Origin of the sequence: Enterobacter cloacae complex sp. P18RS (genome assembly GCF_014982105.1) — a bacterium.
Taxonomy (GTDB): domain Bacteria; phylum Pseudomonadota; class Gammaproteobacteria; order Enterobacterales; family Enterobacteriaceae; genus Enterobacter; species Enterobacter hormaechei_C.
The window spans coordinates 171,575-229,245 of sequence record NZ_JADCKV010000006.1; the positions used below are offsets into that span (position 1 = coordinate 171,575).

The window sequence follows — 57,671 nt, forward strand, 5'->3', positions numbered from 1 at the left end:
ATTTGTTATTGACGTGCTACAAAAGTTCTTTTCTTATGATGTTGAACGTGCAACGCAACTGATGCTTACCGTTCATTATCGTGGCAAAGCGATCTGCGGCATCTTTACTGCCGAGGTTGCGGAAACCAAAGTAGCGATGGTGAACGACTATGCAAGGGAGAACGAGCATCCGTTGCTGTGTACGCTGGAAAAGGCCTGATAAGGCATAAAATTGGGGGAGGTGCCTATGCTCAATCAAGAACTGGAACTCAGTTTAAACATGGCTTTCGCCAGAGCGCGTGAGCACCGACATGAGTTTATGACCGTCGAGCACCTGCTGCTCGCACTGCTTAGCAACCCATCTGCCCGCGAAGCGCTGGAAGCCTGCTCCGTGGATCTGGTGGCGCTACGTCAGGAACTCGAAGCCTTCATCGAACAAACTACACCGGTGCTGCCAGCCAGTGAAGAAGAGCGCGATACGCAGCCGACGCTCAGCTTCCAGCGGGTGTTGCAGCGCGCGGTTTTCCACGTCCAGTCTTCCGGACGTAGCGAAGTGACTGGCGCCAATGTCCTGGTCGCCATCTTCAGCGAGCAGGAGTCCCAGGCGGCCTACCTGCTGCGTAAACACGAAGTCAGCCGGCTCGACGTGGTCAACTTCATCTCTCACGGAACGCGAAAAGACGAGCCTAACCAGGCATCGGATCCCAGCGGACAGATTAACAGCAATGAAGAGCAAGCAGGCGGGGAGGATCGTATGGAAAACTTCACCACCAACCTTAACCAGCTTGCTCGCGTTGGCGGTATCGACCCGCTGATTGGCCGCGATAAAGAGCTGGAGCGTGCCATCCAGGTGCTGTGCCGTCGCCGTAAGAACAACCCGCTGCTGGTGGGGGAATCTGGCGTGGGTAAAACCGCGATTGCCGAAGGGCTGGCCTGGCGCATTGTGCAGGGCGACGTGCCGGAAGTGATTGCCGACTGCACCATCTACTCGCTGGATATTGGCTCGCTGCTGGCGGGCACCAAATACCGCGGTGATTTCGAAAAACGTTTCAAAGCGCTGTTAAAACAGCTGGAGCAGGACACCAACAGCATCCTGTTTATCGATGAGATCCACACCATCATCGGCGCAGGTGCGGCCTCCGGTGGCCAGGTGGATGCCGCTAACCTGATCAAACCGCTGCTCTCCAGCGGCAAGATCCGCGTGATGGGCTCCACGACGTACCAGGAGTTCAGCAACATCTTTGAGAAGGATCGTGCGCTGGCGCGTCGTTTCCAGAAAATCGACGTGACCGAGCCGTCGGTTGACGAAACGGTGCAGATCATCAATGGCCTGAAAACCAAGTACGAAGCGCACCACGACGTGCGTTACACCGCGAAAGCGGTACGTGCGGCGGTGGAGCTGGCGGTGAAATACATCAACGATCGTCATCTGCCGGATAAAGCGATTGACGTGATTGATGAGGCGGGTGCGCGTGCGCGCCTGATGCCAGCCAGCAAGCGTAAGAAAACTGTGAACGTGGCGGATATCGAGTCCGTGGTGGCCCGCATCGCGCGTATTCCTGAGAAGAGCGTTTCTCAGAGCGACCGTGATACGCTGCGGACCCTCGGCAATCGCCTGAAAATGCTGGTCTTTGGTCAGGATAAAGCCATTGAGGCTTTAACCGAAGCGATCAAGATGGCCCGTGCTGGCCTGGGGCATGACCACAAGCCGGTTGGTTCCTTCCTGTTCGCCGGCCCGACCGGGGTGGGTAAAACCGAGGTGACGGTTCAGCTCTCCAAAGCGCTGGGCATTGAGCTGCTGCGCTTTGATATGTCCGAGTATATGGAGCGTCATACCGTCAGCCGTTTGATTGGTGCGCCTCCGGGATACGTGGGCTTTGACCAGGGCGGCCTGCTTACGGACGCGGTTATCAAGCATCCGCACGCGGTACTGTTGCTCGATGAAATCGAGAAAGCGCATCCGGACGTGTTCAACATCCTGTTGCAGGTGATGGACAACGGGACGCTGACCGATAACAACGGGCGCAAGGCCGATTTCCGCAACGTGGTGCTGGTGATGACCACCAACGCGGGCGTGCGGGAAACCGAGCGTAAATCCATCGGCCTGATCCACCAGGATAACAGCACCGATGCGATGGAAGAGATCAAGAAGATCTTCACGCCGGAGTTCCGTAACCGTCTGGACAACATTATCTGGTTCGATCATCTGTCTACCGAGGTGATTCATCAGGTGGTGGACAAGTTCATCGTCGAGTTGCAGGTTCAGCTGGATCAGAAAGGCGTGTCGCTGGAAGTGAGCCAGGAGGCCCGCAACTGGCTGGCTGAGAAAGGCTACGACCGTGCGATGGGCGCCCGTCCGATGGCGCGCGTGATTCAGGACAACCTGAAGAAACCGCTGGCAAACGAGCTGCTGTTTGGCTCGCTGGTGGACGGCGGCCAGGTAACGGTGGGGCTGGATCAGGCGAAGAACGAACTGACGTACGATTTCCAGAGTGCGGCGAAGCATAAGCCGGAAGCGGCTCACTGATTTTCTTTAGTGTAAAAGCCGGGTTTTTAACCCGGCTTTTTTGTGTCCGCTTTTCTCCCTCTCCCTGTGGGAGAGGGTCAGGGTGAAGGCATCAGAACGCACTAAAATACCTCTTCATGAACAGCCACACTAAAGCCATAAATAAAAAAGGCCGGGATTGTCCCGACCTTTTAAATATTCATCTGCCATTACAGGCGAAAACAATTAGCGACTACGGAAGACAATGCGGCCTTTGCTCAGGTCGTACGGGGTCAGCTCAACAGTCACTTTGTCGCCCGTCAAAATGCGGATATAGTTTTTGCGCATTTTACCGGAGATGTGCGCAGTTACCACGTGACCGTTTTCCAGTTCTACGCGAAACATGGTATTAGGCAACGTATCAAGTACGGTACCCTGCATTTCAATATTGTCTTCTTTGGCCATCTAATCCTCTGGGGTATCACTACCAAGTTTTGAACCGGCAAGATAATGCCGAAATTCCTCAATTAAGTAAAGAATTGCGCGTTTAAAACGCAGCAAAACAGTCTCAGCGTATTGCCCAAGCGTCACGGTACAACCGAACGGAAAGCGCATTCGTAAAGGGGAGACGACAGGATAAACGTAAGGACGTTATCTGAAGCGAGGGTCCCAAACGGCGGCGGGGCAACAGGCAGAAGCTACTCTGCGGCGTAATTATAACACCCTCATAAAAAATATGCGGAAAACATTTAGGCATTGGGTATAAAGAGCGTTCTGGGAACCCAAAAATCGCGTGGTAGGGTCTCCTTTCGGCACTGTTCCAGGTGTTCGATATAGTGTCGGCGGGAGATTTCAACGGCGCCGAGCGAGGCGGTATGCTCATTCAGCACCTGACAATCCATTAACTGTCCTCCACGTCGGGCAAATTCCTGGCTAAAAACCAGCAGCGCGGTTTTCGACGCATTCGTGGAGCGGGAGAACATCGACTCGCCGCAGAACAGCGTACCCTGCGCCACGCCGTACATGCCCCCGACGAGGTCGTCCCCGCTCCACACTTCGATCGAATGCGCGTACCCCAGCTCATGAAGCTGGTGATAGGCGATAATGATATCGCGGGTTATCCAGGTGCCTTCGTGACGATCTTCAGCGCAGCCTTCGATAACCTGGCCGAAGGCGTGATTAAGGGTGACGCGAAAGGGTGATTTTGCATGAAAACGCTTCATGCTGCGGCTCAGGTGAAATTGCCCAGGCCACAGCACGGCTCGCGGGTCGGGAGACCACCATAAGATCGGGTCGCCAGGAGAAAACCACGGAAAGATGCCGCGCTGGTAAGCCATTAAGAGCCGTGCCGGGCTGAGATCGCCGCCCAGAGCCAGCAAGCCGTTAGGTTCACGCAGCGCCCCCTCCGGAGAAGGGAACGCAATATTATGGCGAGAAAGCTGCACCAGGCGCATGACAACAGAACTCCAGTACGCGAGAGAGGACGCTACAAATATAGTCTACAGGCGCTGTTTAAACTGGTAGTAGCGACCTTGTTTTGCCAGCAGCTCTGCGTGACTACCTTGCTCAATTATGTGTCCGTTGTCCATCACAATTATCTGATCGAAATTCACCAGCCCTCGCAGACGGTGCGTGACCATCAGCACGGTTTTACCTTTCATCACATTCGCCAGTAAATCAAGGATTTGGCTCTCTGTCGTGGCATCCAGTCCTTCTGTCGGTTCATCCAGCAGCATCAGCGGCGCATCGTGCAGCAGCGCACGCGCAATGGCCAGACGACGCAGTTCGCCGCCGGAAAGCTGTCGACCCCCTTCACCCAGCCAGCTGTTCAACCCGTCGTCTTCAAGCAGCTTGTGCAGCCCAACCTGCTCCAGCATTGCCCGCAGCGTATCGTCGGAGGCGTCTGGTGCCGCCAGAAGAAGATTATCGCGCAGCGTAGCGCTGAACAGATGCACCCGCTGGGGCACGACGCTGACCGTTTTACGCAAGGCCGCTTCGCTAAAACCAGACAGCGGAACGTCGTTAAACCGAATCTCGCCCTGCTGTGGGTCCCACGCGCGCGTGAGAAGTTGCAGAAGTGTCGATTTCCCACATCCCGTACGGCCAAGGATCGCAATGCGCTGCCCGGCATCAACAGAAAGGGTGATGTCTTCCAGCGCGTTTTGCGCCTGCTTGTCGTAGGCGAAAGTGACATTGCTGAGCGTCAGCGCGACCTGCTCTGGCACAGCGGTTTGACCCGCGCTGAACTTCACTTCCGGCTCCTGCTTGGCAATATCCGTAATGCGCAGCGCAGAGGCAATCACCTGGCCGAGATGCTGAAAGGCGCCCGTGACCGGGGCTAAGGCTTCAAAGGCTGCCAGGGCACAGAAAACAAACAGCGCAATCAGCGGGCCAGGCTGCGCGTTACCGCCCACGCCACCGGAGGCCATCCAGAGCATGGCGATAACGGCAATCCCACCAATTAACATCATCAGCGCCTGGGAGAACGCGGTCAGTTCAGACTGGCGCCGCTGGGCTTCATGCCAGTTCAGCTCCGTATTTTCCATGCGGGCGCGGTACCGTTTGCTGGCACCAAAAAGGGTGAGCTCGGCCTGTCCCTGCAACCAGGCGGTGAGCTGCTGGCGATATTCCCCTCGCAGGCGCGTCAGGTTTTCCCCGGTGGTTTTACCTGCACGATAAAACAGGGGCGGCAGAATAATCAGCGTCATCAGCATGATGCCGCCGAGCGTCAGTGCGATGGGAACATCCAGGAAACTCAACCCCAGCGTGACCACGACAATCACTACAAACGCGCCCACCATAGGTGAAATGACGCGCAGATAGAGGTGATCCAGCGTATCCACATCTGCGACCACGCGGTTGAGTAATTCGCCCTGTCGAAAACGTGCCAGCCCGGCAGGGGAGAGGGGCAGCAGTTTGCTGAAGGTGTAAATACGCAGGTGTTGCAGCACGCGGAAGGTCGCGTCGTGGCTGACCAGACGTTCGAAGTAGCGTCCGGCAGTTCGCGTAATCGCCGTGCCGCGCACCCCGGCGGCAGGCAGCATGTAGTTAAAGCTGTACAGCCCGGCAAAGCCTGCGGCCGCAGACGCGGAGAGGAACCAGCCGGAAAGCGTAAGCAGACCGATGCTGGCCAGCAGAGTAACGATCGCCAGCACGATCCCGAGTGTCAGCATCCATTTGTGGCGTTTATACAGTGCAAGATACGGAAGCAGGGCGCGCATCAGATATCCTCCTGACGGTTCGCCAGCAGGGTCGCAAACGGCCCCTGCGCGGCAACAAGCGCGGCGTAATCGCCTTGTTCAACAATGTGTCCGTTTTCCATCACCCAGATCTGATCCCAGTCGGCAATACCTTCCAGCTGGTGAGTCACCATCAGGGTGGTTTGCTGGCGTGAGGCTGCGTTAAGCGCATCCATCACGCGCTGCTCGCTGTGAGCGTCCAGGCTGGCCGCAGGTTCGTCCAGCAGCATTAGCGAAGAGGGATTGAGCAGCGCACGGGCGACCGCGACGCGCTGTGCCTGGCCAACTGACAGCCCGGCAGACTGATCGCCAATGACGGTATCGACACCCTGCGCAAGCAGCGGCAGAAACTCGCTGACCCAGGCGCGGTCGAGGACCGATTGCAGCTCATCTTCACGCGCATCCGGGCGTGCCAGCAGCACATTCTCGCGCAGCGTCGGAGCTGGCAGCTGAGGGTTTTGCCCCACCCAACTCAGCTGTTTACGCCAGGCATCAGGATCGAGCTCGCGCAGCTCCGTTTTGTTGATACGCAGCGATCCGGTGTACGCCATAAAACCTGACAGAGCATTCAACAATGAGCTTTTACCTGAGCCGCTGGTACCCACCAGCACCACACGTTGCCCGGCAGGCAGGGTAAAGTTCAGCGGACCGGCCAGCACTTTGCCTTCAGGCGACAGAACAGAAAAATCCTGTGCTTCAATGGTCACCGGATCGTTCGTATTCAGCGTTACCTCACCACGCTCCGGATTCGCCAGCGGCGTTTCCATGAAGGTTTTCAGGCTGTCGGCAGCACCCACCGCCTGCGCTTTGGCATGGTAAAAGGTGCCGAGATCGCGAAGCGGCTGGAAAAATTCCGGGGCCAGGATCAGCGCCAGGAACCCGGCGGAAAGCGTGACCGCCGTACCGTAGTGGCCAAAGTCCAGCGCGCCGAGGTAGGAGAAGCCAAAGTAAACCGCCACCAGCGCAATCGACAGGGAGGTGAAAAATTCGAGCACGCCAGAAGAGAGAAAGGCCATGCGCAACACTTCCATGGTGCGCTGACGGAAATCCTGCGACGCCAGGCGAATGTTTTCGGTTTCCGCTTCACCACGACCGAAGATCCGCAGGGTTTCCATTCCGCGCAGACGGTCCAGGAAATGACCGCTCAACCGACCCAGCGCCAGGAAGTTACGACGGTTAGCATCTGCCGCGCCCATGCCGACCATCGCCATAAACAGCGGGATGAGCGGGGCGGTGCCTAGCAGGATCAACGCCGCCACCCAGTTAACAGGGAAGATGGCGATAACAATCATCAGGGGCACAAACACCGCCAGCGCCATCTGGGGAAGATAACGCGCGTAGTAATCGTGCATATCGTCGATTTGCTCAAGGATCAGCGTCGCCCAGCTGCCGGCTGGCTTACCCTGGATCCACGCAGGTCCGGCTTCCGAAAGCCGATCGAGTACCTTGCGGCGAATCTCATAGCGGATGTGCTGCCCGGCGTGGAACCCAACCCGCTCGCGCAGCCAGACCACCCACGCACGCAGAACGAAAACCAGCACCAGAACGATAAACGGCAACAGCAGCGCTTCGCGCGGGATGTTCTCCATGATCATATGGTTGAGAATGCGGGCCAGCAGCCATGCCTGGGCAACAATCAACAGACCGCTGATGAATCCCAAAACGCGGGAAATCATAAGCCAGCGGCGGGACAGAACGCTTTGCTGTTTCAGCCAGCGGGTTAACTCTTGTTGACGGGTTTTTTCCATTGCGTACTTTGCAGGTGACGTTATAAGAAATTAGACCTCTGCATGTTACACGCGAGCAAAAATAAAGGCGACCAGTGGCCGCCTTTATTTACGTTTGTTACTGACTTGTAAAGATTATTTGCCTTGTTCAGCCAGCCCGTCCAGGTAGCGTTCTGCGTCCAGCGCGGCCATACAACCGGTGCCCGCAGAGGTGATCGCCTGACGATAAATATGGTCCATCACGTCGCCAGCTGCGAAGACACCCGGAACGCTGGTCTGGGTGGCGTTGCCGTGAATGCCAGACTGCACTTTGATGTAGCCGTTCTCCAGCTCCAGCTGGCCTTCAAAGATAGCCGTGTTCGGGCTGTGACCGATTGCCACAAACAGGCCTGCCACTTCCAGCGTTTCGACGTTATCGGTGTTCTGGGTATCACGGATACGCAGTCCCGCCACGCCCATCTGATCGCCAGTCACTTCTTCCAGCGTACGGTTGGTATGCAGCACAATGTTGCCGCTCGCCACTTTGTCCATCAGGCGTTTAATCAGGATCTTCTCCGCGCGGAAGGTGTCGCGACGGTGAATCAGGTGTACTTCTGAGGCAATATTTGCCAGATACAGCGCTTCTTCCACAGCCGTGTTGCCGCCGCCGATAACCGCAACTTTCTGGTTGCGATAGAAGAAACCGTCGCAGGTCGCGCAGGCTGACACGCCGCGGCCTTTGAACGCTTCTTCAGACGGCAGGCCGAGATAGCGGGCAGAGGCGCCGGTGGCGATGATCAGCGCATCGCAGGTGTATTCGCCGCTGTCACCCGTCAGGCGGAACGGACGGTTCTGCAAATCCACTTTATTGATGTGGTCGAACAGGATTTCGGTTTCGAATTTGGCGGCATGCTCGTGCATGCGCTCCATCAGCAGCGGCCCGGTCAGGTCGTTCGGGTCGCCAGGCCAGTTTTCCACTTCCGTGGTGGTGGTCAGCTGACCGCCTTTTTCCATCCCGGTGATCAGTACCGGTTGCAGGTTAGCGCGTGCAGCATAGACCGCTGCGGTATATCCCGCAGGTCCAGAACCAAGGATTAGCAGCTTACTGTGTTTGGTCGTGCCCATGAGATCCCCATTGTTGTTGGCAGGCAATGGGCTGGATTGTAGGGAATTTGTTGCCGTAAAAAAAGAGCAGGAGAGTTTTGCTTCCGATATATGCAATAGACGCGCCCTATGGGTCAGAGGCGGTCACATCACTTCTGCTACTGAAAACCGCGCGTTTATAAGGCAATAAAATGAGGATTAATACCCCTCCGTAATGAATATCCGGCATGTTGTACTAAAAATCGATGTTTTGCTTTGACAATCCCCTGCGCTTTTGCGAAAACATTCAAGGAAGAAAAAAAGACGCACGAACTGCATGCCGCATAGACATGCACGGAAATGCCATTTTTACCGGGTCAGTGAAATCTACGCATGGTGTGGACAGACGCCATACGTGATGTCTGTGACTGCTTTCGGGCAACGGTCTTCTTACCGCAGAACCCGAATCTACATCGCGTCTAATACATAACCAGGCGATGTGATGAATAACGGGTCCAGGCTCTGAACAGTGATGTGCACAGGGTCCAGGCAGGAGTAGGGAAGGAATACAGAGAGACAATAATAATGGTAGATAGCAAGAAGCGCCCTGGCAAAGATCTCGACCGTATCGATCGTAACATTCTTAATGAATTGCAAAAGGATGGGCGTATTTCCAACGTCGAGCTTTCAAAACGTGTGGGACTTTCCCCGACGCCGTGCCTTGAGCGTGTGCGTCGACTGGAAAGACAGGGTTTTATTCAGGGCTATACGGCTCTGCTGAACCCGCATTATCTGGATGCCTCACTTCTGGTATTTGTTGAGATTACTCTGAATCGTGGTGCACCAGATGTGTTTGAGCAATTTAACGCCGCTGTGCAAAAACTTGAAGAAATTCAAGAGTGTCATCTGGTTTCCGGTGATTTTGACTACCTGTTGAAAACCCGTGTGCCTGATATGTCCGCCTACCGTAAGCTGCTGGGTGAAACCCTGCTGCGTCTGCCAGGCGTGAACGACACCCGTACTTATGTGGTGATGGAAGAGGTCAAACAGAGCAATCGTCTGGTTATTAAGACGCGCTAACACGGAACAGGTGCAAAATCAGTGTAGTTTGATTACACTCCTGTTAATCCATACAGCAACAGTGCCGGGGAGTCCCGGCGCTGTTGTCCGTTTTAGCACACAGGCAGGACATGCCTGATACCTGGAGAGCCTTTCTTGAGCCAGGAATACACTGAAGACAAAGAAGTCACATTATCTAAGCTAAGCAGCGGACGTCGTCTCCTTGAGGCGTTACTGATTGTTATTGCCCTTTTTGCCGTCTGGCTGATGGCTGCCTTACTCAGTTTCAACCCCTCAGACCCCAGCTGGTCGCAAACCGCATGGCATGAGCCTATCCATAATTTAGGTGGCGTTCCCGGCGCCTGGCTTGCGGACACACTCTTCTTCATTTTCGGTGTGATGGCCTATACCCTTCCCGTCATCATTATTGGCGGATGCTGGTTTGCCTGGCGTCATCGACAGAACGACGACTACATCGATTATTTTGCCGTTTCGCTGCGCCTGATTGGCGCCCTGGCGCTGATCCTCACCTCCTGCGGACTGGCGGCGATCAACGCCGATGACATCTGGTACTTCGCCTCCGGCGGGGTGATTGGCAGCCTGTTGAGCTCCGCGCTGCAACCGATGCTTCACAGCAGCGGCGGCACGCTGGCGCTGCTTTGTATCTGGGCAGCGGGCCTGACGCTGTTTACCGGCTGGTCCTGGGTGAGCATTGCCGAAAAAATCGGCAGCTTTATTCTGACTCTGCTGACGTTTGCCAGCAATCGCACCCGTCGTGATGATACGTGGGTCGATGAAGACGAATATGAAGATGAGTACGAAGAGGAAGACGAGGCACCCGTGCAGCGTCGTGAATCCCGCCGTGCCCGTATTCTGCGCGGTGCTCTGGCACGCCGCCAGCGCGTTGCTGAAAAATTTGCTAACCCGTTAGGCCGTAAAACGGATGCCGCGCTTTTCTCCGGCAAACGTATGGATGAAGAGGAGCAGATTGAGTATCGCGGCGCGGCCGTCGATCCTGATGATGTGTTGTTCTCTGGTCATCGAGCTACGCCGGGTGAGTATGATGAATACGATCCGCTGTTGCATGGTCATTCCGTGACTGAACCGGTAGCCGCTGCTGCTGCCGCAACGACGGCTGCGCAGGCACATGTTGCGCCTGTTGAAGCCGTGATGCCGTCCTCGCCTGTTCCGGCACCGGAGTCCGCGATCCAGCAACCGCAGGTGGACTGGCAGACTGCGCCAGGTGTCCATACGCCTGAACCGACCATTGCGCCGGAGCCTGAAAGCTATATTCCTGTGCAGCAGGAACAGTGGCAGCAACCGTATCAGCCGCCTGAGCCTGCCAGCGAGCCGCAACAGCCGTATCAGGCTTATACGCCCGAACCTGCTGAACCTGAACAGCCATACGTTGCGCCGGTGTCTGAACCCGAAGTGGTGGAGGAAGCGAAGCCATCCCGTCCGCCATTGTACTATTTTGAAGAGGTGGAAGAGCGCCGTGCCCGAGAGCGCGAGCAGCTTGCCGCCTGGTATCAGCCCGTGCCTGAGCCGGTGCAGGAGCCTGTTGTAAAAGCGCCTTCTGCAAGCGTTGCACCTGTAGATCCAGCGCCAGCCGTTGCGTCAGGAGCGGAAACCGTGAAGCAGGCAACGGCAGCCGCTGCCGCGTCCGCTCCGCTATTCAGCCCGGCAACCGATGGTGCGCCGCGTCCTCAGGTAAAAGAGGGCATTGGTCCACAATTGCCGCGTCCTAATCGCGTGCGCGTACCGACGCGCCGGGAGCTGGCCTCTTATGGCATTAAACTGCCTTCCCAGCGTATGGCGGAAGAAAAAGCCCGTGAGTCCGACTACGAAGATGATGCCGACGAACTGCATCAGGATGAGCTGGCGCGTCAGTTTGCCGCCCAGCAGACTCAACGCTACGGGAATGAGTACCAACACGATGTTCATTCTCAGCAGGATGAAGATGATGCTGCCGAAGCGGAATTAGCGCGTCAGTTTGCGGCCACGCAGCAGCAACGTTATTCCGGTGAGCAGCCTTCGGGGGCAAACCCGTTCTCGCTCTCGGATTTTGAATTTTCACCGATGAAAGATCTGGTGGATGACGGTCCGAGCGAACCGCTGTTCACGCCGAGCGTGATGCCAGAAGCGGAACCGGTGCGTCAGGCGCCAGCGCCGCAGGTTAATGCGCAACCACAACAGCCAGTGCCGCAGGCTTATGCGCAGCCGCATACACCGCCGGCCCAACCGCCGCAGCCGCAGTTCCAGCAGCCAGCACCACAGCCGCAGGAAAGCCTGATTCACCCGCTGTTGATGCGTAACGGAGACAGCCGTCCGCTGCAACGACCAAGTACGCCGTTGCCGTCGCTGGATCTGTTAACGCCGCCGCCAGCGGAAGTCGAACCGGTGGATACTTTTGCTCTTGAGCAGATGGCCCGTCTGGTGGAAGCGCGTCTGGCTGACTTCCGTATTAAAGCGGACGTGGTGAACTACTCCCCTGGCCCGGTGATCACCCGTTTCGAACTGAACCTGGCGCCAGGCGTAAAAGCGGCGCGTATTTCTAACCTGTCCCGTGACCTGGCGCGTTCTCTGTCGACCGTGGCGGTTCGCGTGGTGGAAGTGATCCCAGGTAAGCCTTACGTTGGCCTTGAGCTGCCAAACAAGAAACGCCAGACCGTTTATCTGCGTGAAGTTCTGGATAACACCAAATTCCGCGACAACCCGTCCCCGCTGACCGTGGTGCTGGGTAAAGATATCGCTGGCGATCCGGTGGTTGCCGATCTCGCGAAGATGCCGCACCTGCTGGTTGCGGGTACCACCGGCTCCGGTAAATCGGTCGGGGTGAACGCCATGATCCTCAGTATGCTCTACAAAGCGCAGCCTGAAGATGTGCGTTTCATCATGATCGACCCGAAAATGCTTGAACTGTCCGTCTACGAAGGCATTCCGCACCTGTTAACGGAAGTGGTGACCGACATGAAGGACGCCGCCAACGCATTGCGCTGGAGCGTCAATGAAATGGAGCGTCGCTACAAGCTGATGTCGGCGCTGGGCGTGCGTAACCTGGCCGGTTATAACGAGAAAATCGCTGAGGCGGCACGTATGGGCCGTCCGATTCCGGACCCATACTGGAAGCCGGGGGACAGCATGGATACCCAGCATCCGGTGCTGGAAAAACTGCCTTACATCGTGGTGCTGGTGGATGAGTTCGCCGACCTGATGATGACCGTTGGCAAGAAAGTGGAAGAGCTGATTGCGCGTCTGGCACAGAAAGCGCGTGCGGCGGGCATCCACCTGGTGCTGGCAACGCAGCGTCCGTCCGTAGACGTTATCACCGGTCTTATTAAGGCAAACATCCCGACCCGTATCGCGTTTACCGTGTCGAGTAAAATTGACTCGCGTACTATCCTTGACCAGGGCGGTGCAGAGTCGCTGCTGGGTATGGGTGATATGCTCTATTCCGGCCCGAACTCCACCTCGCCGGTGCGTGTCCACGGTGCATTTGTTCGCGACCAGGAAGTGCATGCGGTGGTGCAGGACTGGAAAGCGCGCGGTCGGCCGCAATACGTTGACGGCATCACCTCCGACAGTGAAAGCGAAGGTGGCGGCGGTGGTTTTGACGGCGGCGAAGAGCTGGATCCGTTATTTGACCAGGCGGTTAATTTCGTCACCGAAAAACGTAAGGCGTCCATCTCCGGCGTCCAGCGCCAGTTCCGTATTGGCTACAACCGCGCGGCACGTATCATCGAGCAGATGGAAGCCCAGGGCATCGTGAGCGAACAGGGGCATAACGGTAACCGTGAGGTGCTGGCGCCACCGCCGTTTGATTAACCTTCAGCGATTGCAAAGAAGGGTAAATCAGCAAAAATTAAGCATATTCTTCTGTCGCCTGCCTTCGGGCAGGTCCAGAATAGAAACGGAACCCCCATATCGGGAAGACGTATTTTAAGGAATAACAATGAAAAAAATCGCCATCGCCTGTGCATTACTCTCCAGTTTTGTTGCCAGCAGCGTCTGGGCTGATGCAGCCAGCGACCTTAAAAGCCGACTGGATAAAGTGAGCAGCTTCCACGCCAGCTTCACGCAAAAAGTGACTGACGGCAGTGGCAACGCGGTGCAGGAAGGTCAGGGGGATTTGTGGGTGAAACGCCCGAATCTCTTCAACTGGCACATGACCCAGCCGGATGAAAGCGTGCTGGTGTCCGACGGGAAAACCTTATGGTTCTACAACCCGTTTGTTGAGCAGGCGACCGCCACCTGGCTGAAAGACGCGACCAGCAATACGCCGTTTATGCTCATTGCCCGTAACCAGTCCAGCGACTGGCAGCAGTACAACATTAAACAAAACGGTGATGAGTTCGTCCTGACACCAAAAGGCAGCAACGGTAACCTGAAGCAGTTCACCATTAACGTGAGCAGCAACGGTACCATTAATCAGTTCGGTGCGGTTGAGCAGGACGATCAGCGCAGTAGTTATCAGCTTAAGTCTCAGCAAAACGGCGCTGTAGATGCTTCGAAATTCACCTTTACCCCGCCGCAGGGCGTAACGGTGGACGACCAACGTAATAAGTAAGAGGCATGAGTGAGCAACCTGTCGCTCGATTTTTCAGATAATGCGTTTCAACCTCTGGCCGCCCGTATGCGGCCAGAAAATTTAGCGCAGTACATCGGCCAGCAACACCTGCTGGCTGCGGGGAAACCCTTGCCGCGCGCCATAGAGGCCGGGCATCTGCACTCCATGATCCTCTGGGGGCCACCCGGCACCGGCAAAACAACCCTCGCTGAAGTGATCGCCCGCTATGCTAACGCGGACGTTGAGCGCATCTCGGCGGTTACCTCCGGCGTAAAGGAGATTCGTGAGGCGATCGAGCGCGCGCGGCAAAACCGTAATGCCGGGCGCCGCACCATTCTTTTTGTTGATGAAGTCCACCGCTTCAACAAGAGCCAACAGGATGCGTTTCTGCCGCACATTGAAGACGGCACGATTTTCTTCATCGGCGCAACCACGGAAAACCCGTCGTTTGAGCTGAACTCTGCGCTCCTTTCCCGCGCCCGCGTTTACCTGCTTAAATCCCTGACTACAGAGGATATCGAAAAGGTTCTGACCCAGGCGATGGAGGACAAAGCGCGGGGTTACGGCGGACAGGATATCGTTCTGCCGGACGACACGCGTCGTGCGATCGCTGAACTGGTCAACGGCGATGCGCGTCGGGCGCTGAATACGCTGGAAATGATGGCCGATATGGCCGAAGTGGATGATGCCGGCAAGCGCGTACTGAAACCTGAATTGCTCACCGAAATAGCCGGTGAACGCAGCGCACGCTTCGATAATAAAGGCGATCGTTTTTACGACCTGATCTCTGCATTACATAAGTCCGTGCGCGGCAGCGCCCCGGATGCGGCGCTCTACTGGTACGCGCGTATCATTACCGCCGGTGGCGATCCGTTATATGTCGCGCGTCGCTGCCTGGCCATCGCGTCAGAAGATGTCGGTAATGCCGATCCACGCGCCATGCAGGTCGCTATTTCCGCCTGGGACTGCTTTACCCGCGTCGGACCCGCGGAAGGTGAGCGTGCCATTGCGCAGGCAATTGTCTATCTGGCCTGCGCGCCGAAAAGTAACGCGGTGTATACCGCCTTCAAAGCGGCGATGTCAGATGCACGTGAACGTCCGGACTACGATGTGCCGGTTCATCTGCGCAATGCGCCAACCAAATTGATGAAAGAGATGGGGTATGGGCAGGAGTATCGCTACGCCCATGATGAACCCAATGCCTACGCCGCCGGCGAGGAGTATTTCCCGCAGGAGATGGCACAAACCCGCTATTATCACCCCACAAACAGAGGTCTTGAGGGTAAGATTGGCGAAAAGCTCGCCTGGCTTGCCGGACAGGATCAAAATAGCCCTATAAAACGCTACCGTTAGTTCAATCGTTGCGGTAATGTTGGCAATATATCTCTGTGGCCGCAGGCTGTGGTCACTTTTTCCTTTTTTAATTCGATAAGCACAGGATAAGCATGCTCGATCCCAATCTGCTGCGTAATGAGCCAGACGCAGTCGCTGAAAAACTGGCACGCCGGGGCTTTAAGCTGGATGTAGATAAGCTGCGCGCTCTTGAAGAGCGTCGTAAAGTTTTGCAGGTACAAACTGAAAATCTGCAAGCAGAGCGTAATTCTCGATCGAAATCCATTGGCCAGGCGAAAGCGCGCGGGGAAGATATTGAGCCATTACGCCTGGAAGTGAACAAACTGGGTGAAGAGCTGGATCAGGCGAAAGCTGAACTGGATGTTCTTCAGGCTGAAATTCGTGATATCGCTCTGGCGATCCCGAACATTCCTGACGACAGCGTGCCTGTCGGCAAAGACGAAAACGACAACGTTGAAGTGAAACGCTGGGGCACGCCTCGCGAGTTTGACTTCGAGGTGCGCGATCACGTCACGCTGGGCGAAATGCACGCGGGCCTGGACTTTGCGGCTGCGGTTAAGCTGACGGGTTCTCGCTTTGTGGTCATGAAAGGTCAAATTGCCCATCTGCATCGCGCTCTGGCGCAGTTCATGCTGGATCTGCACACCGAGCAGCACGGCTACAGCGAAACCTACGTTCCGTATCTGGTTAACCACGATACGCTGTACGGTACAGGCCAGCTGCCGAAATTTGCCGGCGATCTGTTCCACACCCGTCCGCTGGACGAGGAAGCAGACAGCAGCAACTACGCGCTGATCCCAACCGCGGAAGTGCCGCTGACCAACCTCGTGCGTGATGAGATCATCGACGAAGACGATCTGCCAATCAAACTGACCGCGCACTCTCCATGTTTCCGTTCTGAAGCCGGTTCTTACGGTCGCGATACGCGCGGTCTGATCCGTATGCACCAGTTCGATAAAGTTGAGATGGTGCAGATCGTTCGTCCGGAAGAGTCTATGGACGCGCTGGAAGAGATGACCGGTCATGCTGAGAAAGTGCTGGAGCTGCTGGGCCTGCCGTACCGCCGTATGGCGCTGTGCACCGGCGACATGGGCTTCGGTGCCTGCAAAACCTTCGACCTTGAAGTCTGGGTGCCTGCGCAGAACACCTACCGTGAAATCTCCTCCTGCTCCAACGTCTGGGATTTCCAGGCGCGTCGTATGCAGGCGCGTTGCCGCAGCAAATCTGACAAGAAAACCCGTCTGGTTCATACCCTGAACGGTTCCGGTCTGGCAGTAGGCCGTACGCTGGTTGCTGTGCTGGAAAACTACCAGCAGGCTGACGGACGCATTGAGATCCCGGAAGTGCTGCGCCCTTACATGAAAGGCCAGCAGTTCATCGGCTAATTATTTGCTCTAAGACAAAAAAGCGCCTCAGGGCGCTTTTTTTATGCCTCTGATTTGATACGAAGCAATAACCCCTCCCTCTAAAGTAGTAATACTCCTCCGAACGAAAGTCAGCATAAAACACTGATAACCAAAAATATCGTTATACATAAAACTATATAGCGGTGTATGCCGCCCTTTATTTCTTTGTGAGCAACCAAAGTGAGTCTTTATGAAAATCAAAGCGCCTGAAGCGTTAATGGCTGCCGAGGTCACTCGCCGTGGGTTGATGAAAACCACGGCAATAGGCGGTCTGGCGGTTGCCAGCAGCGCCTTTACGCTCCCTTTTACCCGTCTGGCGTCGGCGGCGGAGGCTCTGTCTCCCGCTTCAGCCCCGGAAAAAGTGGTGTGGAGTGCCTGTACCGTTAACTGTGGTAGCCGTTGTCCTCTGCGTATGCATGTTGTGGACGGTGAAATCAAATATGTCGAAACAGACAATACCGGCGATGATAACTACGAAGGGTTACATCAGGTTCGTGCCTGTCTGCGTGGCCGTTCAATGCGCCGTCGCGTTTATAACCCGGATCGTCTGAAATACCCAATGAAGCGCGTCGGTAAGCGTGGGGAAGGGAAGTTCGAGCGTATTAGCTGGGACGAAGCCTACGATATTATCGCGACTAACATGCAGCGCCTGATCAAAGAGTATGGCAACGAATCCATCTACCTCAACTACGGCACCGGGACGCTGGGCGGTACCATGACCCGCTCCTGGCCGCCGGGTAAAACGCTGGTGGCGCGCCTGATGAACTGCTGCGGCGGCTATCTCAATCATTACGGCGACTACTCTTCCGCACAGATTGCTGCGGGTCTGAACTACACCTACGGCGGCTGGGCAGACGGTAACAGCCCGTCGGATATCGAAAACAGTAAACTGGTGGTGTTGTTCGGTAACAACCCAGGCGAAACCCGGATGAGCGGCGGTGGGGTAACCTATTATCTTGAGCAGGCGCGCGCCAAATCCAACGCACGTATGATCATCGTCGATCCGCGCTATACCGATACCGGCGCGGGACGTGAAGACGAGTGGATCCCTATTCGCCCTGGTACCGATGCGGCGCTGGTCAATGCGCTGGCGTATGTGATGATCACTGAAAACCTCGTCGATCAGCCGTTCCTTGATAAATACTGCGTTGGTTATGACGAGAAGACCCTGCCAGCCAGCGCACCGGCTAACGGGCATTACAAAGCGTACATTCTTGGTCAGGGCAGCGACGGGGTAGCGAAAACCCCTGAGTGGGCATCCACCATTACCGGCATTCCAGTCGAGCGTATTGTTCAGCTGGCCCGTGAAATTGGTTCAGCAAAACCGGCTTATATCAGCCAGGGATGGGGACCACAGCGTCACGCGAACGGCGAAATTGCCACCCGCGCTATTTCTATGCTCTCGATTCTGACTGGCAACGTTGGTATTCACGGCGGTAATAGCGGGGCGCGTGAAGGCTCGTATGAAGTCCCGTTTGAACGTATGCCAACGCTGGATAACCCGGTTCAGACCAGCATCTCCATGTTTATGTGGACGGACGCGATCGAGCGCGGTCCGGAAATGACCGCGCTGCGTGACGGTGTTCGAGGCAAAGATAAGCTGGACGTGCCGATCAAAATGATCTGGAACTACGCCGGTAACTGCCTGATCAACCAGCACTCTGAAATCAACCGCACCCATGAAATTTTGCAGGACGACAAGAAGTGCGAAATGATTGTGGTGATCGACTGCCACATGACCTCATCGGCGAAGTATGCCGATATTCTGCTCCCAGACTGCACTGCGTCTGAGCAGATGGATTTCGCGCTGGACGCCTCCTGCGGCAACATGTCCTATGTGATCTTCACTGACCAGGCCATCAAACCGCGCTTCGAGTGCAAAACCATCTATGAGATGACTTCCGAGCTGGCGAAACGTCTTGGCGTTGAGCAGCAGTTCACTGAAGGACGTACTCAGGAAGGGTGGATGCGCCATCTGCATGAGCTCTCACGCAAAGCCATTCCTGACCTGCCGGACTTCGATATCTTCCGCAAGCAGGGCATGTACAAGCAGCGCGATCCCGAAGGGCATCACGTGGCGTATAAAGCCTTCCGCGACGATCCGCAGGCCAATCCGCTGACCACGCCGTCGGGCAAAATCGAGATCTACTCCGAAGAGCTGGCAAAAATTGCCGCAACGTGGGAATTGCCGGAAGGGGACGTAATCGATCCGCTGCCGATTTATACGCCAGGCTTCGAAAACTACAACGATCCGCTGACGGCGAAATTCCCGCTTCAGTTGACCGGTTTCCACTACAAAGCGCGTGTTCACTCCACCTACGGCAACGTTGACGTACTGAAAGCGGCCTGCCGACAGGAGATGTGGATCAACCCGATGGATGCGAAAGCGCGCGGCATCAGTAATGGCGATCGCGTACGTATCTTCAACGGACGTGGCGAAGTGCATATCGAAGCTAAAGTGACTCCGCGTATGATGCCTGGCGTTGTCGCGCTGGGGGAAGGGGCCTGGTATAACCCGGATGCGAACCGTATCGATCAGGCGGGCTGCATCAACGTTCTCACTACGCAGCGTCCGTCGCCGCTGGCGAAGGGCAACCCATCCCACACAAACCTCGTTCAGGTTGAAAAGGCGTAAGGAGTAACCGATGACAACCCAGTATGGATTTTTTATTGATTCCAGCCGCTGCACCGGGTGCAAAACCTGCGAGCTGGCCTGCAAGGATTACAAAGATCTGACCCCGGACGTTAGCTTCCGTCGTATTTATGAATACGCGGGCGGCGACTGGCAGGAGGACAACGGCGTCTGGCATCAGGATGTCTTCGCCTATTACCTGTCGATTGCCTGCAACCACTGCGAAGATCCGGCCTGCACCAAGGTCTGCCCGAGCGGGGCAATGCACAAGCGCGACGACGGTTTTGTGGTGGTGGACGAGGATGTCTGCATCGGCTGTCGCTACTGCCACATGGCCTGCCCGTACGGCGCGCCGCAGTACAATGCCGCCAAAGGCCACATGACCAAGTGCGACGGCTGCCACAGCCGCGTGGCGGACGGCAAAAAGCCCATCTGCGTCGAATCCTGCCCGCTGCGCGCGCTGGACTTTGGCCCGATTGAAGAGCTGCGCAAAAAACACGGTCAGCTTGCTGCCGTCGCGCCGCTGCCGTCTGCGCACTTCACGAAGCCGAGTATTGTGATTAAACCTAACGCCAACAGCCGTCCGACGGGTGACACCACCGGCTACCTGGCAAACCCGAAGGAGGTGTGAGATGGGAAGTGGATGGCATGAATGGCCGCTAATGATCTTCACGGTCTTTGGGCAGTGCGTGGCGGGCGGGTTTATCGTCCTTGCGCTGGCGCTGTTAAAAGGGAACCTCAATGCTGAACAGCAGCAGCGTTTGGTGTTAAGCATGTTTGGCCTGTGGGTGTTGATGGGCATTGGGTTTATCGCCTCTACGCTGCACCTGGGCTCACCGATGCGCGCGTTCAACTCCCTGAACCGCGTAGGTGCCTCTTCGCTGAGTAACGAGATTGCCAGCGGGGCAATCTTCTTTGCCGTTGGCGGGCTGGGGTGGTTACTGGCAGCGGTGAAAAAGCTGCCGTCAGGGTTACGCGCGTTGTGGCTCATCGTCACCATGGTACTGGGCGTTGTCTTCGTCTGGATGATGGTCCGGGTGTATAACACCATCGATACCGTTCCGACCTGGTACAGCGTCTGGACGCCGATGAGCTTCTTCCTGACCATGTTTATTGGCGGGCCGCTGCTGGGTTATCTGCTGCTGCGTGTGGCTGGCATTAATGGTTGGGCGATGCGCCTGCTGCCCGCGGTCTCGCTGCTGGCGCTGGTAATCAGTACCGTTGTCGCGCTCATGCAGGGAGCGGAGCTGGCGACCATTCACAGCTCTATTCAGCAGGCTTCGGCGCTGGTGCCGGATTACGGTTCGCTGATGGCCTGGCGTGTGGTGCTGCTGACGGCGGCGCTGGTGTGCTGGATTGCCCCTCAGCTTAAAGGTTACTCGCCTGCGCTGCCGTTACTGTCCCTGGCCTTTGTGCTGGTGCTGGCAGGGGAGTTAATTGGTCGCGGCGTATTTTACGGTCTGCATATGACGGTCGGTATGGCTATCGCCAGCTAATTTTAGATTTTGTTATAAAAAGCCGGGACATAGTGCCCGGCTTTTCTTTTTTCATTCATGAAATTTTTCGACTGATGTTTCGTTGTAAAAATTCCCGGAAATAAATAAAAACAAATAGATAATTAATATCAGTAACAGGCTTTGCATTAGCAGGATGAGTTTTTTAAATCGACAAGGCGTATAACGTGCGTGACGCCTGAATCGGTGGATTGACTTTGTTTTTGCCAGTGGCATGATGTGCACGAAATCTGAACTTCCTCACGGTTTTTAATCCATGACCACCTATACCCGCCCGGTGCTTTTGTTGCTCTGTGGCCTGCTTTTGCTGACCCTGGCGATCGCGGTGTTAAACACACTCGTCCCGCTATGGCTCGCCCATGAAAACTTACCGACCTGGCAGGTGGGTATGGTTAGCTCGTCCTTTTTTACGGGCAATCTGCTGGGCACCTTATTAACGGGCAGCCTTATTAAGCGCTTTGGTTTTAACCGCAGTTATTATCTGGCGTCGCTGATCTTTGCCGTCGGCTGCGCCGGTTTAGGCCTCATGGTCGGCTTCTGGAGTTGGATGGTCTGGCGCTTTATTGCGGGCGTCGGCTGCGCCATGATCTGGGTGGTGGTTGAAAGTGCGCTAATGTGCAGCGGAACGTCCCGTAATCGCGGGCGTCTGCTGGCGGCCTATATGATGGTTTACTACGTCGGTACCGTTCTGGGACAGCTGATGGTCAGCAAACTGCCAACCGACCTGATGAGCGTGCTGCCGTGGGTGACGGGCATGGTTCTGGCGGCGATCCTGCCGCTGCTCTTTACCCGCATTGTGAATCAAAACAGCGAGCATCAGGAAGCTACCCACGTCTGGCCGATGCTGAGACTGCGCCAGGCGCGTCTGGGGGTTAACGGCTGCATTATTTCCGGGATTGTGCTGGGCTCGCTCTATGGCCTGATGCCGCTCTATCTTAACCATCAGGGCGTCAGTGATTCCGGGATCGGTTTCTGGATGGCGGTGATGGTCAGCGCGGGGATTGTCGGGCAGTGGCCGATTGGCCGCCTGGCGGACCGCTTTGGTCGTCTGCTGGTGCTGCGCGTCCAGGTTTTCGTGGTCATCATGGGCTGTCTCGCCATGCTCAGCAACGCCGCAATGGCGCCTGCGCTGTTCATTCTGGGAGCTGCGGGCTTTACGCTCTATCCGGTCGCGATGGCCTGGGCCTGTGAGAAAGTTGAGCATCACCAGTTGGTTGCAATGAACCAGGCTTTGTTGCTGAGTTACACCATCGGCAGTTTACTGGGGCCGACTTTTACCGCTATGCTCATGCAAAATTATTCTGACAATCTGCTGTTTATCATGATCGCCAGCGTGTCGTTTATTTATCTGTTAATGCTGCTGCGCAAAGTGGGCGAACATCCAACGCCAGTGGCCCATGCCTGACTTATTAAAAGCCTGTCGATGACAGGCTTTTTTGTCCCTGTCACATATAAGACTTTTACTTATTGTGAGTTTTTACTGTCTGGCGATAATTCCAATGAGTTCTCCCACTAAAAGGCAGCCATCATGTCTACTCGTCGTTTTTCCACTACCGCACTTGCCGCTGTGTTGGCTTTAACGTTTGCAACGGCTCCGGCCATGGCTAATCCAGGAAACGGGAATGGCGGTGGTCACGGAAACGGTGGCGGACAAGGTAATAGCGGCAATCATGGTAACGGGAACGCTGGTAACCATGGTAATAAACACAATAACGGTCAGGATAACCCTGGGAAATCGGATAAGAGCTTTAAAAACAGCAAAGATGTCGGTAATGATTTGGATGCTCGCGTGAGCTTCGATCATGCCCGCCATCTGGCACTGAATTACGGCTTAACAGGCTACGACTCTCTGCCTCCGGGAATTGCGAAAAACCTGGCGCGCGGTAAGCCACTGCCTCCGGGCATTGCGAAGAAAACCGTGCCAGCCGATATGCTGGGTCAGCTTCCTTCCTATCCGGGCTATGAATGGCGCGTGGTAGGTGACGACCTGGTCTTAATTGCGCTGAGTACGGCGATTGTGACTTCCGTTATTAACGGCGTCTTTAAATAGAATATAAAAAGGCCCGGTTTTCACCGGGCCTTTTCGTTAATACATGACCTTGTGGCCATACTGCTCAAGAATACCTTTGACGCGCTCCATCGTCTCTTTTTTCGGCGGCTTCACGCCATCGAGTTTGTACTCTTCACCCATCGCCACCCATTTATGTTTACCCAGCTCGTGATAGGGCAGGAGTTCAATTTTCTCCACGTTACCCATATCCCGGGTAAATTCACCCAGACGATGTGCAGAGTCATCATCATCTGACCAGCCCGGCACCACCACGTAGCGGATCCAGGTCTTGACGCCTTTATTGGCAATGTATTTGGCAAATTCCAGCGTACGGTGGTTTGAAACGCCAACCAGATTCTGGTGGATCTCATCGTTCATCTGCTTGAGATCGAGCATCACCAGATCGGTCACTTCAAGCAGTTCATCAATAACCGGATCGTAACGGCGCACAAAGCCGTTGGTGTCGAGGCAGGTATGAATGCCTTCTTTGTGGCAGGCGCGGAACCAGTCGCGCACAAATTCAGCCTGAAGAATGGCTTCACCGCCGGATGCCGTCACGCCACCGCCGGACGCGTTCATGAAGTGGCGATAGGTCACCACCTCTTTCATCAGATCCTCAACGGTGACTTCTTTACCGCCATGGGTGTCCCAGGTGTCACGGTTATGGCAGTACAGGCAGCGCATCAGGCAGCCCTGGAAGAAAGTGATAAAGCGGATCCCCGGGCCATCGACGGTGCCACAGGATTCAAAGGAGTGAATGCGACCAATAATTGACATTGCGGTGATATCTCCGAATTTGGCCCATCCGGGGGCCTATGTAGATGCACAGCTCAAAGGCTATGTCGAGTCTGTTTTGGCTGTTATCCATTAAGTATAGATAGCGGACAAAAGAGACTGATAAAGCGAGGGTGTTAAAAAGGCCCCACTTGCGTGGAGCCTTTATTGTACGCTTTTTAACGCGTGATTTCAGTCAATTCCACTTACATGGACTGAGTGAAAGTACGGGTAATAACGTCCTGCTGCTGTTCTTTCGTCAGGGAGTTAAAACGTACTGCGTAGCCAGATACGCGGATGGTCAGCTGAGGATATTTCTCAGGGTGTTCCATCGCGTCGAGCAGCATTTCACGGTTCATCACGTTCACGTTCAGGTGCTGACCACCTTCGATGGACGCTTCGTGGTGGAAGTAACCATCCATCAGACCCGCCAGGTTAGTTTTACGCACTTCGTCGTCTTTACCCAGCGCGTTTGGCACGATAGAGAAGGTGTAAGAGATACCATCTTTCGCGTAAGCAAACGGCAGTTTAGCAACGGAGGTCAGAGAGGCAACCGCACCTTTCTGGTCACGACCGTGCATTGGGTTAGCACCTGGGCCGAATGGCGCGCCAGCACGACGACCGTCTGGGGTGTTACCGGTTTTCTTACCATACACAACGTTAGAGGTGATGGTCAGAACAGACTGAGTCGGGATAGCGTTACGATAGGTAGTGAGTTTCTGAATTTTCTTCATGAAACGTTCTACCAGGTCAACCGCCATGTCATCAACGCGAGCGTCGTTGTTACCAAACTGCGGATATTCGCCTTCGATTTCGAAGTCGATAGCCAGACCATCTTCGTCACGAATTGGTTTAACTTTCGCATATTTGATTGCAGACAGGGAGTCAGCAGCAACGGACAGACCTGCGATACCACACGCCATGGTGCGAACGACGTCACGGTCGTGCAGCGCCATCAGAGAGGCTTCGTAGCTGTACTTGTCGTGCATGTAGTGGATAACGTTCAGCGCGGTCACGTACTGTTTAGCCAGCCAGTCCATGAAGTGGTCCATGCGCTCCATGACTTCGTCATAGTTCAGCACGTCGCCTTTGATCGGTTCAGACTTAGGACCAACCTGCATTTTCAGTTTTTCATCAACGCCGCCGTTGATTGCGTACAGCATGGTTTTCGCCAGGTTTGCACGCGCACCGAAGAACTGCATTTGCTTACCAACAACCATTGGACTTACGCAGCAAGCGATAGCGTAGTCATCGTTGTTGAAGTCAGGACGCATCAGGTCATCGTTCTCGTATTGCAGAGAAGAGGTGTCGATGGACACTTTAGCGGCGAATTTCTTGAAGTTCAGAGGCAGTTTTTCAGACCACAGAACGGTGATGTTCGGCTCCGGAGAAGGACCCATGGTGTACAGGGTGTTCAGGAAGCGGAAGCTGTTTTTGGTTACCAGAGTACGGCCGTCTACGCCCATACCGCCGATAGATTCGGTTGCCCAGATTGGGTCACCAGAGAACAGCTCATCATATTCTGGGGTACGCAGGAAGCGAACCATACGCAGTTTCATGACCAGGTGGTCAATCATTTCCTGAGCGTCTTGTTCGGTGATTTTGCCTGCTTTCAGGTCACGTTCGATGTACGCATCCAGGAAGGTGGATACGCGGCCGAAGGACATTGCTGCACCGTTCTGAGACTTAACAGCGGCCAGGTAGCCGAAGTAGGTCCACTGGATAGCTTCCTGAGCGTTGGTTGCAGGACCAGAGATATCGCAGCCGTATTTAGCCGCCATCTCTTTGATCTGACCCAGCGCACGGTGCTGTTCAGCAATCTCTTCACGCAGACGGATAGTCGCTTCCAGGTTTACGCCGTTTTCCAGGTCAGACTGGAGAGAGACGAACTGTGCGTATTTGTCTTTCATCAGGAAGTCGATACCGTACAGCGCAACGCGACGGTAGTCACCGATGATACGGCCACGGCCATAGGCATCTGGCAGACCGGTCAGAACGCCAGATTTACGGCAGTTCAGAATGTCTTTGGTGTAAACATCGAATACGCCCTGGTTATGGGTTTTACGGTATTCGGTGAAGATTTTTTTCAGCATTGGGTCCAGCTCGCGGTTATACGCTTTGCAGGAACCTTCAACCATTTTGATACCACCGAACGGGATGATTGCGCGTTTCAGTGGTGCTTCAGTTTGCAGACCAACGATTTTCTCAAGGGCTTTGTTGATGTAGCCAGCATCGTGAGAAGTGATGGTAGAAGCAACGGAGGTGTCAAAATCAACTGGCGCGTGAGTGCGGTTTTCCAGTTTAACGCCTTCCATTACGCTGTCCCACAGCTTGGTGGTTGCGTCAGTTGCACCAGCCAGGAAGGATTCGTCACCTTCATACGGGGTATAGTTTTTCTGAATGAAGTCACGGACGTTGACTTCATTCTGCCAGTCACCTTTCGTAAAACCTTCCCAGGCTGTGGCTAACTTTTCATTAAGCTCGGACATGTAACACCTACCTTCTTAAGTGGATTTTTTATTTACTGCCTGAGACAACCATTAATGATGATCGCCGCCACGCAGGTAAATGACCCAGTATGTCAACCCAACTAACAGACCCCCACCGATAATGTTCCCGATAGTGACGGGGATCAGGTTATCAGTAATGAAGTTCATAATAGTCAGGTGTGAAAAACTTTCCGGGGTTGAACCTACAGCAGTCCAGAACTCCGGGCTTGCAAAGTTGCGGATAACAATACCCATCGGGATCATGAACATATTCGCAATACTGTGCTCAAAGCCGCTGGCAACAAACATCGCAACCGGCAGAACCATAATCATGGCTTTATCCATCAGGCTACGACCAGAGTAGCTCATCCAGACCGCCAGGCAGACCATCAGGTTTGCGAGGATGCCGAGAGCAACAGCTTCGATAAATGTATGGTGCATTTTGTGGTCGGCGGTTTGCAGGACGTTAAGCCCCCAGCCGCCGTTGGCGGTCATATACTCGCCAGAGAGCCACATCAACAGAACAAAGAGCAGACAGCCAATCAGGTTGCCAACGTAAACGTTGAGCCAGTTGCGCCCCAGTTGACCCCAGGTAATTCTTCCGCTGGCTTTTGCCACCACAATCAGCACCGTTGAGGTGAAGAGGTCGGCGCCGCAGATGACGCAGAGAATCAGGCCCAGTGAGAAGCAAATACCACCAATCAATTTCGCTATGCCGAAAGGCATCCCGGCAGTGCCGGTGGTGGCTGTGATATAGAAGACGAAAGCGATGGAGATGAACACCCCAGCCGTAATGGCCAGAAAGAACGTCGTCATCGGATGTTTCGTGGCTTTGTAGACACCCGCTTCTTCGGCAACTTTCGCCATCGCAGCGGGGAGTAATAGATCAAAAGGGTTGTCAGCTTTCACACTAACTCTCTCTTTATTAAGTCGGCGACGAGATACTAACAAAGCATTATAGAAGAGAAATTGATATAGATCATATCTCGCCTGGCTTATAGGCCCGCAGTGTGTATGGTTTTACAGCAAAAGCGGAGTAAGTATTTGATTATCCGTATAAAAATAAATTTTAAAAGTTATGAAAAGAGTTGAATTTTTTCCTTCAGCCTCCCGTGGAACAGTTAATTAAAATGGAGTATTTATTATAATTAGTAACAGTAAAGCTCAGGTAAGCGTTTTTATATTTACCCGTGGTTAACTTAATTATTACAATTAAACGTCATTGCGGAAAAATAAAAAAAAAGGGGGCAATGAAATTGCCCCGTAATATAGCTCAGGCGATTGAATACGCCTACAGCCATTAATGTTATATGCGCTTATTTTGACCAGTAAGCGGCTTTTGCCTTCTGCAATTTTTCATACGCATTCAGCAGTGACTGATGCGCCGGGAAGGCTTTCAGATCGTTGTCAACCGCTTGCAGGCCGTAGAATGGTTCTTCACCGCTCAACGCCGCGCTGGCAGCTTCAACGGCATCCGCACCGTACATACGTACAAAGGCGTTCAGATACTGCAATGGCTCGCGGTCGTCTTCCTGAGAAAGCAGGAGCAGCGTTTGCAGGCAACGGTAATAGTTAGTGCGCTCGGCGGAGAAGACGGACTGGTTAAACTCCATCGTCCACTCGGTCCAGGCCAAAGCCTGATCCAGATCGCCGCCCGCCAGCGCCAGCATCGCTTTCAGCTCGCCGATGCGCAGGGTGTACCAGCCGTTATCTTTTCCGGTCGCCAGACCCAGCAGTTCGCGCACGCGGGTGAAATCATCGTGTCCTTCTTCGTCCAGCTGGGCGATCAGGTTCAGATAATCTTCTTTATCCCACTCGCTGCCTGGCAGGGCCAGCAGGGTTTCACGCAGATGCGCGCCCATGCTGTTGTTCGCCAGCCACAGATCTTCTGCCGGATAAATGTCCGACATACCTGGCACAATAATACGGCACGCGTAAACACCGAGGTGTTCATAGTCGGCAATGTAAACTTCCTGATCTTCCGCGTTGAAGATCGCCATCAGGGTGGCGAATTCTTCTTCCGTCGTACCGGCAAAGCTCCAGTCCACGAACGGATAGTCCGCGTCCTGTTTGAACATATCCCAGGAGATCAAACCGCTGGAGTCGATGAAGTGAGTTTCGAGGTTGGTGTGCTCGGCGACTTCTTCGTCATCAAAGGTTGGCGGAGTAAAGACATCGAGATCTTTCAGGCTACGACCTTGCAGCAGTTCGGTTACGGTACGCTCCAACGCCACGCCGAAGTCCGGGTGCGCGCCGAAGGAGGCGAAACAGGTGCCATTTGCCGGGTTGAACAGTACCACGCAGATAACCGGATATTTGCCGCCCAGAGAGCCGTCATAAGCAAAGATTGGGAAACCTTCTGCTTCCAGTTTGGCGATGGATTCCACCACGCCCGGGTAGCGCGCCAGCACGTCAGCCGGGATCTCCGGCAGGCTGATGGATTCAGCAATAATGCGGTTTTTGATATGACGCTCGAAAACTTCAGACAATCCCTGCACGCGCGCTTCGTTGCGGGTATTACCGGCAGACATGCCGTTAGACACATACAGGTTGCCGACGATGTTCATCGGGATATAAACGGTCTGCTCGTCAGACTGACGGGTGAACGGCAGGGCGCAGATCCCACGATCCTCATTGCCGGATTGCAGGTCGATCAACATGCTGCCGGTCAGTTCGTTTTCCGGATCGTAGAACGCGCGCAGGCGGGCATCGAGAATGCCCTCCGGCAGTTCATCGTTTTCGGTCAGCGGGAACCATTTTTCGTTCGGATAGTGAACGAACGGACCGTTGGCAATGGTTTCGCCCAGCCAGAAGTCGGCGAAGAAGTAGTTGGTGGACAGACGCTCAAAATACTCACCCAGCGCAGAGGCCAGCGCCGCTTTTTTGGTCGCGCCTTTACCGTTGGTAAAGCACAGCGCACAGTCTTTATCGCGAATATGCACGGACCAGACGTGAGGCACCGGATTCAGCCAGGAGGCTTCTTCGATATTAAAGCCCAGGTCGGTCAGTTTCTGCTGGAAGCGAGCGATGGAATCTTCCAGAGCGGCGTCTTTGCCGGGGATAAACGTTTGAGTCATGGCGTTCACTTTTATCGTACGTAAAGCGCGCAATGATACGGGTTTTGCGTGACGGGTGCTATCTCCGGCGAAAATAAATGGCTGGACTATGCTTATAAGCAGTAACCTACTGTTAAGGCATAAAAAAATGAAAGCTTTCGATCTCCAGCGGATGGCGTTTGATAAAGTCCCTCCTGAGTTTTTAGGCGAAGTAGCGCTGCGCAGCCTGTACACCTTTGTACTCGTTTTCCTGTTTCTGAAAATCACCGGACGTCGCGGCGTGCGGCAGATGTCGCTGTTTGAAGTGCTGATAATCCTGACGCTGGGGTCGGCGGCAGGGGACGTTGCCTTTTATGACGATGTGCCGATGGTGCCGGTCTTTATCGTCTTCGTGACGCTTGCACTGCTGTACCGGCTGGTCATGTGGCTGATGTCGAAAAGTGAGAAACTGGAAGATCTGCTCGAAGGGAAGCCGGTGGTGATTATCGAAGATGGTCAACTGGCCTGGGAGAATGTGCAAAGCGCCAATATGACGGAGTTTGAGTTCTTTATGGAACTCCGTTTGAGCAGCGTTGAGCAACTGGGGCAGGTGCGTCTGGCGATTATGGAAACGAATGGTCAAATCAGCGTCTATTACTATTCCGACGATGAGGTGAAGCCCGGCCTGTGCATCCTGCCGGATATGCTCATCGAGCGATACAAAACTGTACCTGAAGCGGGCGAGTACGCCTGCATAAAATGTAGTCATGTGGTGGTTATGCAGGCGGGCGATCATCAATTATGCCCCCGCTGTACGAATCCAGAATGGACGAAGGTTAGCCGGGCTAAACGTAACACCTGACAGCGATTTTGTCGGTTTTGTGACAACGGTACGGCAGATTGTATTGTGTGACGAGGGGCACATTTCTTCGGCCATCAGTTTTAGACATTGCGGCGCGTGTCACTGAATGATAAAACCGATATCCACAGTTATAACTTATGGCTTTTAGCGTGGTGAGGGGAAATGGCTCAAGTCTTTAATTTCAGTTCAGGTCCGGCAATGTTACCGGCAGACGTGCTCAAACAGGCTCAACAGGAGCTGTGTGACTGGAACGGTCTGGGTACGTCGGTGATGGAAGTCAGCCACCGGGGTAAAGCGTTTATTCAGGTGGCGGAAGAAGCAGAAAAGGATTTTCGCGATCTGCTGAACATTCCCTCGAACTACAAAGTATTGTTCTGTCACGGCGGTGGACGCGGCCAGTTTGCGGGTATCCCGCTCAATCTGCTGGGCGACAAAACCACCGCTGATTACGTTGATGCCGGCTACTGGGCGGCCAGTGCGGTAAAAGAAGCGCACAAATATTGCACGCCGAATGTCATCGATGCCAAAGTGACCGTTGACGGTCTGCGCGCCGTGAAGCCGATGAGTGAGTGGCAGCTTTCTGACAACGCCGCGTATCTTCACTACTGCCCGAACGAAACCATCGACGGTATTGCCATTCACGAAGAGCCAGACTTTGGCGAAAATGTCATTGTGACGGCGGATCTCTCTTCAACCATTCTGTCCACCCCGCTGGATGTCAGCCGCTACGGCGTCATCTACGCGGGTGCCCAGAAAAACATCGGTCCTGCGGGTCTGACTATCGTTATTGTGCGTGAAGACCTGCTGGGGAAAGCCCATAAGTCTTGCCCGTCAATTCTGGATTACACCGTCCTGAACGACAACGATTCCATGTTCAACACCCCACCAACGTTTGCCTGGTATCTCTCCGGCCTGGTCTTCAAATGGCTGAAGCAAAAAGGCGGTGTGGCGCAGATGGATAAGATCAATCAGCAAAAGGCTGAACTGCTGTACGGCGTGATCGACAAGAGCGATTTCTACCGTAACGATGTCGCCAAAACTAACCGTTCGCGCATGAACGTGCCGTTCCAGCTGGCGGACAGCAACCTGGATAACGTGTTCCTGGAAGAGTCCTTCGCGGCGGGTCTGCATGCGCTGAAAGGCCACCGTGTGGTAGGCGGAATGCGCGCCTCTATCTATAACGCCATGCCGCTGGAAGGCGTTAAGGCCCTGACTGATTTCATGATCGACTTCGAACGTCGTCACGGTTAATTGGCTGTTTTTCACCCCCGCAGCGTTCCTGCGGGGTTTTTATTATGTTGAGTTGAGAGTTGAGTTTCATGGAATCCCTGACGTTACAACCTATCGCGCGGGTAGATGGCACCATTAATCTGCCTGGTTCAAAAAGTGTCTCGAACCGCGCTCTGCTGCTGGCAGCTCTGGCAAACGGCACCACCGTCCTCACTAATCTGCTGGACAGCGATGACGTGCGCCATATGCTCAATGCACTGAAAGCGTTGGGCGTTCAGTACGCGCTGTCTGACGATCGTACCCGTTGTGAAGTCACCGGTAACGGCGGCGCGTTACATTCTGCTGAAGCGCTGGAGCTTTTCCTGGGTAACGCCGGTACCGCGATGCGTCCTCTGGCCGCTGCGCTGTGTCTGGGGAGTAACGATATTGTGCTGACCGGTGAGCCGCGAATGAAAGAGCGTCCGATCGGCCATCTGGTGGATGCCCTGCGTCAGGGCGGCGCGCAGATTGATTATCTTGAGCAGGAAAATTACCCGCCCCTGCGTCTGCGCGGGGGATTCACTGGCGGCAATGTTGAGGTTGACGGTAGCGTTTCCAGCCAGTTCCTGACCGCGCTGCTGATGACCGCACCGCTGGCACCACAGGACACCGTCATCAGCATTAAAGGCGACCTGGTTTCTAAGCCGTACATTGATATCACCCTGCACCTGATGAACACCTTTGGTGTTGAGGTGGAAAACCAGTCTTATCAGCGTTTCGTGGTTCGCGGTGGGCAGCAGTATCAGTCCCCGGGCCACTACCTGGTTGAAGGCGATGCTTCATCCGCCTCCTATTTCCTTGCCGCAGGTGCGATTAAAGGCGGTACGGTTAAAGTGACGGGCATTGGCCGCAACAGCGTGCAGGGCGATATCCGTTTTGCTGACGTGCTGGAAAAAATGGGCGCGGTGGTGACCTGGGGCGATGACTTCATCTCCTGCACCCACGGTGAGCTGAACGCCATCGATATGGATATGAACCATATTCCGGATGCGGCGATGACCATTGCCACCGCTGCGCTGTTTGCGAAAGGCACCACCACGCTGCGAAACATTTACAACTGGCGTGTGAAAGAGACGGACCGCCTGTTCGCGATGGCAACCGAGCTGCGTAAAGTGGGGGCCGAGGTAGAAGAGGGCGAAGACTACATTCGCGTCACGCCGCCGGCAAAACTGCAATTTGCAGAAATTGGCACCTACAACGATCACCGCATGGCGATGTGTTTCTCGCTGGTGGCGTTGTCAGATACGCCAGTCACTATCCTTGATCCGAAGTGTACGGCAAAAACGTTCCCGGACTACTTCGAACAGCTGGCGCGCATTAGCACCCTGGCCTGATGATCGTATGCCGCATCACCTGATGCGGCATTTCCTTACGCTTTCTGACACTCATCCTCTTTCATTTCTTCTACACTCTGCTTCAATCATTCCGTAATTTGCACGCAAAGGTAACAGTTGCGCACGTTGGCGCGTATAATGCGCGGCGTTCATGTAAACGGTATGCCTTAATTAAGGAGAAAAAGATGACGGCAATTGCCCCGGTAATCACCATTGATGGGCCAAGTGGCGCAGGGAAAGGTACTCTGTGCAAAGCGATGGCGGAAGCATTGCAATGGCATCTTTTAGATTCGGGAGCAATCTATCGCGTGCTGGCGCTGGCTGCGCTGCATCATCATGTGGATGTTGCGTCTGAAGAAGCGCTGGTACCGCTGGCTGCGCATCTGGATGTGCGTTTTGTCTCGACCGATGGCAACCTTGAAGTGATCCTGGAAGGGGAAGACGTCAGCGGTGAAATCCGTACCCAGGAAGTGGCCAATGCGGCCTCTCAGGTGGCGGCTTTCCCACGCGTTCGTGAAGCGCTGTTACGTCGCCAGCGCGGTTTCCGTGAAGCGCCGGGGCTGATCGCCGACGGCCGCGACATGGGAACCGTGGTATTCCCCGATGCGCCAGTGAAAATTTTCCTTGACGCCTCTTCAGAAGAACGTGCTCAACGCCGCATGCTTCAGTTGCAGGAAAAGGGGTTTAGTGTTAACTTTGATCGCCTTTTATCCGAGATAAAAGAGCGCGATGACCGCGATCGTAACCGCGCCGTCGCACCACTTGTTCCCGCGCAAGACGCATTAGTGCTGGATTCAACCAGTTTAACTATTGAGCAAGTGATTGAAAAAGCGCTACAATATGCGCGCCAAAAACTGGCACTCGCGTAATCGCGACCGATTTAGCAGTACCCCCGCTGCAATGGATTGACGGCGGGTATGTGAAACAACCCCATCCGGCACGGAGCCAGGTGGACGTTAATATTAACCTGAAGATTAAACATGACTGAATCTTTTGCTCAACTGTTTGAAGAATCCTTAAAAGAAATCGAAACCCGTCCGGGTTCCATCGTTCGTGGCGTTGTTGTTGCTATCGACAAAGACGTTGTACTGGTTGACGCCGGTCTGAAATCTGAGTCTGCCATCCCGGCTGAGCAGTTCAAAAACGCCCAGGGCGAGCTGGAAATCCAGGTTGGTGACGAAGTTGACGTTGCTCTGGACGCAGTAGAAGACGGCTTCGGCGAAACCCTGCTGTCTCGTGAGAAAGCTAAACGTCACGAAGCATGGATCACGCTGGAAAAAGCTTACGAAGAAGCTGAAACTGTGGTCGGTGTTATCAACGGCAAAGTTAAAGGTGGCTTCACTGTTGAGCTGAATGGTATTCGTGCGTTCCTGCCAGGTTCTCTGGTAGACGTTCGTCCAGTCCGTGACACCCTGCACCTCGAAGGCAAAGAGCTTGAGTTCAAAGTAATCAAGCTGGACCAGAAGCGTAACAACGTTGTTGTTTCCCGTCGTGCCGTTATCGAATCCGAAAACAGCGCAGAACGCGATCAGCTGCTGGAAAACCTGCAGGAAGGCATGGAAGTCAAAGGTATCGTTAAGAACCTCACTGACTACGGCGCATTCGTTGACCTGGGCGGCGTTGATGGCCTGCTGCACATCACCGACATGGCGTGGAAACGCGTTAAGCACCCAAGCGAAATCGTGAACGTGGGCGACGAAATCACTGTTAAAGTGCTGAAGTTCGACCGCGAGCGTACTCGTGTATCCCTCGGCCTGAAACAGCTGGGCGAAGATCCATGGGTAGCTATCGCTAAGCGTTACCCAGAAGGTACTAAACTGACTGGTCGCGTTACCAACCTGACTGACTACGGCTGCTTCGTTGAAATCGAAGAAGGCGTTGAAGGTCTGGTGCACGTTTCCGAAATGGACTGGACCAACAAAAACATCCACCCATCCAAAGTTGTTAACGTTGGTGATGTAGTGGAAGTGATGGTTCTGGATATCGACGAAGAACGTCGTCGTATCTCCCTGGGCCTGAAGCAGTGCAAAAACAACCCATGGCAGCAGTTCGCGGAAACCCACAACAAGGGCGACCGTGTTGAAGGTAAAATCAAGTCTATCACTGACTTCGGTATCTTCATCGGCCTGGACGGCGGCATCGATGGCCTGGTTCACCTGTCTGACATCTCCTGGAACGTTGCAGGCGAAGAAGCAGTTCGTGAATACAAAAAAGGCGACGAAATCGCAGCAGTTGTTCTGCAAGTTGACGCAGAGCGTGAGCGTATCTCCCTGGGCGTTAAACAGCTCGCAGAAGATCCGTTCAACAACTGGGTTGCACTGAACAAGAAAGGCGCAATCGTAAACGGTAAAGTGACTGCTGTTGACGCTAAAGGCGCAACCGTAGAACTGGCTGACGGCGTTGAAGGTTACCTGCGCGCTTCCGAAGCTTCACGTGACCGCGTTGAAGATGCAACTCTGGTTCTGAGCGTTGGTGACGACGTTGAAGCTAAGTTCACCGGTGTTGACCGTAAGAACCGTGCAATCAGCCTGTCTGTTCGTGCTAAAGACGAAGCTGATGAGAAAGATGCAATCGCAACTGTGAACAAACAGGAAGATGCAAACTTCTCTAACAACGCAATGGCTGAAGCTTTCAAAGCAGCTAAAGGCGAGTAAGTTCAGGTTCGCACCATCATTTGAGCTGTAACGCATTTACAGCGCGAAGGATGGAGAGCAGACTTGACAGATTGCAGGATTCGTCCTGTAATCAATAACAAAGGGCGGCTACGGCCGCCCTTGTTTAATAAGCTGTTCAGCTAATGGGTTTGAAAGGAACCGGAGGAATCATGACCAAGTCAGAATTGATTGAAAGACTTGCCAGTCAGCAACCGCATATCCCTGCCAAGGCTGTGGAAGATGCCGTTAAAGAGATGCTGGAGCATATGGCTACCACTCTTGCCCAGGGCGAGCGCATTGAAATCCGCGGTTTCGGTAGTTTTTCTCTGCACTATCGTGCACCACGTACCGGGCGTAACCCGAAGACTGGCGATAAAGTGGAGCTGGAAGGAAAGTATGTTCCGCACTTTAAGCCGGGTAAAGAACTGCGCGATCGCGCCAATATTTACGGTAACTGAGTTTAATCATCAGGGTTAAACTGAGTTTAAAGAAAGCACCTTAGGGTGCTTTTTTTGTATCCCGCCCCTGCATTTCTGAATACGCGCCGCATTTAAATTTTCTCTTTGCTGTAAGCGCTTAAAACGTTGCAGCGCCCGCTGTAAATCACGTTTTTTCTGTCTGACGACGCATCAGTCCCGCCGCATAATCGCCTGAAACATGGAGGTGAAGATGGGGATCCACGTTATCAGTATGTGCGCCATTCTGGCCATAATCCCGCTCTATTGGTTACCCGTTTTGCCTGATTTGCATATTGTCTGGTTGCTGATTGCCGCAGGAATTGCGTTATCCGTACAGCAGAGAAAATGGCTCAGGTTTTCAGGCCTCGCATTGCTTTTTATGTGCTGGGGGATCCTGGCCGCTCAGGAAAGCGTGTGGCAGATGAACTATTTAACGCAAGCACCGCAGCAGGCCGAGGTGGTCATTACCGCAACGGACGGCGCAACGATGCATCAGGGAAGGATTGTCAGCCTCAATGGAGAACGCGTGTGGGCTGCCATGGGCGTGGCGCTGTATGGCAACTATTTGCCGCAAAACGTCTGCGTGGGTCAACGCTGGGCAATGACCCTGCGGCTCAGGGCGGTACACGGAGAACTCAACGATGGCGGCTATGATTCACAGAAAAATGCCTTTGCCCGACACCAGACGCTGAGTGGACGGTTTACCCATGCGGCGCTCGTTGATGAAGGCTGTAGTCTGCGTGCGCAATACCTGACATCACTACAGAATACTCTTTCAGCATATCAGTGGGGACCCGTGATCCTGGGGCTGGGGATGGGGGAGCGGCTGTCGGTCTCGCGGGAGATAAAAAACCTGATGCGTGATACCGGAACGAGGCATCTGATGGCAATCTCGGGATTACATATTGCGCTGGCCGCTTCTGTCATCTGGTTTCTGGCGCGGGGCATCCAGTTCTTCCTGCCGGGCCGCTGGATTATCTGGCAAATCCCCTTGCTGGCAGGGCTGATTTTTGCCGCGTTTTACGCATGGCTAACGGGCTTGCAGCCGCCCGCGCTGCGCACGGTTATCGCGCTTGTGGTACTGGCAGCATTAAAAATGAGCGGTCACCAGTGGTCGCCCTGGCAGGTATGGCTTACCTGCGTGGCGGCGATCTTGGTTTTCGATCCACTGGCGGTCCTGTCACAAAGCCTGGCGTTGTCAGCGTTTGCGGTCGCCGCGCTTATTTTTTGGTATCAGTGGTTGCCTCTCCCGCACTGGCAACGTGGCCGGTGCCTGCGGCCGCTGGTTACGCTGTTGTATTTGCAGGTCGGAATGCTGCTGCTTCTGTTGCCGCTTCAGGTCCTGATTTTCCATGGTTTCAGCCTCTCCTCGCTGGTGGCGAACCTGTTTGCCGTTCCTCTGGTCACGTTTATCTCAGTTCCGCTGATCCTGCTCGGCATGTTTCTGCATCTGTTTCCGGTCGCTGCGCTGGAAAGTATCGTCTGGCTGGCTACTGATAAATCTCTGGCAGGGCTTTTCTGGCTATTGATGCGTTTACCGAATGGCTGGCAGGACGTTGATGAACGCTGGCAATACCTGACGTTACTGCCGTGGCTGCTGGTCATTGGCTGGCGATTCAGGGCCTTCAGCGCAGCACCCGCAGTCTGTCTGGCAGGCAGCGTGGTGCTGGCCTTTCCCCTCTGGCACAGGGTTAAAACAGACAGCTGGTCCCTGCATATGCTGGATGTAGGGCAGGGGCTGGCGATGGTCATTGAGCGTCACGGCAAGGCCATTCTGTATGACACCGGGCTGGCATGGCCCGGTGGGGACAGTGCGCAGCAGCTGATTATCCCCTGGCTACGCTGGCATCATCTGAGACCGGAAGGGGTGATCCTGAGCCATGAACATCTCGACCACGCGGGGGGACTGGCATCGCTAAAAGCTGCCTGGCCCGCAATGTGGATCAGGAGCCCCTTATCCTGGTCCGGACATCTTCCGTGCTTTCGAGGACAGCGATGGCAGTGGCAGGGTTTAACGTTCTCCGTGCACTGGCCACCCGAAAACACCTCGGCGAAAGGTAACAACCGCTCCTGTGTGGTAAAAATCGATGACGGCGAACAGAGCGTTTTACTGACCGGAGACATTGAAGCGCAGGCAGAACTGGCAATGCTAAGCCACCGCTGGCGTCAGCTTGCGTCTACACTGATTCAGGTGCCGCATCATGGAAGTAACACGTCATCTTCAACACCGTTGCTACAGCGCGTAGAGGGGCAGGTTTCGCTGGCCTCGATGGCCCGCTATAACGCGTGGCATTTCCCTTCTATTAAAGTGGTCCGGCGCTATCGAACGGAGGGATATCTCTGGCTTGATACCCCGCATTCCGGGCAGATATCTGTGACCTTTTCGCACCATAGTCGGCAAATTCGTCGCTTACGCGAACACTATTTACCGCGTTGGTATCATCAGTGGTTTGGCGCGCCCGTAGATAACGGGTAGAATATGCGGCTATTTCAACAAATGCTGGTTTTTTGAATGCATAACGACAAAGATCTCTCCACGTGGCAAACGTTCCGCCGGCTCTGGCCGATGATTGCTCCTTTCAAAACAGGCTTGATCGTGGCGGGCGTAGCGTTAATCCTCAACGCAGCCAGCGATACGTTTATGTTATCGCTTCTCAAACCGTTACTGGATGACGGTTTCGGTAAAACGGATCGTTCAGTGCTGCTATGGATGCCGCTGGTGGTTATTGGGCTGATGATCTTACGCGGAATCTCCAGCTATGTATCCAGCTACTGCATCTCCTGGGTATCCGGTAAAGTGGTGATGACCATGCGCCGTCGATTATTCAGTCATATGATGGGGATGCCGGTCTCATTCTTTGACAAACAGTCAACCGGCACCCTGCTGTCGCGTATTACCTACGATTCAGAGCAGGTGGCGTCGTCCTCTTCCAGCGCACTGATTACCGTTGTGCGTGAAGGCGCATCCATCATCGGCCTGTTCGCGATGATGTTCTATTACAGCTGGCAACTGTCGCTGATCCTTATTGTGCTGGCGCCGATTGTCTCCATCGCGATCCGCGTGGTATCAAAGCGTTTTCGCAACATCAGTAAAAATATGCAGAATACGATGGGGCAGGTGACTACCAGCGCCGAGCAGATGCTGAAAGGCCATAAGGAAGTGTTGATTTTCGGCGGTCAGGAAGTCGAAACCAAACGCTTTGACAAGGTCAGCAACAGAATGCGCCTGCAAGGAATGAAAATGGTATCGGCCTCGTCGATTTCCGATCCGATCATTCAGCTGATTGCCTCTCTGGCCCTGGCCTTCGTCCTGTATGCCGCCAGTTTCCCGAGCGTCATGGAAACCCTGACTGCGGGTACCATTACCGTGGTGTTCTCATCCATGATTGCGCTGATGCGTCCGCTGAAATCGCTGACTAACGTCAACGCCCAGTTCCAGCGCGGGATGGCAGCCTGTCAGACGCTGTTCAGCATCCTCGATTCCGAACAGGAAAAAGATGAAGGTACACGCGTGATCGAGCGCGCTAAAGGCGACCTGGAATTCCGTAACGTCACCTTTACCTATCCAGGCCGCGAAGTGCCGGCGCTGCGTGATATCAGCCTGTCCATCCCGGCGGGTAAAACCGTTGCGCTGGTCGGTCGTTCCGGTTCGGGCAAGTCGACCATTGCCAGCCTGATTACCCGTTTCTACGATATCGACCAGGGCGAGATCCTGCTTGATGGTCACGACCTGCGGGAATATACCCTCCAGTCGCTGCGTAACCAGGTCGCGCTGGTCTCGCAGAACGTGCATCTGTTCAACGATACAGTGGCGAACAACATTGCGTATGCCCGTACCGAAGAGTACAGCCGTGAAGAGATTGAGAATGCGGCGCGTATGGCCTATGCGATGGACTTCATTAACAAAATGGATAACGGTCTGGATACGATCATTGGCGAAAACGGGGTGCTGCTCTCAGGTGGTCAGCGTCAGCGTATCGCGATTGCCCGTGCGCTGCTGCGCAACAGCCCGATTCTGATCCTCGATGAAGCAACGTCCGCACTGGATACGGAATCTGAACGCGCTATCCAGTCGGCTCTGGATGAATTACAGAAAAACCGTACCTCGCTGGTTATTGCGCACCGTCTGTCGACCATCGAACAGGCTGACGAAATCGTGGTGGTGGAAGATGGCGTGATCGTTGAACGCGGCAGCCATGCGGACCTGCTGGAACAGCGTGGTGTTTACGCGCAGCTTCATAAAATGCAGTTCGGTCAATGATTGCACGCATCTGGTCGGGGGAATCCCCTCTGTGGGTGCTGCTTCTCCCGCTCTCCTGGCTGTATGGCCTGGTGAGCGGTGCTATTCGTCTGCTTTATCGCCTCGGGATCAAGCGCGCCTGGCGCGCACCGGTACCGGTGGTGGTGGTCGGCAACCTGACGGCGGGTGGAAACGGCAAAACCCCGGTGGTGATCTGGCTGGTAGAACAGCTCCAGAGGCGCGCTATCCGCCCGGGAGTTGTCTCACGCGGTTACGGTGGTAAAGCGGCGCAGTATCCACTGGTGCTGAGCCCAGCTACGACAACCGCTGAAGCCGGCGATGAGCCGGTACTGATTTACCAGCGTACAGGCGCGCCGGTTGCGGTATCGCCGGTGCGCAGTGATGCCGTAAAGGCACTGCTTGCGGAGCATGACGTACAAATCGTTATTACCGATGATGGTTTGCAGCATTACGCGCTGGCGCGTGACAAAGAGATCGTGGTCATTGACGGCGTGCGGCGTTTTGGCAACGGCTGGTGGCTGCCAGCCGGTCCAATGCGTGAGCGTGCATCGCGCCTGAAGAGCGTCGATGCCGTGATTGTGAACGGGGGTGAAACCAGAGCGGGCGAAATCCCGATGCATCTTCGTCCCGGACAGGCCGTGAATATGCTGACTGGCGAGCGTAAAGACGTCGCGCAACTGGAACATCTGGTGGCGATGGCCGGTATAGGTCATCCGCCGCGTTTCTTCGCAACGCTGGAGCAGTGCGGCGCAAAGCTTGATAAACGGGTGCCGCTCGCCGATCACCAGGCGTTAGTTGCCGAAGAGGTTGAAAGGCTGGCAGCGCCGGGACAGACGCTGATCATGACGGAAAAAGACGCGGTAAAATGCCGGGCCTTTGCGAAAGAAAACTGGTGGTATCTGCCGGTTGACGCTGAACTCAGCGGCGAACAGCCGGAACATTTGCTCAAGGAACTGCTCGCGTTAGTGCAGTAACTTCTACGCGGTTCCGGTGGCGCTTTGACTGACAGGAAAACGCATGTCTCTACCGCAATTCTCACTTGCAGCCGCACGAAACCTGCATCTTGCCGCCCAGGGGCTTCTGAAAAAGCCCCGCCGCCGCGCGCAGCCAGCTGATATCCTCTCTACCGTGCAACGCATGTCGTTGCTGCAAATCGACACCATTAACATCGTGGCGCGTAGCCCGTATCTGGTCCTGTTTAGCCGCCTGGGAAACTATCCTCCGCAGTGGCTGGATAATGCGCTAAGTCAGGGCGAACTGATGGAATACTGGGCGCATGAAGCCTGTTTTCTCCCGCGAAGCGATTTTGCCCTGGTGCGTCACCGCATGCTCGCCCCGGACAAAATGGGCTGGAAATACCGTCAGGAGTGGATGGTGGAACACGCGGATGAAATAGAGCAACTGATTGCACATATTCAGGAAAACGGGCCGGTACGCTCCGCGGATTTTGAACACCCGCGAAAAGGCGCAAGCGGATGGTGGGAGTGGAAACCGCACAAACGCCATCTTGAAGGGCTGTTTACGTCGGGCAAAGTGATGGTGGTCGAGCGTCGCAACTTTCAGCGCGTCTATGACCTCACACACCGCGTTATGCCTCACTGGGACGATACGCGTGACCTGCTGTCTAAGGACGCTGCCGAAGCCATCATGCTCGGGAATAGCGCCCGCAGCCTTGGCATCTTCCGTCCACAGTGGCTGGCGGATTATTATCGTCTGCGTCAGCCGCAGCTAAAACCACTGCTGGAATCGTGGCAGCGCGAACAGCGCGTCATGCCGGTCTCGGTAGAGTCGTTAGGTGAAATGTGGTTGCATGCGGATTTGTTCCCTCTGCTGGCGCAGGCGCAGGAGGGCAAACTCCAGGCGACCCACAGTGCCGTGCTGTCGCCGTTCGACCCCGTTGTCTGGGACAGAAAGCGGGCCGGGCAGTTGTTTAATTTCAGCTACCGTCTGGAATGCTACACTCCGGCGCCCAGGCGGCAGTATGGTTATTTTGTTTTGCCGCTGCTGCACAAAGGCCAGCTAGTCGGGCGCATGGACACTAAAATGCACCGTAAAACCGGCATGCTTGAAATTATCGCGCTCTGGCTTGAAGAGGGCATAAAGGTGACGGCTGGCCTGGAAAAAGGGTTAACGACTGCGCTCAGTGAATTTGCCCGCTGGCAGGGGGCGCATGAAATTGTACTCGGTCGCGTGCCTGCGGGGCTGTTTACGACCTGTCGAGGTGGCTGGGAAACAGGCACTCCCTGAAAAGGGAATGTGATAAGCTTTAGCGATTACCCATACGGAGGAACTATGGATCACCGTTTACTTGAAATTATTGCCTGCCCGGTGTGCAACGGCAAACTGTATTACAGCCAGGATAAACAAGAGCTGATTTGCAAACTGGACAGCCTGGCGTTCCCGCTGCGTGACGGCATTCCGGTCCTGCTGGAAAATGAAGCCCGTTCCCTGGTGGCAGAAGAGATCAAACCATGAGTTTTGTTGTCATTATCCCTGCGCGTTATGCTTCCACGCGCCTGCCAGGTAAACCGCTGGTGGATATCAATGGCAAACCGATGATTGTGCATGTCCTTGAACGGGCACGCGAATCGGGCGCCGGACGCGTCATCGTCGCCACCGATCACCCGGATGTTGCGCGCGCGGTTGAGGCCGCGGGTGGGGAAGTGTGCATGACCCGTGCCGATCATCAGTCAGGCACCGAGCGCCTGGCGGAAGTCGTCGAAAAATGCGGTTTCAGCGACGAGACGGTGATTGTGAACGTGCAGGGCGATGAGCCGATGATCCCGGCGGCGATTATCCGTCAGGTGGCCGACAACCTGGCACAGCGTCAGGTCGGGATGGCGACCCTCGCGGTGCCGATTCACCACGCTGAAGAGGCGTTCAATCCGAATGCGGTGAAAGTGGTCATGGACGCAGAGGGCTACGCGCTCTATTTCTCCCGCGCCACCATTCCGTGGGATCGCGATCGTTTCGCGCAATCGAAAGAGACAATCGGCGAAACCTTCCTGCGCCACATCGGTATTTACGGCTACCGCGCTGGCTTTATTCGTCGCTACGTCGCCTGGGCACCAAGCCCGCTGGAGCATATTGAAATGCTCGAACAGCTTCGCGTGCTGTGGTACGGCGAGAAAATTCACGTTGCGGTTGCCCAGGAAATCCCAGGCACCGGCGTGGATACCCCTGAAGATCTCGAGCGCGTACGCGTCGAAATGCGTTAATTCGCTGGCATCCCCTCGTCTGGGGGGATGCTCTCCCGCCAGGCTATTTTCCTTTTCTTTTTCATTATTGATCTCTACCGGGTGACATCCGGGTTTCGCGCGCTCATTATAAAAGCAGTAGTCTTAATGGGGGTAATCTCATATGGAACAGCTGCGTGCTGAACTCAGCCATCTCCTTGGCGAAAAGCTAAGCCGGGTGGAATGCGTGAATGAAAAGGCCGACACCGCACTCTGGTCGTTGTACGACAGTCAGGGAAACCCCATGCCGCTGATGGCCAGAAGTTTTACCTCGCCGGGCGTCGCCAGACAGCTGGCCTGGAAAATGTCGATGCTGGCGCGGGAAGGGACTGTCCGCATGCCGACGGTCTACGGCGTGATGACCCATGAGGAGCATCCCGGCCCGGATGTTCTGCTTATCGAGCGTTTACGCGGGGTTTCTGTTGAAGCCCCGACGCGTACACCGGAGCGCTGGGAACAGCTGAAAGATCAGATTGTCGAGGCTCTGCTTGCCTGGCATCGGCAGGACAGCCGGGGCCTTGTTGGCGCGGTGGACAGCACGCAGGAAAACCTGTGGCCGCTGTGGTATCGCCAGCGTGTTGAAGTGCTGTGGGGCACGCTGAACCAGTTCAACAACACCGGTTTAACGATGCAGGACAAACGTATTTTATTCCGCACCCGGGAGTGTCTGCCGACGCTGTTTGAGGGCTTTAACGACAACTGCGTGCTGGTTCACGGCAATTTCACGCTGCGCAGTATGCTTAAAGACTCGCGCAGCGACCAGCTGCTGGCGATGGTCGGGCCGGGGATCATGCTCTGGGCGCCGCGCGAGTACGAACTGTTCAGGCTGAGCGAGGGCGGGGCGGCGGAAGATTTGCTCTGGCACTATCTTCAGCGCGCCCCCGTTGCGGAGGCCTTTCTCTGGCGACGCTGGCTCTATCTTCTCTGGGATGAGGTGGCGCAGCTGGTCAACACCGGGCGCTTTAATCGCGTCAGTTTCGATCTGGCCGCAAAATCACTCCTGCCCTGGCTTGCCTGACGAACCTTTGAGCCACTGCCAGAGGCGGCCAAGCGTCTCGTAGCCGACACGATCGCTGTGCATCAGCCATACCGGGGACGGGATTATCCGTTCCCACGGATTGAGCGGGGCGTTAATAGCCATCTGGTTTGCCGGAGCAGGAAGCGGATGCAGGCCCTGCTTCTCAAAGAAAATCATTGCGCGCGGCAGGTGTGAAGCAGAGGTCACCAGCAGGAACGGTACATCACCGATGGCCTGTTTCACCGCCGCCGCCTCTTCTTCGGTATCTTTTGGGCTATCCAGCGTGATGATGGCGGAACGTGGTACGCCAAGCGATTCAGCCACTCTTGCTCCTGCTTCAGCGGTACTGACCGGGTTGGTTTTTGCCGCAGCGCCCGTGAAGATCATCTTCGATCCCGGATTGGCCAGCCACAGGCGGATCCCCTCGTTCAGGCGCGGCAGGCTGTTGTTGATCAGGTTCGAGCTGGGCGCCCAGTTCGGATCCCAGGTATATCCGCCGCCCAGCACCACGATATAGCCCACCTTCTGATTTCCCTGCCATGTCGGGTAGGTGTTTTCAATCGGACGTAATAAACCGTCAGCGACCGGTTGCAGGCTGAGTAACAGCAGCGCCAGCCAGCCCACGGTAACGAGGGATTTACCGCTTTTCTGAAAGCGGCTAAACCATATTAATGCCAGCCCCAGCGCGATGAGAAGCAACAGCAGGGGAAGGGGAAGCATCATGCCTCCGATATATTTTTTTAGGGTAAAAAGCATCCTTTTTGGTTCCTTTTTTAACCATACAGCAGGCGATTGTCGGTGATATTACACCAGAGTGGTTCATTCTCCGCGCGGGTGTGACAAAATAGCGGTTTTGCAGTGAGTGGAACCCTCCCAATGCGGGATCGCAATTTTGATGACATCGCGGAAAAGTTTTCGCGCAACATTTATGGCACCACCAAAGGTCAGCTGCGTCAGACGATCCTCTGGCAGGATCTGGACAAGCTGCTGGCTGAATTCGGTGACCGACCGTTGCGCGTGCTGGATGCCGGCGGTGGGGAAGGTCAGACTGCAATTCTGATGGCGCAGCGGGGACATCACGTCACGCTTTGCGATCTTTCTGCCGAGATGGTTGCGCGCGCAGGGCGAGCGGCAGAAGAGAAAGGTGTGAGCGACAACATGCATTTTATACATTGCGCCGCTCAGGACATTCCGCAGCATTTGGAAACGCAGGTTGATCTGATATTGTTTCATGCTGTGCTCGAATGGATCGCCGAACCACAAGCGATGTTAAAAACGCTGTGGTCGATGTTGCGCCCGGGCGGTGCGTTATCGCTGATGTTTTACAATGCCAACGGCCTGCTAATGCGAAACGTGCTGGTCGGCAATTTTGGCTATGTACAGCAGGGCATGTATAAAAAGAAACGACGCACGCTTTCACCGGATTTCCCCCGTGAACCGCAGCAGGTCTATGGCTGGCTGGAGGAGATCGGTTGGGAAATTACCGGCAAAACCGGCGTGAGGGTGTTTCATGATTATCTGCGTGATAAACAAAAACAGGATGACTGTTTAGACGCCTTAACAGAAATAGAGACGCGGTACTGCCGCCAGGAGCCTTATCTGAGCCTTGGCCGCTATATACACGTCACCGCGCGCAAGCCGCAGATGCAAGGATAATCTATGAGTGAATTTTCCCAGACAGTCCCCGAACTGGTTGCCTGGGCCAGGAAAAACGATTTCTCCATCTCGCTGCCGGTAGACAGACTCTCATTCCTGCTGGCGGTTGCGACGCTAAACGGCGAACGCCTGGATGGCGAAATGAGTGAAGGCGAACTGGTGGATGCGTTCCGCCACGTCAGTGATGCGTTTGAGCAAACCAGCGAAACCATTAGCGTGCGTGCCAACAACGCAATCAATGATATGGTGCGTCAACGTCTGCTGAACCGCTTTACCAGCGAGCAGGCGGAAGGAAACGCCATCTATCGTCTTACGCCACTGGGCATTGGCATTACCGACTATTACATCCGCCAGCGCGAATTTTCCACGCTGCGTCTCTCCATGCAGCTCTCTATTGTTGCAGGCGAGCTGAAGCGTGCCGCCGACGCGGCTGATGAAAACGGTGATGAATTCCACTGGCATCGCAACGTTTACGCGCCGCTGAAATATTCGGTTGCCGAGATTTTCGACAGTATCGATCTGACTCAACGTCTGATGGACGAACAGCAGCAGCAGGTGAAAGACGATATCGCTCAACTGCTTAATAAAGACTGGCGTGCGGCCATCTCCAGCTGTGAACTCTTGCTGTCAGAAACGTCGGGTACGCTGCGTGAGTTGCAGGATACGCTGGAGGCGGCGGGAGATAAGCTACAGGCCAATCTGCTACGCATTCAGGACGCGACGATGGCGCACGACGATCTGCATTTTATCGACCGTCTGGTGTTTGATTTGCAGAGCAAGCTTGACCGCATTATCAGCTGGGGCCAGCAGTCGATCGACCTGTGGATCGGTTACGACCGCCACGTGCATAAATTTATCCGTACCGCCATCGATATGGATAAGAATCGCGTCTTTGCTCAACGTCTGCGCCAGTCGGTACAGACCTACTTCGATGCGCCGTGGGCGCTGACCTACGCCAACGCCGATCGTCTGCTGGATATGCGCGACGAAGAGATGGCGCTGCGTGATGAAGAGGTCACCGGTCAACTGCCACCGGATCTGGAATACGAAGAATTTAACGAAATTCGCGAGCAGCTTGCGGCGATGATCGAAGAACAGCTCGCTGTCTACAAAACCAGACAAGCACCGCTGGATCTTGGCCTCGTGGTACGCGACTATCTGGCGCAGTATCCGCGCGCGCGCCACTTCGATGTTGCCCGCATTGTTGTAGACCAGGCGGTGCGCCTGGGCATCGCACAAGCCGATTTCACCGGACTGCCGCCGAAGTGGCAGCCGATTAACGATTACGGAGCCAAGGTACAGGCGCATGTCATTGACAAATATTGAACACGTGATGCCAGTTAAGCTGGCACAGGCGCTGGCGAATCCGTTGTTTCCGGCGCTGGATAGCCAGCTGCGTGCCGGTCGTCACATTGGCCTTGACGAGCTGGATAATCACGCCTTTTTGATGGACTTTCAGGAGTACCTGGAAGAGTTTTACGCTCGCTATAACGTTGAGCTGATCCGCGCGCCGGAAGGGTTTTTCTACCTGCGTCCGCGCTCTACCACGCTTATTCCGCGCTCGGTGCTTTCCGAACTGGATATGATGGTCGGCAAAATTCTCTGCTACCTCTATCTCAGCCCGGAACGTCTGGCGAATGAAGGGATCTTCACCCAGCAGGAGCTTTACGATGAGCTGCTGTCGCTGGCGGATGAAAGCAAGCTGCTCAAGCTGGTCAATAACCGCTCAACGGGGTCCGATCTGGACCGTCAGAAATTACAGGAAAAAGTTCGCTCTTCCCTGAACCGTCTGCGCCGTCTGGGAATGGTCTGGTTCATGGGTCACGACAGCAGCAAGTTCCGTATTACCGAATCGGTCTTCCGTTTTGGCGCCGACGTGCGTGCGGGTGACGATGCGCGTGAAGCGCAGCTGCGCATGATCCGTGACGGTGAAGCGATGCCGGTGGAAAACCATTTGCAGCTCAATGACGAGCACGAAGAGAATCAGCCGGATAGCGGGGAGGAAGAGTAATGATTGAACGCGGTAAATTTCGCTCACTAACGCTGATCAACTGGAACGGCTTCTTTGCCCGAACCTTCGATCTGGATGAGCTGGTGACAACGCTCTCCGGCGGTAACGGGGCGGGTAAATCCACCACCATGGCGGCCTTCGTGACGGCGCTGATCCCTGACCTGACCCTGCTGCACTTCCGTAACACCACCGAAGCGGGCGCCACGAGCGGCTCTCGTGATAAAGGTCTGCACGGTAAGCTGAAAGCGGGCGTCTGTTATTCAGTGCTGGACGTGATCAACTCCCGCCATCAGCGCGTGGTTGTAGGCGTGCGTCTGCAACAGGTTGCTGGCCGCGACCGTAAAGTAGATATCAAACCGTTTGCGATCCAGGGACTACCAACCTCCGTACAGCCGACCGCGCTGCTGACGGAAACCCTGAATGAACGTCAGGCGCGCGTCCTCACGCTCCAGGAGCTGAAAGACAAGCTGGAAGCTATCGAAGGCGTGCAGTTTAAGCAGTTTAACTCCATTACCGACTATCACTCTCTGATGTTCGATCTCGGCGTGGTAGCCCGTCGTCTGCGCAGCGCGTCAGATCGTAGTAAATACTACCGTCTGATTGAAGCCTCCCTGTACGGCGGTATCTCCAGCGCCATTACTCGCTCCCTGCGCGACTACCTGCTGCCGGAAAACAGCGGCGTGCGTAAGGCCTTCCAGGATATGGAAGCCGCGCTGCGTGAAAACCGCATGACGCTGGAAGCGATTCGCGTCACACAGTCTGACCGCGACCTGTTTAAGCACCTGATCAGCGAAGCCACCAACTACGTGGCGGCGGACTATATGCGCCACGCCAACGAGCGCCGTATTCATCTCGATCAGGCGCTGGAATACCGCCGCGAGCTGTTTACCTCCCGCAAACAGCTGGTGGCTGAGCAGTATAAGCATGTCGAAATGGCGCGCGAACTGGGCGAGCACAACGGTGCGGAAGGGGATCTGGAAGCCGATTACCAGGCGGCCAGCGATCACCTGAACCTGGTGCAGACCGCGCTGCGTCAGCAGGAAAAAATCGAGCGCTATGAAGCCGATCTGGATGAGCTGCAAATTCGTCTTGAAGAGCAAAATGAAGTGGTGGCCGAAGCTGCCGAATTGCAGGAAGAGAACGAAGCCCGCGCGGAAGCCGCCGAGCTGGAAGTGGATGAGCTGAAAAGCCAGCTTGCTGATTACCAGCAGGCGCTGGATGTGCAGCAGACGCGTGCGATTCAGTACAACCAGGCGTTGCAGGCGTTGCAGCGTGCCAAAGAGCTGTGCCATCTGCCGGACCTGACCCCGGAAAGCGCTGACGAATGGCTGGATACCTTCCAGGCCAAAGAGCAGGAAGCCACTGAGAAACTGCTTTCTCTCGATCAGAAAATGAGCGTGGCGCAAACGGCGCATAGCCAGTTTGAGCAGGCGTACCAGCTGGTGGTGGCGATCAACGGTCCGCTGGCGCGTAACGAAGCGTGGGACGTTGCCCGTGAGCTGCTGCGCGACGGCGTCAATCAACGCCATCTGGCCGAACAGGTGCAGCCGCTGCGCATGCGCCTGAACGAGCTGGAACAGCGTCTGCGTGAACAGCAGGAAGCCGAGCGTCTGCTGGCGGAATTCTGCAAGCGTCAGGGTAAAAATTACGATTTCGACGAGCTTGAGGCCCTGCACCAGGAGCTGGAAGCGCGTATTGCGGCCCTGTCGGATACCGTATCGAACGCCAGCGAACAGCGCATGACGCTGCGTCAGGAGCTGGAACAGCTTCAGTCGCGTTCGAAGACGCTCTTACAGCGTGCGCCGATCTGGCTGGCCGCACAAAGCAGCCTGAACCAGCTCAGCGAACAGTGTGGCCAGGAGTTTTCCTCCAGCCAGGACGTCACCGAATACATGCAACAGCTGCTGGAGCGCGAGCGTGAAGCGATTGTTGAGCGTGACGAAGTGGGTGCGCGCAAGCGTGACGTCGATGCAGAGATTGAGCGTTTAAGCCAGCCTGGCGGCTCAGAAGATCCGCGCCTGAATGCCTTAGCCGAGCGTTTCGGCGGCGTGTTGCTGTCTGAAATTTACGACGATGTCGGCCTGGACGATGCGCCGTACTTCTCCGCGCTGTACGGTCCATCCCGTAACGCGATTGTGGTGCCGGATCTGTCGCTGATTTCTGACCAGCTTGCAGGGCTGGAAGACTGCCCGGAAGATCTCTACCTCATCGAAGGGGATCCGCAGTCGTTTGATGACAGCGTATTCAGCGTCGACGAGCTGGAAAAAGCGGTGGTGGTGAAAATCGCCGATCGCCAGTGGCGCTATTCGCGCTTCCCGGAACTGCCGCTGTTTGGCCGCGCCGCGCGTGAAAACCGTATTGAAAGCCTGCACGCTGAGCGCGAAACGCTTTCTGAGCGTTTTGCAACCCTGTCGTTTGATGTTCAAAAAACGCAGCGTCTGCATCAGGCGTTCAGCCGCTTTATCGGCAGCCACCTGGGCGTTGCCTTTGAGCCCGATCCGGAAGCTGAAATTCGCAAGCTCAACACCCGCCGTGGTGAGCTGGAGCGTGCGCTTGCCAGCCATGAAAATGACAACCAGCAAAGCCGCGTGCAGTTCGAGCAGGCGAAAGAGGGCGTTGCGGCCCTTAACCGCATCCTGCCGCGCCTGAACCTGCTGGCGGACGATACGCTCGCCGACCGCGTGCACGAAATTCAGGAACGTCTGGACGAAGCGCAGGAAGCGGCGCGCTTTGTGCAGCAGCACGGCAATCAGCTGGCAAAACTGGAGCCGATGGTTTCCGTTCTCCAGAGCGACCCGGAACAGTTTGAGCAGTTAAAAGAAGATTACGCCTGGTCACAGCAGGTGCAGCGCGAAGCGCGTCAGCAGGCGTTTGCCCTGACGGAAGTGGTGCAACGTCGCGCACACTTCGGCTACTCCGATTCAGCAGAAATGCTGAGCGGGAACAGCGATCTTAATGAAAAGCTGCGCCAGCGTCTTGAGCAGGCCGAAGCAGAGCGTACGCGCGCCCGTGAAGCGATGCGTACTCACGCCGCACAGCTGAGCCAGTACAGCCAGGTCATGGCCTCGCTGAAAAGCTCCTTCGACACCAAGAAAGAGCTGTTAAACGATCTGCATAAAGAGTTGCAGGACATCGGCGTTCGCGCCGACAGCGGTGCAGAAGAGCGGGCGCGTATTCGTCGCGATGAGCTGCATGCTCAGCTCAGCAACAACCGCGCGCGTCGGAATCAGCTGGAAAAAGCGCTGACCTTCTGTGAAGCAGAGATGGACAACCTGACGCGACGCCTGCGCAAGCTGGAGCGTGACTATCACGAGATGCGTGAACAGGTTGTGACCGCGAAGGCGGGGTGGTGCGCGGTGATGCGCATGGTGAAAGATAACAACGTGGAGCGTCGTCTGCATCGTCGCGAGCTGGCGTACCTGTCAGCCGATGAACTGCGCTCTATGTCGGATAAGGCGCTGGGCGCGCTGCGTCTGGCGGTGGCGGATAACGAACACCTGCGCGACGTGCTGCGTATGTCCGAAGATCCGAAGCGTCCAGAGCGCAAAATTCAGTTCTTCGTGGCGGTTTATCAGCACTTACGCGAGCGTATTCGTCAGGACATCATCCGTACCGACGATCCGGTGGAAGCGATCGAACAGATGGAGATCGAGCTGGGCCGTTTGACGGAGGAGCTGACCTCCCGCGAGCAGAAGCTGGCAATCAGCTCCCGCAGCGTGGCGAATATTATTCGTAAAACCATTCAGCGCGAGCAGAACCGTATCCGTCAGCTGAACCAGGGCCTGCAAAGCGTGTCGTTTGGCCAGGTCAACAGCGTGCGGCTGAACGTGAACGTGCGTGAGGCGCACTCCACGCTGCTGGACGTGTTGTCTGAACAGCACGAACAGCATCAGGATCTGTTCAACAGTAACCGCCTGACCTTCTCCGAAGCGCTGGCGAAGCTATATCAGCGTCTGAATCCGCAGATTGACATGGGCCAGCGTACGCCGCAAACCATCGGCGAGGAGCTGCTGGACTACCGCAACTATCTGGAAATGGAAGTTGAGGTTAACCGTGGCTCAGACGGCTGGCTGCGCGCGGAATCCGGTGCGCTCTCTACCGGTGAAGCCATCGGTACCGGTATGTCGATTCTGGTGATGGTGGTGCAGAGCTGGGAAGATGAAGCGCGTCGTCTGCGCGGCAAAGACATCTCGCCATGCCGTCTGCTGTTCCTCGATGAAGCCGCGCGTCTCGACGCCCGCTCCATCGCCACGCTGTTTGAGCTTTGCGAGCGACTCGATATGCAGCTCATCATCGCGGCGCCGGAAAACATCAGTCCGGAAAAAGGGACAACCTATAAGCTGGTGCGTAAGGTGTTTCAGAACAGTGAACACGTACACGTCGTGGGCCTGCGTGGTTTCGCCCCGCAGCCACCGGAGTCATTACCGGGCACGGCTGACGCCTCTTAACCCGGGGTGCGACAAATAGCGGCGCTCATGCGCCGCTTTTTTTATTCACTTAACTTGTGTTCAGGGCTGCGTTATCTTTAAACTTCTTTACATAAGGTAAGGCAGCAGCGAGTATGCCTTTCTATACTGAAGGAAAGCTCCAGAATAATGGGCATGTCGTGAAAAACAGGGGACAAGGGATGTTGCTTAAGAAAAATCGTGGTCGTCAGCTGTCTGCGCTGAGTTTGTGCCTGACAGTGATGTTTGCTCCACTGTTTACCGCTCAGGCCGATGAGCCTGAAATTGTACCGACTGACAGCTCCGCGACGATGGGCGCGCAGCCGACGTCGCTGTCACAACCGCTGGATCAGTCTCCGGCGACGGCCATCATGGCCGGCATTAAACCGCTGCCGGAAGGCATCGATACTGAATCATTACGCCAGCAGCTTATGACCGGCCTGCCCTCGGGCTATACTCCCGCTTATATTAACCAGCTCACGCTGCTTTACGCTGCGCGCGATATGAAACCGATGTGGGAAAATCGCGAGGCGGTACGAGCCTTCCAGCAGCAGCTGGCTGAAGTGGCGATTGCAGGCTTTCAGCCGCAGTTCACGACCTGGGTTGAGCTCCTGACCGACCCTGCCGTTACCGGACAGGCGCGTGACGTGGTGCTGTCTGATGCCATGATGGGCTACTTACAGTTTGTGGCGGGGATTTCGGTGAACGGCAACCGCTGGTTATACAGCAGTAAACCGTACAAGCTGGCGACGCCTGCGCTGTCCGTCATTAATCAGTGGCAGCTGTCGCTGGATAACGGCGAACTGCCGCGCTTTATCGCAAGCCTTGCGCCTGCCCATCCGCAATATGCCACGATGCATCAGTCGCTTCTTGAGCTGGTTGCGGATTCCCGCCCGTGGCCTCAGCTGCGTGGCACCACAACGCTGCGTCCGGGGCAGTGGAGCAGCGATGTGCCTGCGATTCGCGAAATTATGAAACGCTCCGGCATTCTCGACAGCGGCCCTAAAATTGCGCTGCCCGGTGACGAGACGCAAAATGCGGTCGTCAGCCCGTCGGCGCCGGTAAAAGAGAAAACGGCCGTTGCGTTTAGCAATAAGCCCGCCGCTTACGATCGCGAGCTGGTCGCCGCAGTGAAGCAGTTCCAGGCCGCGCAGGGGCTTGGCGCTGACGGCGTGATTGGTCCATCTACTCGCGACTGGCTGAACGTCTCTCCGGCCCAGCGGGCAGGAGTGCTGGCGTTGAATATCCAGCGCTTGCGCTTGCTGCCGGGCACGTTATCCACCGGCATTATGGTCAACATTCCGGCGTACTCCCTGGTCTACTATCAGGACGGTAGCGAAGTGCTGGCGTCCCGCGTGATTGTCGGCCGACCTGACCGTAAAACGCCAATGATGAGCAGCGCGCTGAATAACGTGGTGGTTAACCCGCCGTGGAACGTGCCGCCGACGCTGGCGCGCAAAGATATCCTGCCTAAGGTCTGGAATGACCCGGGTTATCTGGAGCGACACAACTATACGGTGATGCGGGGCTGGAACAGCAAAGAAGCGATTGACCCCTGGATGGTCGACTGGTCAACGATTACGCCTTCGAACCTGCCGTTCCGTTTCCAGCAGGCACCGGGCGCACATAACTCGCTGGGACGTTACAAATTCAATATGCCAAGTTCGGACGCTATCTACCTGCATGATACCCCGAACCATAATCTGTTCCAGAAAGATGCACGCGCGCTCAGCTCGGGCTGTGTTCGCGTGAACAAGGCCTCCGAGCTGGCGAATATGCTGTTGCAGGATGCAGGCTGGAACGATACGCGGATATCAGATGCCCTGAAGCAGGGGGATACGCGTTACGTCAATATTCGCCACAATATTCCGGTCAATCTTTACTATCTGACGGCGTTTGTAGGCGCGGACGGACGCACCCAGTATCGTACAGATATTTACAATTATGATCTAACAGCGCGATCCGGCGCACAAATTTTGCCAAAAGCGGAACAATTAATCAGGTAAATGAAGTAGTTCGGTAAAAATGATTGTCGTAAGTTATGGTGAATATGAGGCGATCTGTCTGCAAGCCGCGTATTCACTGGGGTTGGGCGCCTTGACGTAGCAGGCTTTGCCAGTTATGGTGCCCTTCGTGCGCTAAGCATATTGACAATTTCTTTTACCTGTAGACCTGATTATCATGGACAAATTTGACGCTAATCGCCGCAAATTGCTGGCGTTAGGTGGCGTTGCGCTGGGCGCAGCAGCCATCCTTCCGACGCCAGCATTTGCCACCCTCTCGACACCTCGTCCGCGTATTTTAACGCTCAACAATCTGCATACTGGTGAGACGCTTAAAGCGGAATTTTTCGATGGCAGAGGCTATATTCAGGATGAATTAGCAAGACTCAACCATTTTTTCCGTGATTTCCGCGCGAATAAAATCAAAGCCATCGACCCTGGATTATTCGATCAGCTTTACCGCTTGCAGGGACTGCTGGGGACCAAAAGGCCGGTGCAACTCATTTCTGGCTATCGCTCTCTGGATACCAACAATGAACTGCGCGCCCACAGCCGTGGGGTAGCGAAAAAAAGCTATCACACTAAAGGGCAGGCGATGGATTTCCATATTGAAGGCGTTTCGTTAGCCAATATTCGCAAAGCGGCGTTATCTATGCGCGCAGGTGGTGTAGGATACTACCCACGTAGCAACTTTGTGCATATTGATACCGGGCCGGTTCGGCACTGGTAATAACGAAACACAGGAGCAGTATGAACTATCGTATTATTCCGGTTACCGCGTTCTCACAGAACTGTTCATTGATCTGGTGTGAACAAACTAAACTGGCCGCGCTTGTTGATCCCGGTGGCGACGCTGAGACAATCAAGCAGGAAGTCGCTGCCAGCGGTGTAACGCTGATGCAGATTTTACTCACCCATGGTCATCTCGACCATGTGGGTGCAGCGGCTGAACTGGCTGAACACTACGGTGTGCCGATTATCGGCCCGGAAAAAGAAGATGAGTTCTGGCTTCAGGGGCTGCCTGCCCAAAGCCGCATGTTTGGTCTGGATGAGTGTCAGCCACTGACACCGGACCGCTGGCTGAACGAAGGCGATCGCGTTAACGTAGGGAATGTAACTTTACAGGTGTTGCATTGCCCAGGGCATACGCCCGGCCATATCGTCTTCTTTGATGACGTGTCGCGCCTGCTGATTTCCGGTGACGTGATTTTCAAAGGGGGCGTAGGACGCAGCGATTTCCCACGCGGCGATCACGGTCAACTGATTCAGTCGATTAAGCAGAAGTTATTGCCGTTAGGTGATGATGTGACGTTTATCCCTGGACACGGACCAATGTCGACGCTGGGCGATGAGCGGTTGCATAACCCGTTCCTTCAGGATGAAATGCCTGTCTGGTAAACCCGGTAAAATAAAAAAGCCTGCGCGATGCAGGCTTTTTTTATGGGTGCAGATTACAGCACCGCGACAATGGCTTCGCACAGCGGCGCCATGTTGTCAGGCGTCATACCTGCAACGTTCACGCGGCCAGAGGCAACGGCATACACGCCAAACTCTTCACGCAGGCGCAGCACCTGCTCTTTGGTCAGGCCGCTGAAGGAGAACATGCCGTTCTGCTTGATGATGAAGCTGAAGTCACGGTCAGCGCCTTTCTCAGCCAGCGTGTTCACAAACAGCAGACGCATGCGCTGAATGCGCTGACGCATATCGTTCAGCTCTTGTTCCCAGATTGCGCGCAGCGCATCGTTGCTCAGGATCGTCGCGACCACAGACGCACCGTGTGCCGGTGGGTTAGAGTAGTTAGCGCGGATCACGGACTTCATCTGGCTGAATGCGCGATCGACGGTTGCTTCGTCAGCAGCCACCAGCGTACAGGCGCCGACACGCTCGTTATACAGACCAAAGTTCTTGGAATAGGAGCTTGCGACAATCAGCTCCTGATGCACGGCGGCGAATGCGCGCAGACCTTCTGCATCTTCTTCCAGACCACGGGCAAAGCCCTGGTAAGCGAAGTCGAACAGAGGCAGCCAGCCTTTTTCAACGGACAGCTTAGCCAGCTGTTCCCACTGCTCAAGCGTAGGATCGATACCGGTTGGGTTATGGCAGCAGCCGTGGAACAGCACCACATCGCCCGCCTGGGCTTCGCTCAGGCTGGCCAGCAGACCGTCGAAATCCAGCGCGTGGTTTGCCGCGTCGTAGTAGGCGTATTCACGCACTTCCAGACCCGCAGAATTAAAAACGCTCTTGTGGTTTGGCCAGCTTGGATTGCTTACCCACACACGCTTCACAGAGGTGTTTTTCGCCAGGAAATCTGCCGCCACGCGCAGTGCGCCGGTACCGCCTGGGGTCTGCGCCGTGCGGGCGCGTTTTTCGCTCACAATGGTGCTGCCTTTGCCGAACAGCAGCTCCTGGGTGCAGCGACCAAATTCAGGGATACCATCAATACCGAGGTAGTTTTTGGTGGTTTCGTTTTCCAGCAGATACTGCTCAGCTTTTTTGACGCTGGTCAGTACCGGAGTTTTGCCGGTTTCATCTTTATATACACCAATACCCAGGTTGATTTTGCCAGGGCGGTCGTCGGCACGAAACAGATCGGCCAGGCCCAGAATTGGGTCGGCAGGAGCGGCAGTAATGTTCTCAAACATGACGAAGTTCCATTGTGATTACAGAAGTGAAATCCGCTATCAGGTTAACGGTAGATTTACAAAATGCCAACCGTTTGCGACGAAAAGCGTGCGGCTTTTCAAAAGTCGCTATTATTTTCTCTCAGGAATAAAAAAACAGGGCCGAAGCCCTGTTCATTAAGCATATAACAACGAGGTGTGCTGATTAGAACTGGTAAACCAGACCCAGAGCCACGATGTCGTCGTTGTTGATGCCCAGCTTGTTGTCATCTTTCAGCTGGTTGATCTGATAGTCAACATAGGTAGACATGTTTTTGTTGAAGTAGTATGTCGCACCAACGTCGATGTAGTTGATGTAGTCTTCGTCACCGATACCTTCTACGTCTTTCGCTTTAGATTTGTAGTAAGCGATGGATGGACGCAGACCGAAATCGAACTGGTACTGAGCGACGACAGAGAAGTCCTGAGACTT

Annotated in this window: 44 protein-coding genes (2 of these 44 running past the window's edge); 32 read left to right on the forward strand and 12 right to left on the reverse strand. The window is 55.1% G+C overall.

Annotated elements, in window-relative coordinates; all coding sequences use genetic code 11:
• Nucleotides 1–199 carry the 3' portion of an ATP-dependent Clp protease adapter ClpS gene (clpS, locus tag INF61_RS03185; RefSeq protein WP_006174393.1) on the forward strand. It extends 122 nt beyond the left edge of the window, so 199 of the gene's 321 nt are visible here — the last part of the coding sequence; its start codon lies beyond the left edge, outside the window; its stop codon occupies nucleotides 197–199.
• Between the two features lie 27 nt (nucleotides 200–226).
• Entirely contained in the window at nucleotides 227–2,506 is a 2,280-nt protein-coding gene (clpA, locus tag INF61_RS03190) for an ATP-dependent Clp protease ATP-binding subunit ClpA (protein ID WP_006809407.1), read from the forward strand.
• 204 nt (nucleotides 2,507–2,710) lie between these two features.
• Here the strand turns inward: clpA and infA are convergent, their stop codons facing one another.
• From infA to trxB, 5 genes are all read right to left on the reverse strand, one after another.
• Complete coding sequence (gene infA / locus INF61_RS03195) at nucleotides 2,711–2,929, reverse strand: translation initiation factor IF-1 (protein WP_002211347.1); 219 nt, start codon at nucleotides 2,927–2,929, stop codon at nucleotides 2,711–2,713.
• Nucleotides 2,930–3,213: 284 nt separating this feature from the next.
• Entirely contained in the window at nucleotides 3,214–3,918 is a 705-nt protein-coding gene (aat, locus tag INF61_RS03200) for a leucyl/phenylalanyl-tRNA--protein transferase (protein ID WP_023296218.1), read from the reverse strand.
• A 45-nt stretch (nucleotides 3,919–3,963) separates the two neighbouring features.
• Entirely contained in the window at nucleotides 3,964–5,685 is a 1,722-nt protein-coding gene (gene cydC / locus INF61_RS03205) for a cysteine/glutathione ABC transporter ATP-binding protein/permease CydC (RefSeq protein ID WP_193547516.1), read from the reverse strand.
• On the reverse strand, nucleotides 5,685–7,451 hold the full coding sequence (gene cydD, locus INF61_RS03210; RefSeq protein WP_015570980.1) for a cysteine/glutathione ABC transporter permease/ATP-binding protein CydD: 1,767 nt from the start codon (nucleotides 7,449–7,451) through the stop codon (nucleotides 5,685–5,687). The genes cydC and cydD overlap by 1 nt, the downstream gene beginning before the upstream one ends.
• A 114-nt stretch (nucleotides 7,452–7,565) precedes the next feature.
• Nucleotides 7,566–8,534 (reverse strand): thioredoxin-disulfide reductase, encoded by a 969-nt coding sequence (gene trxB / locus INF61_RS03215; protein ID WP_003858303.1) that lies wholly within the window; start codon nucleotides 8,532–8,534, stop codon nucleotides 7,566–7,568.
• 543 nt (nucleotides 8,535–9,077) lie between these two features.
• Between trxB and lrp the strand changes: the two genes are divergently transcribed.
• From lrp to INF61_RS03265, 10 genes are all read left to right on the forward strand, one after another.
• Entirely contained in the window at nucleotides 9,078–9,572 is a 495-nt protein-coding gene (lrp, locus tag INF61_RS03220) for a leucine-responsive transcriptional regulator Lrp (protein ID WP_000228469.1), read from the forward strand.
• 135 nt (nucleotides 9,573–9,707) lie between these two features.
• A complete protein-coding gene (locus INF61_RS03225; protein WP_045339792.1) occupies nucleotides 9,708–13,376 on the forward strand; it encodes a DNA translocase FtsK 4TM domain-containing protein in 3,669 nt (1,222 codons plus the stop codon).
• A gap of 127 nt (nucleotides 13,377–13,503) precedes the next feature.
• Entirely contained in the window at nucleotides 13,504–14,118 is a 615-nt protein-coding gene (gene lolA, locus INF61_RS03230) for an outer membrane lipoprotein chaperone LolA (RefSeq protein WP_003858270.1), read from the forward strand.
• 9 nt (nucleotides 14,119–14,127) lie between these two features.
• A complete protein-coding gene (gene rarA / locus INF61_RS03235; RefSeq protein WP_023296220.1) occupies nucleotides 14,128–15,471 on the forward strand; it encodes a replication-associated recombination protein RarA in 1,344 nt (447 codons plus the stop codon).
• A gap of 92 nt (nucleotides 15,472–15,563) precedes the next feature.
• Nucleotides 15,564–16,856 (forward strand): serine--tRNA ligase, encoded by a 1,293-nt coding sequence (gene serS / locus INF61_RS03240; protein ID WP_003858266.1) that lies wholly within the window; start codon nucleotides 15,564–15,566, stop codon nucleotides 16,854–16,856.
• A gap of 211 nt (nucleotides 16,857–17,067) precedes the next feature.
• Nucleotides 17,068–19,512, forward strand: a complete 2,445-nt coding sequence (dmsA, locus tag INF61_RS03245) for a dimethylsulfoxide reductase subunit A (protein ID WP_033486286.1) — start codon at nucleotides 17,068–17,070, stop codon at nucleotides 19,510–19,512.
• 10 nt (nucleotides 19,513–19,522) lie between these two features.
• Nucleotides 19,523–20,140: a DMSO/selenate family reductase complex B subunit gene (locus tag INF61_RS03250; RefSeq protein WP_017384835.1), complete on the forward strand. Its 618-nt coding sequence runs from the start codon at nucleotides 19,523–19,525 to the stop codon at nucleotides 20,138–20,140.
• A gap of 1 nt (nucleotide 20,141) precedes the next feature.
• Nucleotides 20,142–21,005, forward strand: coding sequence for a dimethyl sulfoxide reductase anchor subunit family protein (locus INF61_RS03255; protein ID WP_017693703.1), 864 nt, complete (start codon nucleotides 20,142–20,144; stop codon nucleotides 21,003–21,005).
• Nucleotides 21,006–21,279: 274 nt separating this feature from the next.
• Nucleotides 21,280–22,428, forward strand: a complete 1,149-nt coding sequence (locus tag INF61_RS03260; RefSeq protein ID WP_003858254.1) for an MFS transporter — start codon at nucleotides 21,280–21,282, stop codon at nucleotides 22,426–22,428.
• A 123-nt stretch (nucleotides 22,429–22,551) separates the two neighbouring features.
• Nucleotides 22,552–23,073, forward strand: a complete 522-nt coding sequence (locus tag INF61_RS03265) for an anti-virulence regulator CigR family protein (RefSeq protein ID WP_193547517.1) — start codon at nucleotides 22,552–22,554, stop codon at nucleotides 23,071–23,073.
• Nucleotides 23,074–23,109: 36 nt separating this feature from the next.
• Here the strand turns inward: INF61_RS03265 and pflA are convergent, their stop codons facing one another.
• The 4 genes from pflA to ycaO form a co-directional block, all read right to left on the reverse strand.
• A complete protein-coding gene (gene pflA, locus INF61_RS03270; RefSeq protein WP_003858250.1) occupies nucleotides 23,110–23,850 on the reverse strand; it encodes a pyruvate formate lyase 1-activating protein in 741 nt (246 codons plus the stop codon).
• A 203-nt stretch (nucleotides 23,851–24,053) separates the two neighbouring features.
• A complete protein-coding gene (pflB, locus tag INF61_RS03275) occupies nucleotides 24,054–26,336 on the reverse strand; it encodes a formate C-acetyltransferase (RefSeq protein ID WP_015570975.1) in 2,283 nt (760 codons plus the stop codon).
• A 51-nt stretch (nucleotides 26,337–26,387) separates the two neighbouring features.
• Complete coding sequence (focA, locus tag INF61_RS03280) at nucleotides 26,388–27,245, reverse strand: formate transporter FocA (protein ID WP_017384832.1); 858 nt, start codon at nucleotides 27,243–27,245, stop codon at nucleotides 26,388–26,390.
• A gap of 407 nt (nucleotides 27,246–27,652) precedes the next feature.
• Nucleotides 27,653–29,413 (reverse strand): 30S ribosomal protein S12 methylthiotransferase accessory factor YcaO, encoded by a 1,761-nt coding sequence (ycaO, locus tag INF61_RS03285; RefSeq protein ID WP_015570974.1) that lies wholly within the window; start codon nucleotides 29,411–29,413, stop codon nucleotides 27,653–27,655.
• 127 nt (nucleotides 29,414–29,540) lie between these two features.
• Here ycaO and INF61_RS03290 point away from each other — a divergent pair, with 127 nt between their 5' ends.
• The 13 genes from INF61_RS03290 to INF61_RS03350 all read left to right on the forward strand — a co-directional run bounded on the left by INF61_RS03290 (nucleotide 29,541) and on the right by INF61_RS03350 (nucleotide 44,463).
• Entirely contained in the window at nucleotides 29,541–30,233 is a 693-nt protein-coding gene (locus tag INF61_RS03290; protein ID WP_193547518.1) for a DUF421 domain-containing protein, read from the forward strand.
• Nucleotides 30,234–30,395: 162 nt separating this feature from the next.
• Nucleotides 30,396–31,484 (forward strand): 3-phosphoserine/phosphohydroxythreonine transaminase, encoded by a 1,089-nt coding sequence (gene serC / locus INF61_RS03295; RefSeq protein WP_017384829.1) that lies wholly within the window; start codon nucleotides 30,396–30,398, stop codon nucleotides 31,482–31,484.
• Nucleotides 31,485–31,552: 68 nt separating this feature from the next.
• The gene (gene aroA / locus INF61_RS03300) at nucleotides 31,553–32,836 is read left to right on the forward strand and encodes a 3-phosphoshikimate 1-carboxyvinyltransferase (protein WP_032103946.1); all 1,284 of its coding nucleotides are present in this window, start codon (nucleotides 31,553–31,555) and stop codon (nucleotides 32,834–32,836) included.
• Between the two features lie 185 nt (nucleotides 32,837–33,021).
• Nucleotides 33,022–33,705, forward strand: coding sequence for a (d)CMP kinase (cmk, locus tag INF61_RS03305; protein ID WP_015570968.1), 684 nt, complete (start codon nucleotides 33,022–33,024; stop codon nucleotides 33,703–33,705).
• Between the two features lie 111 nt (nucleotides 33,706–33,816).
• Nucleotides 33,817–35,490, forward strand: coding sequence for a 30S ribosomal protein S1 (rpsA, locus tag INF61_RS03310; protein WP_003858235.1), 1,674 nt, complete (start codon nucleotides 33,817–33,819; stop codon nucleotides 35,488–35,490).
• A 170-nt stretch (nucleotides 35,491–35,660) separates the two neighbouring features.
• Entirely contained in the window at nucleotides 35,661–35,948 is a 288-nt protein-coding gene (gene ihfB / locus INF61_RS03315) for an integration host factor subunit beta (protein ID WP_003858233.1), read from the forward strand.
• A 211-nt stretch (nucleotides 35,949–36,159) separates the two neighbouring features.
• Nucleotides 36,160–38,424, forward strand: a complete 2,265-nt coding sequence (locus INF61_RS03320; RefSeq protein ID WP_193547519.1) for a ComEC family protein — start codon at nucleotides 36,160–36,162, stop codon at nucleotides 38,422–38,424.
• A gap of 36 nt (nucleotides 38,425–38,460) precedes the next feature.
• Nucleotides 38,461–40,209 carry a lipid A ABC transporter ATP-binding protein/permease MsbA gene (msbA, locus tag INF61_RS03325; RefSeq protein ID WP_017693697.1) on the forward strand — a complete coding sequence of 583 codons (1,749 nt, stop codon included), beginning with the start codon at nucleotides 38,461–38,463 and terminating at the stop codon, nucleotides 40,207–40,209.
• A complete protein-coding gene (gene lpxK, locus INF61_RS03330; protein WP_193547520.1) occupies nucleotides 40,206–41,183 on the forward strand; it encodes a tetraacyldisaccharide 4'-kinase in 978 nt (325 codons plus the stop codon). Before msbA ends, lpxK begins: the two co-directional genes overlap by 4 nt.
• A 43-nt stretch (nucleotides 41,184–41,226) precedes the next feature.
• Entirely contained in the window at nucleotides 41,227–42,456 is a 1,230-nt protein-coding gene (locus INF61_RS03335) for a winged helix-turn-helix domain-containing protein (protein ID WP_193547521.1), read from the forward strand.
• Nucleotides 42,457–42,501: 45 nt separating this feature from the next.
• Nucleotides 42,502–42,684: a protein YcaR gene (ycaR, locus tag INF61_RS03340; RefSeq protein WP_003858220.1), complete on the forward strand. Its 183-nt coding sequence runs from the start codon at nucleotides 42,502–42,504 to the stop codon at nucleotides 42,682–42,684.
• Nucleotides 42,681–43,427, forward strand: coding sequence for a 3-deoxy-manno-octulosonate cytidylyltransferase (kdsB, locus tag INF61_RS03345; protein ID WP_015570964.1), 747 nt, complete (start codon nucleotides 42,681–42,683; stop codon nucleotides 43,425–43,427). The genes ycaR and kdsB overlap by 4 nt, the downstream gene beginning before the upstream one ends.
• A 142-nt stretch (nucleotides 43,428–43,569) precedes the next feature.
• Nucleotides 43,570–44,463: a YcbJ family phosphotransferase gene (locus INF61_RS03350; RefSeq protein WP_045338017.1), complete on the forward strand. Its 894-nt coding sequence runs from the start codon at nucleotides 43,570–43,572 to the stop codon at nucleotides 44,461–44,463.
• On the opposite strand, the gene elyC is transcribed toward INF61_RS03350, so the two are convergent.
• Nucleotides 44,440–45,219 (reverse strand): envelope biogenesis factor ElyC, encoded by a 780-nt coding sequence (gene elyC, locus INF61_RS03355; RefSeq protein WP_063658838.1) that lies wholly within the window; start codon nucleotides 45,217–45,219, stop codon nucleotides 44,440–44,442. The genes INF61_RS03350 and elyC overlap by 24 nt on opposite strands.
• A gap of 120 nt (nucleotides 45,220–45,339) precedes the next feature.
• Between elyC and cmoM the strand changes: the two genes are divergently transcribed.
• The 7 genes from cmoM to INF61_RS03390 all read left to right on the forward strand — a co-directional run bounded on the left by cmoM (nucleotide 45,340) and on the right by INF61_RS03390 (nucleotide 55,976).
• Nucleotides 45,340–46,119, forward strand: a complete 780-nt coding sequence (gene cmoM / locus INF61_RS03360) for a tRNA uridine 5-oxyacetic acid(34) methyltransferase CmoM (RefSeq protein WP_003858212.1) — start codon at nucleotides 45,340–45,342, stop codon at nucleotides 46,117–46,119.
• Nucleotides 46,120–46,122: 3 nt separating this feature from the next.
• Nucleotides 46,123–47,445, forward strand: a complete 1,323-nt coding sequence (gene mukF, locus INF61_RS03365; RefSeq protein WP_193547522.1) for a chromosome partition protein MukF — start codon at nucleotides 46,123–46,125, stop codon at nucleotides 47,443–47,445.
• Nucleotides 47,426–48,130, forward strand: a complete 705-nt coding sequence (gene mukE, locus INF61_RS03370) for a chromosome partition protein MukE (RefSeq protein ID WP_017384823.1) — start codon at nucleotides 47,426–47,428, stop codon at nucleotides 48,128–48,130. Before mukF ends, mukE begins: the two co-directional genes overlap by 20 nt.
• The gene (mukB, locus tag INF61_RS03375) at nucleotides 48,130–52,578 is read left to right on the forward strand and encodes a chromosome partition protein MukB (protein WP_193547523.1); all 4,449 of its coding nucleotides are present in this window, start codon (nucleotides 48,130–48,132) and stop codon (nucleotides 52,576–52,578) included. Before mukE ends, mukB begins: the two co-directional genes overlap by 1 nt.
• A 179-nt stretch (nucleotides 52,579–52,757) precedes the next feature.
• Nucleotides 52,758–54,581, forward strand: a complete 1,824-nt coding sequence (ldtD, locus tag INF61_RS03380) for a L,D-transpeptidase (RefSeq protein ID WP_017384821.1) — start codon at nucleotides 52,758–52,760, stop codon at nucleotides 54,579–54,581.
• A gap of 175 nt (nucleotides 54,582–54,756) precedes the next feature.
• Complete coding sequence (locus INF61_RS03385; RefSeq protein ID WP_003858202.1) at nucleotides 54,757–55,308, forward strand: YcbK family protein; 552 nt, start codon at nucleotides 54,757–54,759, stop codon at nucleotides 55,306–55,308.
• 20 nt (nucleotides 55,309–55,328) lie between these two features.
• A complete protein-coding gene (locus INF61_RS03390; protein WP_015570958.1) occupies nucleotides 55,329–55,976 on the forward strand; it encodes an MBL fold metallo-hydrolase in 648 nt (215 codons plus the stop codon).
• Between the two features lie 53 nt (nucleotides 55,977–56,029).
• Here INF61_RS03390 and INF61_RS03395 read toward each other — a convergent pair whose 3' ends face one another.
• Together INF61_RS03395 and ompF are read right to left on the reverse strand one after the other, a co-directional pair.
• Nucleotides 56,030–57,220: an amino acid aminotransferase gene (locus tag INF61_RS03395; protein ID WP_017384820.1), complete on the reverse strand. Its 1,191-nt coding sequence runs from the start codon at nucleotides 57,218–57,220 to the stop codon at nucleotides 56,030–56,032.
• 184 nt (nucleotides 57,221–57,404) lie between these two features.
• Nucleotides 57,405–57,671, reverse strand: partial view of a porin OmpF gene (gene ompF / locus INF61_RS03400; RefSeq protein ID WP_017384819.1) — the 3' portion only. The gene runs 792 nt beyond the window's last position; 267 of the gene's 1,059 nt are visible here — the last part of the coding sequence; its start codon lies beyond the right edge, outside the window; it ends in the stop codon at nucleotides 57,405–57,407.

Bases quoted from the DNA above. Each gene is read 5' to 3' on its own strand.
- mukE (WP_017384823.1), top strand. From the start codon at position 47,426: ATGTCATTGACAAATATTGAACACGTGATGCCAGTTAAGCTGGCACAG.
- aroA (WP_032103946.1), top strand. From the start codon at position 31,553: ATGGAATCCCTGACGTTACAACCTATCGCGCGGGTAGATGGCACCATT.
- INF61_RS03335 (WP_193547521.1), top strand. From the start codon at position 41,227: ATGTCTCTACCGCAATTCTCACTTGCAGCCGCACGAAACCTGCATCTT.
- ycaR (WP_003858220.1), top strand. From the start codon at position 42,502: ATGGATCACCGTTTACTTGAAATTATTGCCTGCCCGGTGTGCAACGGC.
- cmk (WP_015570968.1), top strand. From the start codon at position 33,022: ATGACGGCAATTGCCCCGGTAATCACCATTGATGGGCCAAGTGGCGCA.
- cydD (WP_015570980.1), bottom strand. From the start codon at position 7,451: ATGGAAAAAACCCGTCAACAAGAGTTAACCCGCTGGCTGAAACAGCAA.
- INF61_RS03390 (WP_015570958.1), top strand. From the start codon at position 55,329: ATGAACTATCGTATTATTCCGGTTACCGCGTTCTCACAGAACTGTTCA.
- INF61_RS03290 (WP_193547518.1), top strand. From the start codon at position 29,541: ATGAAAGCTTTCGATCTCCAGCGGATGGCGTTTGATAAAGTCCCTCCT.
- ihfB (WP_003858233.1), top strand. From the start codon at position 35,661: ATGACCAAGTCAGAATTGATTGAAAGACTTGCCAGTCAGCAACCGCAT.
- mukB (WP_193547523.1), top strand. From the start codon at position 48,130: ATGATTGAACGCGGTAAATTTCGCTCACTAACGCTGATCAACTGGAAC.
- cmoM (WP_003858212.1), top strand. From the start codon at position 45,340: ATGCGGGATCGCAATTTTGATGACATCGCGGAAAAGTTTTCGCGCAAC.
- lolA (WP_003858270.1), top strand. From the start codon at position 13,504: ATGAAAAAAATCGCCATCGCCTGTGCATTACTCTCCAGTTTTGTTGCC.
- infA (WP_002211347.1), bottom strand. From the start codon at position 2,929: ATGGCCAAAGAAGACAATATTGAAATGCAGGGTACCGTACTTGATACG.
- lrp (WP_000228469.1), top strand. From the start codon at position 9,078: ATGGTAGATAGCAAGAAGCGCCCTGGCAAAGATCTCGACCGTATCGAT.
- trxB (WP_003858303.1), bottom strand. From the start codon at position 8,534: ATGGGCACGACCAAACACAGTAAGCTGCTAATCCTTGGTTCTGGACCT.
- ycaO (WP_015570974.1), bottom strand. From the start codon at position 29,413: ATGACTCAAACGTTTATCCCCGGCAAAGACGCCGCTCTGGAAGATTCC.
- serS (WP_003858266.1), top strand. From the start codon at position 15,564: ATGCTCGATCCCAATCTGCTGCGTAATGAGCCAGACGCAGTCGCTGAA.
- lpxK (WP_193547520.1), top strand. From the start codon at position 40,206: ATGATTGCACGCATCTGGTCGGGGGAATCCCCTCTGTGGGTGCTGCTT.
- pflA (WP_003858250.1), bottom strand. From the start codon at position 23,850: ATGTCAATTATTGGTCGCATTCACTCCTTTGAATCCTGTGGCACCGTC.
- ldtD (WP_017384821.1), top strand. From the start codon at position 52,758: ATGTTGCTTAAGAAAAATCGTGGTCGTCAGCTGTCTGCGCTGAGTTTG.
- serC (WP_017384829.1), top strand. From the start codon at position 30,396: ATGGCTCAAGTCTTTAATTTCAGTTCAGGTCCGGCAATGTTACCGGCA.
- INF61_RS03250 (WP_017384835.1), top strand. From the start codon at position 19,523: ATGACAACCCAGTATGGATTTTTTATTGATTCCAGCCGCTGCACCGGG.
- INF61_RS03255 (WP_017693703.1), top strand. From the start codon at position 20,142: ATGGGAAGTGGATGGCATGAATGGCCGCTAATGATCTTCACGGTCTTT.
- msbA (WP_017693697.1), top strand. From the start codon at position 38,461: ATGCATAACGACAAAGATCTCTCCACGTGGCAAACGTTCCGCCGGCTC.
- INF61_RS03350 (WP_045338017.1), top strand. From the start codon at position 43,570: ATGGAACAGCTGCGTGCTGAACTCAGCCATCTCCTTGGCGAAAAGCTA.
- cydC (WP_193547516.1), bottom strand. From the start codon at position 5,685: ATGCGCGCCCTGCTTCCGTATCTTGCACTGTATAAACGCCACAAATGG.
- pflB (WP_015570975.1), bottom strand. From the start codon at position 26,336: ATGTCCGAGCTTAATGAAAAGTTAGCCACAGCCTGGGAAGGTTTTACG.
- kdsB (WP_015570964.1), top strand. From the start codon at position 42,681: ATGAGTTTTGTTGTCATTATCCCTGCGCGTTATGCTTCCACGCGCCTG.
- mukF (WP_193547522.1), top strand. From the start codon at position 46,123: ATGAGTGAATTTTCCCAGACAGTCCCCGAACTGGTTGCCTGGGCCAGG.
- INF61_RS03260 (WP_003858254.1), top strand. From the start codon at position 21,280: ATGACCACCTATACCCGCCCGGTGCTTTTGTTGCTCTGTGGCCTGCTT.
- elyC (WP_063658838.1), bottom strand. From the start codon at position 45,219: ATGCTTTTTACCCTAAAAAAATATATCGGAGGCATGATGCTTCCCCTT.
- INF61_RS03320 (WP_193547519.1), top strand. From the start codon at position 36,160: ATGGGGATCCACGTTATCAGTATGTGCGCCATTCTGGCCATAATCCCG.
- INF61_RS03265 (WP_193547517.1), top strand. From the start codon at position 22,552: ATGTCTACTCGTCGTTTTTCCACTACCGCACTTGCCGCTGTGTTGGCT.
- INF61_RS03385 (WP_003858202.1), top strand. From the start codon at position 54,757: ATGGACAAATTTGACGCTAATCGCCGCAAATTGCTGGCGTTAGGTGGC.
- dmsA (WP_033486286.1), top strand. From the start codon at position 17,068: ATGAAAATCAAAGCGCCTGAAGCGTTAATGGCTGCCGAGGTCACTCGC.
- rpsA (WP_003858235.1), top strand. From the start codon at position 33,817: ATGACTGAATCTTTTGCTCAACTGTTTGAAGAATCCTTAAAAGAAATC.
- aat (WP_023296218.1), bottom strand. From the start codon at position 3,918: ATGCGCCTGGTGCAGCTTTCTCGCCATAATATTGCGTTCCCTTCTCCG.
- INF61_RS03395 (WP_017384820.1), bottom strand. From the start codon at position 57,220: ATGTTTGAGAACATTACTGCCGCTCCTGCCGACCCAATTCTGGGCCTG.
- clpA (WP_006809407.1), top strand. From the start codon at position 227: ATGCTCAATCAAGAACTGGAACTCAGTTTAAACATGGCTTTCGCCAGA.